Annotated in this window: 42 protein-coding genes, 1 tRNA gene and 2 pseudogenes; 17 read left to right on the forward strand and 28 right to left on the reverse strand. The window is 63.4% G+C overall.

What is annotated here, in order from left to right:
- The 8 genes from hutW to Q4G14_RS12495 all read right to left on the reverse strand — a co-directional run.
- A partial coding sequence (hutW, locus tag Q4G14_RS12460) for a heme anaerobic degradation radical SAM methyltransferase ChuW/HutW (protein ID WP_303362081.1) occupies nucleotides 1–1,372 on the reverse strand: 1,372 nt, incomplete at its 3' end.
- Nucleotides 1,372–1,737, reverse strand: a complete 366-nt coding sequence (locus Q4G14_RS12465; RefSeq protein WP_303362082.1) for a hypothetical protein — start codon at nucleotides 1,735–1,737, stop codon at nucleotides 1,372–1,374. The genes Q4G14_RS12465 and hutW, both read right to left, overlap by 1 nt.
- A 10-nt stretch (nucleotides 1,738–1,747) precedes the next feature.
- Nucleotides 1,748–3,751, reverse strand: a complete 2,004-nt coding sequence (locus Q4G14_RS12470) for a TonB-dependent receptor (RefSeq protein ID WP_303362083.1) — start codon at nucleotides 3,749–3,751, stop codon at nucleotides 1,748–1,750.
- A gap of 462 nt (nucleotides 3,752–4,213) precedes the next feature.
- Entirely contained in the window at nucleotides 4,214–4,714 is a 501-nt protein-coding gene (locus Q4G14_RS12475) for an acetone carboxylase subunit gamma (RefSeq protein ID WP_303362084.1), read from the reverse strand.
- 44 nt (nucleotides 4,715–4,758) lie between these two features.
- The gene (locus Q4G14_RS12480; protein WP_303362085.1) at nucleotides 4,759–7,065 is read right to left on the reverse strand and encodes a hydantoinase B/oxoprolinase family protein; all 2,307 of its coding nucleotides are present in this window, start codon (nucleotides 7,063–7,065) and stop codon (nucleotides 4,759–4,761) included.
- Between the two features lie 21 nt (nucleotides 7,066–7,086).
- Nucleotides 7,087–9,210 carry a hydantoinase/oxoprolinase family protein gene (locus Q4G14_RS12485; RefSeq protein ID WP_303362086.1) on the reverse strand — a complete coding sequence of 708 codons (2,124 nt, stop codon included), beginning with the start codon at nucleotides 9,208–9,210 and terminating at the stop codon, nucleotides 7,087–7,089.
- A gap of 153 nt (nucleotides 9,211–9,363) precedes the next feature.
- The gene (locus tag Q4G14_RS12490) at nucleotides 9,364–11,166 is read right to left on the reverse strand and encodes a sigma-54-dependent Fis family transcriptional regulator (protein WP_303362087.1); all 1,803 of its coding nucleotides are present in this window, start codon (nucleotides 11,164–11,166) and stop codon (nucleotides 9,364–9,366) included.
- 305 nt (nucleotides 11,167–11,471) lie between these two features.
- Nucleotides 11,472–11,556, reverse strand: a tRNA-Leu gene (locus Q4G14_RS12495).
- A 161-nt stretch (nucleotides 11,557–11,717) separates the two neighbouring features.
- Here Q4G14_RS12495 and Q4G14_RS12500 point away from each other — a divergent pair.
- The 11 genes from Q4G14_RS12500 (at nucleotide 11,718) to Q4G14_RS12550 (ending at nucleotide 25,846) form a co-directional block, all read left to right on the forward strand.
- On the forward strand, nucleotides 11,718–12,707 hold the full coding sequence (locus tag Q4G14_RS12500) for a complex I NDUFA9 subunit family protein (RefSeq protein WP_303362088.1): 990 nt from the start codon (nucleotides 11,718–11,720) through the stop codon (nucleotides 12,705–12,707).
- Between the two features lies 1 nt (nucleotide 12,708).
- Nucleotides 12,709–13,515 carry an undecaprenyl-diphosphate phosphatase gene (locus tag Q4G14_RS12505; protein WP_303362123.1) on the forward strand — a complete coding sequence of 269 codons (807 nt, stop codon included), beginning with the start codon at nucleotides 12,709–12,711 and terminating at the stop codon, nucleotides 13,513–13,515.
- A 149-nt stretch (nucleotides 13,516–13,664) separates the two neighbouring features.
- Nucleotides 13,665–15,149: an NAD(P)-dependent oxidoreductase gene (locus tag Q4G14_RS12510; protein ID WP_303362089.1), complete on the forward strand. Its 1,485-nt coding sequence runs from the start codon at nucleotides 13,665–13,667 to the stop codon at nucleotides 15,147–15,149.
- A gap of 88 nt (nucleotides 15,150–15,237) precedes the next feature.
- A complete protein-coding gene (locus tag Q4G14_RS12515; RefSeq protein ID WP_303362090.1) occupies nucleotides 15,238–15,918 on the forward strand; it encodes a hypothetical protein in 681 nt (226 codons plus the stop codon).
- Nucleotides 15,915–20,450: a glutamate synthase large subunit gene (gltB, locus tag Q4G14_RS12520; protein ID WP_303362091.1), complete on the forward strand. Its 4,536-nt coding sequence runs from the start codon at nucleotides 15,915–15,917 to the stop codon at nucleotides 20,448–20,450. Before Q4G14_RS12515 ends, gltB begins: the two co-directional genes overlap by 4 nt.
- A gap of 439 nt (nucleotides 20,451–20,889) precedes the next feature.
- A complete protein-coding gene (locus Q4G14_RS12525) occupies nucleotides 20,890–21,456 on the forward strand; it encodes a DUF1269 domain-containing protein (RefSeq protein ID WP_303362092.1) in 567 nt (188 codons plus the stop codon).
- Nucleotides 21,457–21,497: 41 nt separating this feature from the next.
- Nucleotides 21,498–22,211, forward strand: a complete 714-nt coding sequence (gene mtgA / locus Q4G14_RS12530; protein WP_368661366.1) for a monofunctional biosynthetic peptidoglycan transglycosylase — start codon at nucleotides 21,498–21,500, stop codon at nucleotides 22,209–22,211.
- An 85-nt stretch (nucleotides 22,212–22,296) separates the two neighbouring features.
- Nucleotides 22,297–23,100, forward strand: coding sequence for a hypothetical protein (locus tag Q4G14_RS12535; protein WP_303362093.1), 804 nt, complete (start codon nucleotides 22,297–22,299; stop codon nucleotides 23,098–23,100).
- Between the two features lie 73 nt (nucleotides 23,101–23,173).
- Complete coding sequence (locus Q4G14_RS12540) at nucleotides 23,174–23,860, forward strand: glutathione S-transferase family protein (protein WP_303362094.1); 687 nt, start codon at nucleotides 23,174–23,176, stop codon at nucleotides 23,858–23,860.
- A gap of 55 nt (nucleotides 23,861–23,915) precedes the next feature.
- On the forward strand, nucleotides 23,916–24,929 hold the full coding sequence (queG, locus tag Q4G14_RS12545) for a tRNA epoxyqueuosine(34) reductase QueG (RefSeq protein WP_303362095.1): 1,014 nt from the start codon (nucleotides 23,916–23,918) through the stop codon (nucleotides 24,927–24,929).
- Nucleotides 24,926–25,846, forward strand: coding sequence for a DMT family transporter (locus tag Q4G14_RS12550; RefSeq protein WP_303362096.1), 921 nt, complete (start codon nucleotides 24,926–24,928; stop codon nucleotides 25,844–25,846). The genes queG and Q4G14_RS12550 overlap by 4 nt, the downstream gene beginning before the upstream one ends.
- Here the strand turns inward: Q4G14_RS12550 and Q4G14_RS12555 are convergent.
- Both Q4G14_RS12555 and cobA read right to left on the reverse strand, forming a co-directional pair.
- A complete protein-coding gene (locus Q4G14_RS12555; protein ID WP_303362097.1) occupies nucleotides 25,843–28,722 on the reverse strand; it encodes a calcium-binding protein in 2,880 nt (959 codons plus the stop codon). The two genes, Q4G14_RS12550 and Q4G14_RS12555, sit on opposite strands and share 4 nt — an antisense overlap.
- 117 nt (nucleotides 28,723–28,839) lie before the next feature.
- Complete coding sequence (gene cobA / locus Q4G14_RS12560; protein WP_303362098.1) at nucleotides 28,840–29,598, reverse strand: uroporphyrinogen-III C-methyltransferase; 759 nt, start codon at nucleotides 29,596–29,598, stop codon at nucleotides 28,840–28,842.
- A 124-nt stretch (nucleotides 29,599–29,722) separates the two neighbouring features.
- Between cobA and Q4G14_RS12565 the strand changes: the two genes are divergently transcribed.
- The gene (locus tag Q4G14_RS12565; protein WP_303362099.1) at nucleotides 29,723–30,565 is read left to right on the forward strand and encodes an ureidoglycolate lyase; all 843 of its coding nucleotides are present in this window, start codon (nucleotides 29,723–29,725) and stop codon (nucleotides 30,563–30,565) included.
- A 182-nt stretch (nucleotides 30,566–30,747) separates the two neighbouring features.
- Nucleotides 30,748–31,026 (forward strand): hypothetical protein, encoded by a 279-nt coding sequence (locus Q4G14_RS12570; protein WP_303362100.1) that lies wholly within the window; start codon nucleotides 30,748–30,750, stop codon nucleotides 31,024–31,026.
- Between the two features lie 88 nt (nucleotides 31,027–31,114).
- Here Q4G14_RS12570 and Q4G14_RS12575 read toward each other — a convergent pair whose 3' ends face one another.
- From Q4G14_RS12575 to Q4G14_RS12595, 5 genes are read right to left on the reverse strand one after another with little or no spacing between them, the layout of a single operon-like run.
- The gene (locus Q4G14_RS12575; RefSeq protein WP_303362101.1) at nucleotides 31,115–33,046 is read right to left on the reverse strand and encodes an aconitase family protein; all 1,932 of its coding nucleotides are present in this window, start codon (nucleotides 33,044–33,046) and stop codon (nucleotides 31,115–31,117) included.
- Entirely contained in the window at nucleotides 33,043–33,750 is a 708-nt protein-coding gene (locus tag Q4G14_RS12580; RefSeq protein ID WP_303362102.1) for an RraA family protein, read from the reverse strand. The genes Q4G14_RS12575 and Q4G14_RS12580 overlap by 4 nt, the downstream gene beginning before the upstream one ends.
- 5 nt (nucleotides 33,751–33,755) lie before the next feature.
- Nucleotides 33,756–35,060: a TRAP transporter large permease gene (locus tag Q4G14_RS12585; protein ID WP_303362103.1), complete on the reverse strand. Its 1,305-nt coding sequence runs from the start codon at nucleotides 35,058–35,060 to the stop codon at nucleotides 33,756–33,758.
- A 3-nt stretch (nucleotides 35,061–35,063) separates the two neighbouring features.
- Complete coding sequence (locus Q4G14_RS12590; protein WP_303362104.1) at nucleotides 35,064–35,543, reverse strand: TRAP transporter small permease; 480 nt, start codon at nucleotides 35,541–35,543, stop codon at nucleotides 35,064–35,066.
- 40 nt (nucleotides 35,544–35,583) lie between these two features.
- Entirely contained in the window at nucleotides 35,584–36,573 is a 990-nt protein-coding gene (locus Q4G14_RS12595) for a TRAP transporter substrate-binding protein (protein ID WP_303362105.1), read from the reverse strand.
- A gap of 115 nt (nucleotides 36,574–36,688) precedes the next feature.
- On the opposite strand from Q4G14_RS12595, the gene Q4G14_RS12600 reads away from it, so the two are divergent.
- A complete protein-coding gene (locus tag Q4G14_RS12600) occupies nucleotides 36,689–37,396 on the forward strand; it encodes an FCD domain-containing protein (protein ID WP_303362106.1) in 708 nt (235 codons plus the stop codon).
- Nucleotides 37,397–37,398: 2 nt separating this feature from the next.
- Here Q4G14_RS12600 and Q4G14_RS12605 read toward each other — a convergent pair.
- Nucleotides 37,399–37,632, reverse strand: a pseudogene (locus Q4G14_RS12605) (hypothetical protein); the annotation flags it as partial.
- A 355-nt stretch (nucleotides 37,633–37,987) separates the two neighbouring features.
- Between Q4G14_RS12605 and Q4G14_RS15075 the strand changes: the two are divergent.
- Nucleotides 37,988–38,393, forward strand: a pseudogene (locus Q4G14_RS15075) (LysR substrate-binding domain-containing protein).
- Between the two features lie 24 nt (nucleotides 38,394–38,417).
- Here the strand turns inward: Q4G14_RS15075 and Q4G14_RS12620 are convergent.
- The 7 genes from Q4G14_RS12620 to Q4G14_RS12650 all read right to left on the reverse strand — a co-directional run bounded on the left by Q4G14_RS12620 (nucleotide 38,418) and on the right by Q4G14_RS12650 (nucleotide 42,606).
- A complete protein-coding gene (locus tag Q4G14_RS12620) occupies nucleotides 38,418–38,807 on the reverse strand; it encodes a putative quinol monooxygenase (protein ID WP_303362109.1) in 390 nt (129 codons plus the stop codon).
- A gap of 47 nt (nucleotides 38,808–38,854) precedes the next feature.
- Nucleotides 38,855–39,898, reverse strand: a complete 1,044-nt coding sequence (locus tag Q4G14_RS12625; RefSeq protein WP_303362110.1) for an amidohydrolase family protein — start codon at nucleotides 39,896–39,898, stop codon at nucleotides 38,855–38,857.
- Nucleotides 39,899–39,964: 66 nt separating this feature from the next.
- The gene (locus tag Q4G14_RS12630; protein ID WP_303362111.1) at nucleotides 39,965–40,657 is read right to left on the reverse strand and encodes a type 1 glutamine amidotransferase domain-containing protein; all 693 of its coding nucleotides are present in this window, start codon (nucleotides 40,655–40,657) and stop codon (nucleotides 39,965–39,967) included.
- A 26-nt stretch (nucleotides 40,658–40,683) separates the two neighbouring features.
- Nucleotides 40,684–40,974, reverse strand: a complete 291-nt coding sequence (locus Q4G14_RS12635) for a YciI family protein (protein ID WP_303362112.1) — start codon at nucleotides 40,972–40,974, stop codon at nucleotides 40,684–40,686.
- 21 nt (nucleotides 40,975–40,995) lie between these two features.
- Nucleotides 40,996–41,733: an SDR family oxidoreductase gene (locus Q4G14_RS12640; protein WP_303362113.1), complete on the reverse strand. Its 738-nt coding sequence runs from the start codon at nucleotides 41,731–41,733 to the stop codon at nucleotides 40,996–40,998.
- Between the two features lie 21 nt (nucleotides 41,734–41,754).
- Nucleotides 41,755–42,051 carry a DUF1330 domain-containing protein gene (locus Q4G14_RS12645; protein WP_303362114.1) on the reverse strand — a complete coding sequence of 99 codons (297 nt, stop codon included), beginning with the start codon at nucleotides 42,049–42,051 and terminating at the stop codon, nucleotides 41,755–41,757.
- Nucleotides 42,052–42,060: 9 nt separating this feature from the next.
- Nucleotides 42,061–42,606: a flavodoxin family protein gene (locus tag Q4G14_RS12650; RefSeq protein WP_303362115.1), complete on the reverse strand. Its 546-nt coding sequence runs from the start codon at nucleotides 42,604–42,606 to the stop codon at nucleotides 42,061–42,063.
- Between the two features lie 102 nt (nucleotides 42,607–42,708).
- On the opposite strand from Q4G14_RS12650, the gene Q4G14_RS12655 reads away from it, so the two are divergent.
- Nucleotides 42,709–43,662: a LysR substrate-binding domain-containing protein gene (locus tag Q4G14_RS12655; RefSeq protein ID WP_303362116.1), complete on the forward strand. Its 954-nt coding sequence runs from the start codon at nucleotides 42,709–42,711 to the stop codon at nucleotides 43,660–43,662.
- Here Q4G14_RS12655 and Q4G14_RS12660 read toward each other — a convergent pair.
- The 5 genes from Q4G14_RS12660 to Q4G14_RS12680 all read right to left on the reverse strand — a co-directional run bounded on the left by Q4G14_RS12660 (nucleotide 43,659) and on the right by Q4G14_RS12680 (nucleotide 47,508).
- Nucleotides 43,659–44,006: a carboxymuconolactone decarboxylase family protein gene (locus Q4G14_RS12660; protein ID WP_303362117.1), complete on the reverse strand. Its 348-nt coding sequence runs from the start codon at nucleotides 44,004–44,006 to the stop codon at nucleotides 43,659–43,661. The genes Q4G14_RS12655 and Q4G14_RS12660 overlap by 4 nt on opposite strands.
- Nucleotides 44,007–44,131: 125 nt before the next feature.
- Nucleotides 44,132–44,533: a nuclear transport factor 2 family protein gene (locus Q4G14_RS12665; RefSeq protein WP_303362118.1), complete on the reverse strand. Its 402-nt coding sequence runs from the start codon at nucleotides 44,531–44,533 to the stop codon at nucleotides 44,132–44,134.
- Between the two features lie 49 nt (nucleotides 44,534–44,582).
- On the reverse strand, nucleotides 44,583–45,041 hold the full coding sequence (locus Q4G14_RS12670) for a nuclear transport factor 2 family protein (RefSeq protein ID WP_303362119.1): 459 nt from the start codon (nucleotides 45,039–45,041) through the stop codon (nucleotides 44,583–44,585).
- Nucleotides 45,042–45,158: 117 nt separating this feature from the next.
- Nucleotides 45,159–46,382 carry an MFS transporter gene (locus tag Q4G14_RS12675; protein ID WP_303362120.1) on the reverse strand — a complete coding sequence of 408 codons (1,224 nt, stop codon included), beginning with the start codon at nucleotides 46,380–46,382 and terminating at the stop codon, nucleotides 45,159–45,161.
- A 232-nt stretch (nucleotides 46,383–46,614) separates the two neighbouring features.
- The gene (locus Q4G14_RS12680) at nucleotides 46,615–47,508 is read right to left on the reverse strand and encodes a LysR family transcriptional regulator (protein WP_303362121.1); all 894 of its coding nucleotides are present in this window, start codon (nucleotides 47,506–47,508) and stop codon (nucleotides 46,615–46,617) included.
- Nucleotides 47,509–47,646: 138 nt separating this feature from the next.
- On the opposite strand from Q4G14_RS12680, the gene Q4G14_RS12685 reads away from it, so the two are divergent.
- The coding region (locus Q4G14_RS12685; RefSeq protein WP_303362122.1) for an alpha/beta hydrolase at nucleotides 47,647–48,380 on the forward strand (734 nt) is incomplete at its 3' end.

Here is a 48,380-nt window from a genome sequence, read left to right on the forward strand (position 1 = left end):
GATGCTGGCCCAGCCATGTCAGCAGCCGCCCGGTCATGGCGACCTGCCAGAACCGCCCGGCACGGGTCAGTTTGTGAAAACGGTAATGCGGCACCAGCAGCCCGGCGTCGGTCCATTGCGTCAGCAGCGGGGCCAGATGATCCGCCACGCTCATGCGCGCCTGCGGGGAAACCACGTTCAGCGCCGCCTCGGCCCGGCCCATGTCCAGCAGGCCGCGCTCCATCCCCGATTTGATCGCATTGCTGACCGGGGCCATGGCGGGCTGGCGCATCATCCCCCGCGTCAGGCAATGGCCCGCATCACCGCCGCGCGCCGCGAAATCATCCAGATCGCTGGTGATGCGATAGTTGAACCCGTTCAGAAACCCGCCTGCCCCGGCCCCGAAGGGCAGGCAATCCGCCCCGGTCTTGACCGCAAGGTTATAGACATTGCGTTCGCGCAGGCTGCCCTGCCAATGCGTGGTCGAGATCGGCACCCAGCCCGATTCCTCGGCTGCCGCCTCGCCCGCCGCGAAATAGGTGCCCAGCGTGGGGGCCGGGGCGGGGATCATCTTGCCCTTTTCGATCGCGGCCAGCAAAGGCGTGCCGCCGATCAGGTTCAGCGAATACAGATCCAGCCCGTCCAGCCCCAGTTCCGCGCACAGCCGCACATCGGCGGCGACATGTTCGGGCGTCTGGCCCGGCAGGCCATAGATCAGGTCGATCACGACCGCGCCGCGATCCAGCGCCACAAGCTGATCCAGCAGGGAAATCACCTCGCCGCGCGACGCCTTGCGGCCCAGAGGCTTGCGGATACTGTCGGTAAAGCTTTGCACGCCCAGCGAAATCCGCGTGGCCCCGGCGTCATAAGCCGCCAGAGCCTTGTCGCGGCCAAAGGAATGGATGCGCCCCTCCAGCGTGATTTCGCAATCCGGGGTCAGCGGCAGATAGCGGCGGATCGCGGCAATCAGCCGCGCCAGATCGCGCCCCGCCAGCGCGGTCGGTGTGCCGCCGCCAAGATAAACGGCCTGTAGCGGCGGCCCCTCGGCCGCGGGCGTGGCGGCAAAGCCGCGCAACTGGGCGATGACGGCATCGACATAAGGGCCGCCATCCCGCGCGCGCCATGCGTTCTGGTAAAAGCCGCAGAACAGGCAGTGGTTTTCGCAAAACGGCACATGGACATAGCCGACCGCCCGTTCCTTGCGCCGCTGGCCATGCAGCCCGGCCCAGTTGGCGGCGACCTGCGCTTCGGGAACCGGCACCATGCCGATGAACGGGTGAACCGCGCGCTTGCCCGGAAAGGCCGATGCCAGCGGGTCGCCGCCGGTTTCGGCGAACAGGCCCTCGACCGTGGGTGGCCCGGCGGGGGCGGTGATCTGGGGACGCGCGCTCATCACGAAGGATCGTCGATGACCGCCTGCGACGAGCGCGCGCAATAGACCGCCGGATCGGCGTCGGGCGCAGGGTCGCAGCCCTCGTCCCCGGACAGCGGCCGGATCGTAAACCCGCCCGCGCGCGGCAGTTCGACGCGATAGCGGTGGTTTTCATCCTCGGCCAGGGCGGCATGGTCGAAAGGCGTCAGCCGCAGCGCGCTTGGCCCGCAGATCGCGTGCAGCGGCGCCATGCCCGCCCCGGTCAGAACCTGCGTGACGACATCTTGCCGCGCCTCGCAATCGTCAGGCCCCTCGGTTTCGGTCAGGTTGACGCGGATTTCGCCATCCGCTGTCAGGGTCAACAGCAGCAGAACGGTCTTTATCATGGCAAGCCCCTTAGAAACGCTTGGTCAGGAACAGGTTGGCCGAACGCCCGGCCCCCGGCATCTGGCCATAGGGTTCATAGGCGCGGTCGGTCAGGTTGTTGACCTCGGCCACCAGCGACAGGCCGTTGCCAAAGTTGACCCGTCCGCGCATGTTCAGCGTGGCATAGCCGCCCGATGATCCGATCAGCGCCGCGCTGTCATCGCGCATCCTGACGCCGCTTTCGCCGCGCAGGAACAGATCGAAGGTGCCGTCGATGCTGCCGTGCTGCCATGTGGTGCGCACCCCAAGACGGCCCGAAACCTCGGGGCTGCCGCTGTCGGCGGTGGTGAAACCATTGCTATAGGTCAGTTCGCGTTTCAGCACCGCGACCGAGGCATAAGGCGTCAGCCCGGAACCGGCGTGCTGATGTTCGGCATGCAGTTCCAGCCCCCAGCTTTTGGCGCGGTTGACGTTTTGATAAGTGCCGGTCCGCCCGTCCGAGATCGTGGCGATGTAATCCTTGGCGTTGGTATGAAACAGCGTCGCGTCGATCATCGTCGCGCCATCGTCATAGCGCGCGCCCAGTTCGAACGTGGTCGAAGTTTCGGGCAGCAGATCGGGGTTTCCGGTCAGCGTCAGCCCGCCGCCGGTGGTGGTCAGGAACAACTGACCCAGCGTCGGATAGATATAGCCCTGCGACAGATTCGCCCGCAGCGCCACGCGCTCGGACGGGGTATAGACGACACCCGCAGATGCCAGCGCCAGCGAATCGCCATTGCGCGAGGTTGGGTTCGTCACCCCGTTGGTGGTCGAGGCCAGATGCTGCGCATCCACATCATACCAGCGCGCGCCGAATGTCGCCGCGACCTGATCGGTCAGGTCGATTTCGTGCTGGCCGAACACCGACAGGGTGCGGATCTGCGCCTCGTCCCAGCGGATGGTTGTCGTGGTCATGCCCGGCGGCGTGATGGTAAAGCGGCTCAGCTTGTCGGATGCCAGCTGGTCGTCTTCGTATTCCAGCCCGACCACGCTGCGGCTGTTGGGGGTCAGGCGCATTTCGGCGCGCAGGTTCAGGCCCCATGTCTCTTGCCGGTCATCCGAGGTCGAAACCACATTCACCCGCGACGGCCCGGCCGCGGTGGTCACATCGTTTTCGAACAGCCGGTCAACACGCTGGCCGTAAACATCGGCGCTGAGCCGGGTCAGCCATGGGGCCAGGTCGGTGCCTTCGTAAAAGGCCGAAACCTTGCGCAGATCCCGGTCCGGGATGCCGATCAGAAACTCCGGGTCGCCGGTATAGACATTGGCGGCCAGATCATAGGACTGCGCCTTCAGCCCCATGTAATGCGCCCCCTGACGATAGCCCAGATGCGCCGACAGGTTGCGGTCGGACATATCCGACTGCGCCAGTTCCCCCAGCGGAGTCTGGCGGTTGCCCTGCTCCATCCGGCCCCAGCTTAACCGATAGTCGATCTCGCCCGCCCCCGCCGCGCGCCGGCCCGAGACCGTGGCCGACAGCCGGTGCCCATCGGTCGCCGACAGATAGCCGCCCGACAGATCGACCTGAAGCGGCACATCCGCCCCGCGTTTGGTGATGATGTTGATGACCCCGCCGATCGCCCGGCTGCCCGACACGACCGATGACGACCCGCGCACCACCTCGATCCGTTCGATGGTGGTCGGGTCGATCAGGATCGGCTGACCGTAATTGGTATGATCGGTCAGCTTTTGCCCGTCGATCAGAATGGCAACCCGCCGCGCGGTTTCACCGCGAATGGCGATACGCTCGGCCCCTTCTTCGGAAACCTGAACCCCCGGCACATCGCGCAGCAACTCGGCCACCGAAACCGGAACCTGCTCGCGCAGGGTATCCTGGGAAAGGACGGTGATCGAGGCCGGGTTGTTCCACACCTCGGTCGGCAAGCCGGTGCCGATCAGGGTGATTTCCTCAAGGATGGTCTGGGCGGAAACAGGCGTTGATACGGAAACCGTGGCGCCCAGCAGAAACAGGCAGGATGTTTGGAATCGCGGCATGACAGGCCCTCGTGTCGGGATGATCTGTCCTGGCGGAAAGGCTGGGATGTCGCCGATCACAATCGCATGGCCTGGCAAGCCACACCTTGATCTTTGTCAAATTGTTGGGCGTTTTTGTAGGGAATCAGAGGCGCAACACCCAGACGGACGGGCAGGTTCCGCAACCATTACGGGCATCCCCTGCTGCTGCGCATGAACGGCGCGGGCATTGCCAAGGCGCGCACATGTCTTGCCGGGCCGTTTTCCCCGGCCAATAACAACATGTTCGGCACACCCCAAGCTGCCAGCACCGTTTCGCAGCGGCTGCCACCGCAGGGTGATTGATACTCTTGAACTGACGGAAATGTTGCGCTTGGCAAGGGCGGAAATGTCAGATCAAGTCGTCTGCTTTGCACTTGAATAACATCTCACCCCACCAAAAAACGGGGCGCCACTTGGCGCCCCGTCTGCATTCCGCCCTGCTCAGGCGCGTTCGGGAATCGGCAGTCCGACCCAATCCTTGTAGAAGGCGTCGATGTCGGGTTCGAAGTCGTGGATGACCGGATACCACGGGGTCGGGGCCTCGACATCCAGCAGGTCGCCGGATTTGGGGCAGTAATATTCCCGGATCACCTGCCAGTCGGTCGAAGGCGCCATCAGGCGGGGATACAACTCTTCCATATCCGCGGCGGTTTCGCGGACATAAACCACCGCATGCAGTTTCCAGTTTTCGCGCCAGTCGCAAAATTCGTGCCCGGCATGGGATTTGATGACCCATTTATTGTCCGCCTTGCGCTGAACGATGAACAGTTTCGGCCCAAGCGGCAGGATGATCCTGTCATCCCAGGGCACCTGTTCCTGCAAAATATCCAGATACATCTCGAACCGCTCTTTGTCCTTGGGTGTGGACAGCATGGTCTGCAAGGTATCGCGGTCGATCGTGCCATCAACGAGGTCTTTGATCTTTGCCTTGGTGTAAGCCATTATTTCCTCCTGTTGCGGGGGGAAGCGCCCGAGGGCGCCGCCCGTTATTCATCCACGAATTTGACGGTTTTCACGTCGGGCAACTCGCTGACATCCATCGAATATTCGCGGCCATAGGACGGGATCGGCAGATCCTCTTCCAGCAGTTTCCAGTCATCGGGCAGATCCCAGAATGTGCGGAAGTCCTGCTCGAAACGCGGGCCAAGCTTAAAACTGGCGGCGAACATTTGTTGCACCTGCAAACCCGCATCCTTGGCCAGAATACGGTCGCGTTCCTTGGCCATCCAGTCGCGGGTCGGCACGGCGCGGGCCAGTCGGGCCTTGCGGATGTCGGCACGCCTGGTCTGAGTCGCCGCCTCATCGACGGCGAAATGATCGCCTGCCTTTGTCAGAACCACGCCGTAAACCGATGCGGCAAAACGCTCGACCAGATAGCCACCGTTCACATCATCGGCCACCGCCTGCGGATCACGTTCCAGCGGGTCGCCAAAGCCCGGACCGCCCCGCATATAGTTCAGATACAGATCGTAATCCTTGAACATCGCCTCGGTGGTGATGGCCTGCTTGTCGCGCTTGATTTTCGCGGTGGGCAACATCGCATCCCAGACCGGGTTCTGCGGATCATGATCGCCGCCCGAGGGAACTTTCCCGCCCGAGGCAATGGCCTCCTTCAACCCCGTATCATGCGCCTGAAAGCGATAGCCGGATGCCGCCGGATAACCACCCATCAGCCCCCAGTCGGTGCTGATATTGCCGTTGCCCATAAAGAACATCGTCCAGTCCTTGGCGTTCCAGACCATGCGCAGGGACTGATAACCGCAGCCGCCGCGATATTTGCCGGCACCGCCGGACGACGCCTTGATCTCGCGGCCCAGATACAGCAGCGGTTCGGCCAGTTCCCAGATCTCCATGTCGCCCATGTCGCCTTCGGGGTTCCAGATTGCGGCGGCATGGCTGATGCCATCACCCACGGCACTGGCACCGACCCCGTTGGCGGCACATTCAAAGCTGTTGACGGCATGGATTTCGTCATACTGGTTGAACCCGCCGCCTTGCAGCCAGTTGCCGGTATAGGCGTTGCCCGCGTTCACCTCTTCCAGATAGCCGCGGCCGAAATAGCTGCGTGACAACCCGCGCCACAGCGATGTCCAGGACGACACGAGGAAGTGCCACGCATAGCTGAAGGCCACCCGCCGGTCGTCAGGGTTCATCCATGTGCCTTTCGGCAGGCGGAATTCGGTTCCATAGGCGGCACCGTCGTTAATCATCTCGGTCGGGATCAGGGTCTGGGTCATCATCACCCAGATGCCGGATGTAAAGCTGACCGCATGGGCATTATAGGTATGCCAGCCCCAACGGGATGAGCCTTCGAAATCCAGCCGCCATGTGCCATCGGGCCGGATCGTCATTTCCGATGGCGTGTGCATGATCGTGTTGACCTTGGCGAAATCCGAGGGCACGCGCACATCTTCGTGGTCATAGGCCACATCGACGAAACCAACCTGCCGGTATTTCCCCGGAATGGTCATCGCCTTGATGCGGTTTTGCAGGCCGATGCGGCCGTGTTCCACCGCCTCATAGGCGAATTTCCAATAGGCGTCGATGCCTTCCTCGGCGATGACCTCTTCGACCAGCTTGCGGATCATGTGGCAACCGGCGACACGGGTGCGTTCGTCCAGCATCCAATAGCGGGTCGTGCGCACCATCCGCTGCGATTCATGCAGCCAGTCGCGCTTCAGCTCGTCATTCTCGCCGATCTTGCGGCAGGTGATGGAATAGCCATCCCCGAACCGCTGCACCTGCCCGGTGGACATGGACCCCGGCCCGACCGAGCCGGTGTCGATGACGTGGGTCACGCCGCCGACCCAGCCGATCAGCTCGCCTTCGTGGAAAATCGGCACGATGGTGTGAATATCGCAGGGGTGGACGTTGCCGATCAGCGCGTCGTTATTGCAGAAGATGTCCTTGTCATTGATGCCGGGGTTCGATTCCCAGTCGTTTTCGATCATGTATTTGATCGCCGCACCCATGGTGCCGACATGGATGATGATCCCGGTCGAGGTCAGGATGCTGTCGCCCGCCGCGTTATACAGGGTAAAGCACAGCTCGCCTTCCTGTTCCACGATGGGGCTGGCGGCGATTTTCTTGGCCGTTTCGCGGGCGTCCACGACACCGGCACGCAGCCGCGAAAACAGCTTGTTATACATGATGGGATCGCTGTCGCGCAGTTCCATCTTTTTCAGACCAGCATAGCTGCCCGTCTTTTTCGTGGCATCCATGATTTCGTCGCGGTGCTGTTTCAGCGTCTGACCGCCACGGACGATGCCTTTGACTTTGGTTTGCACATTCATGGTGATTTCCTCCCTTGCCCGTCACACTTCTTTCAGGTGGAACAGGCGGTGGCCGTCCAGCCAGGTTTCAAAGCCGCCGGGGACAACGAAGGTCGTCGCGTCGGATTCGATAATGGCAGGGCCGGTGATACGGTTGCCGGGTTGCAGCTTTTCCATCTGGTAAAGCTGCGCATCGACCCATTTCTTTTTGCGATAGAACTTGCGGGTGCCAAGTTTCGCTTCCTCGGGCGGTTCGGCACCGACTTCGGGTTCTTTCGGGATTTTGGGTTTCGGGATCGGCACGGTGCCGCGCATGATCGCGCCCGTCACCGAATAGCCCAGTTCCGGCGAACGCGCCGAAGCGGCATAGACGCGGCCATAGGTATCGTTGAACGCATCGACCAGCTTGTCCCAATCGGCGGCATTGGTCGCGTGTTCGATGGGGCTTTCGATTTCGATGTCGTTCAGCTGGCCACGGTATTGCATCCGGAAACCGGGCGTCAGCGTGACCTGTTCGCGGGTATAGCCGTTCAGTTCGAATTCTTCCAGAACGCGCTCGGTCAGTTCCTCCCATGCCTCGTTCAGGACCTTGGCCTCGGATGCTTTCAATTCGTCCTTGGCATCCTCGGCGATGTTCAGATCCAGCGATTTGTCATAGCGGTATTCGAAATCCGCCGCCGCACAGCCGAAGGCGCTGAAGCCCGCCGCCCATGCCGGAACGATGACATCTTCAAAGCCCAGACCTTCGGTATAACCATAGGTGTGAACCGGACCGGCCCCGCCATAGCTGAAGCAGGTGAACGACGCCGGGCTGTAACCCTTGCCCGAAATCATGCTGCGCAGATAGTCGCGCAGGTCGCTGTCCAGCAGTTCGATGACACCGGCGGCGGCATCTTCGACCGACAGGCCCAGCGGGTCGGCGATCTGTTCCTTCATCGCCTTGACGGCGCGTTCGCGATCCAGCTTCACCTGACCGCCCAGGAAGTTGTCGGGGTTCAGATAGCCAAGGATGACGTGGCAATCCGAAATCGTCACCGTCTCGATCCCCGATTCCGCCCAGCATACGCCGACGCGGTAGCCTGCCGAATCCGGCCCCAGCTTGATCGCCTTGGTATAGGGATCCAGCCGGATAAAGCTGCCCGCGCCGGCGCCGACCGAGTCCATGGCCACGAGGGGGAGGCTAAGAACAAGCCGGGCCATGTCTGGGTCATTCTTGATCGTCAATTCGCCCTGCGTAATCAGCGCGACGTCAAAAGACGTGCCGCCAATATCGGAACAGGCGATATTCTTGTAACCCAGCACTTCGCCCAGGTATTTCGCGCCGATCACGCCGCCGATAGGCCCGGACACGATCGTGCGCGCCAGTTCCTTGGCCTTCCAGGAAATCGTGCCGCCATGCGTGGCCATCACCCGGAAATCGAATTTCGAGCCGTTGTCCTTGAACGCCGAGCTGATCTTTTTCAGCGTCTGGCGCGAGGGTTCGGCCGCATAAGCCTCCAAAATGGTGGTGTTGGTGCGATGGGTTTCCTTGCGCACCGGGTAATAGTCGGTCGAGGCGAAAACCGGGATGTCCTTACCCGCCTTTTCAATCTCGGCTTTCACGATGTCGCGGACACGGCGTTCGTGGGTCGGGTTCTTATAGCTGTGCAGGAACGAAATCACGATCCCTTCCACATCCTGCGCAATCAGCTCGCGCGCGGCGGTCACGGCGTCATCCTCGCGCAGGGGGATCACCACGCTGCCGAACATGTCTACCCGCTCCATCACGCCACGGGTCAGTTGACGCGGCACCAGCGGTTCGTCGAAATAATGGGTGTTCAGGTGAATCCGGTCTTCGTAGGCAAAGCCCAGATAGGCCTGAATCGCGCGGCCCATGCGGTGGAAATCCTCCATCCCCGCATTGACGATCAGGCCGCATTTCAGCCCCTTGCGCTGCACTACGCGGTTCAGCATCGCGGTGCCGGAATAAACCCCGGTCTGGATCGAGCCAAGCGCGTCTTCCAGCGACAGGCCCCAGTGCTCCAGCCCCTCGCGGCTGGATTCGATCAGGCCAAGCGCCTCGTTCTGCGGGGTCGATTGTGCCTTGCCGACGACGAAATCACCGTCGCTGTCCACAAAGAACGTGTCGGTCATGGTTCCGCCCGCGTCGATGCCAAGCACCTGCACGGTCCGGTCATTTTTCTTATCGAGTGGCAATGTGACGTCCTCCCTTCACATCACGCGATGCGGGCTGCATCGCGCAATCTCAGGTTGGTTTTTTCGTCACATCGTGGTTGTCCGATTGTCGAACGCTCTGACGGTCACGCTGCGGACGCGAAATCAATCGCGCTGGTTTCGCGGGATGCCAAAGCTGTCCAGTTTCAGATACAGCGTCGAACGCGCGATGCCCAACCGCTTGGCAACACGAGACAAATTACCGCCCTCGGCCTCGATCGCCTCAAGGATGCGCAGCCGTTCGCCATCGCGCAGCGTGTCGTCCGATCGCTGCCGGACAGGTGTCCGAATTTCGGGCGGCAGGGTCTGCACGTCGATCAGCCCGGTCGAGGACAGCGCGTCCAGCATGGCGACCAGATTCGCCATCTCGCGCAGGTTGCCGGGCCAGCGATAGGATTGCAGCGCCGCCATCGCCCCCGAGGTGAAATTCAGGTTCCGCCCGCCCGTGGTATCAGCATGATGGCGGGTCATCATTTTCAGCGTCGCGGCGATTTCTTCGGGGCGTTCGTGCAGGGGCAGGATATTCAGCCGGGCAGCGGCGATACGGTGATACAGATCGCTGCGAAACTCGCCCGCCTGCATCGCCGGATACAGCGGGCGGCTGGACAGCGCGATGATCCGGCTGCCGCCCTGAATGGCCATTTCCACCAGACTCAGCAGCAGTTTCTGCACCTCGTCACCGGCCGAACCGGGACCGTTCAGGCACAGCACCCCGCCCGCCCCGCCCTGCGTCAGCCGCGCCCCATGCGCCAGATCCTCGCGCAGGGTGGCCGCCGTCAGGATCGAACAGTCGATCATTTCGAACGGGCCTTGCGCCTGCGGGCTGGCGCGGTGGATGGCCTGCGCCAGAAAGGTCTTGCCGACGCCCGCCTCGCCCTCGATCAACAGCGGAATCGTGGTGCGCGCCAGCCGCTCGGCCTGCGCGCACAGCGCCGCCGACACCGGGCCTGCCTGACCGATTCGGGTCAGTTCCGCCCCCGGATCAGCCTTGGCCGCCCGCCGCCTGCGCAGCGAGATCATCACCCCGATGGCCTCATCCGGCGAGCCGATCACCTCAAGATCGGTGCCGGGCATACAATCGCTTAACGCCTCGGCGATGGTGTCAGGCGGCTGGTCGATCAGATCGGGGATACGCGCCCGCAAGGCGCTCAGCGCCGCGTCGTCGTCGCAAAACCGCTGGAATCCTTCGGTGGCGAACACGTCGTTGCCGCCGCGATCCATCATCAGCATCGGTTCATTCCCGCGCCGCAGGCGGCGCATGTGCAGCCGTTCGATCAGCGTTTCATGTTCCAGCGCCAGCATCCGGGTCAGGTCGGATTCGACCTGCGCGGCCAAGGCCGCCGACAGCGCAGCGGCATTGGGCTGCGCCAGACCATCGGGCCAGGAAATATCCACTACCCCCAGCAGCGCCCCGGTGCCGGGATCGGTGATCGGCGTCGCGGCGCAATTCCACCGCTGGATCGCCTCGCAGAAATGTTCGACGGAGCGGATCGTCACCGGGCGGCGCAGATGCAGCGCCGTGCCGATGGCATTGGTGCCGATGGCCTGTTCGGTCCAGTCTCCGCCCAGATGCAGGTGGTTTTCGCGCCCCATCGCCAGAGTGCCGGAATCGCCCCCCGCATCCAGCACCACCCCGAAACGGTCGCACAGCAGCACGATATTGCCCGTATGCGCCAACAGGTAATTCGCCCGCGCCAGGGCGTTATCCGCCCCCTTGCGCAAGCGCCGCGCGACCGCCCGCGCGGTCAGCAGTTCGCTGTCGCTGCGCAAAGGCGCGCTGGCGGAATTCGCCACCCCCGCATGATTGGACCGCCGCCAACTGGCCAGCACGTCTTCGCGAATGCGCGACGGCACCTTGCCCAGTTCGACAAATTCCTCCCAGTCGCGCTTGCTGATGTTCAGCCCCATCCGTCCCTCCCCGAACGATGACGCAGCGCCCGCGCAGGGCGCAGACACCCGACAAGGCTTTACCCAGATCAGCCCTCTGTCAAGTCAGAGCTTGGTCGGCTGGCCCATTGTCGCTGATTTCCGGGCAGAAGGGGGGGGCTGCCCAAGGCGCGAATGCGGGCCTAAACATCCGCGGCGGGCGGCGCGGTTTCCCGACCTGATCGCCGCATTCTGCCGCAAGGCCGGTGCGGGGCCTGCGCCAAACCGGCGCCCGGAAACGAAGAAACCCCAAGAATCTTGCGATCCTTGGGGTTGCTGATTGGCAATGGTGCCCAGGAGAGGACTCGAACCTCCACACCTTGCGGCACACGGACCTGAACCGTGCGCGTCTACCAATTCCGCCACCTGGGCCGGTTGCGTGAGGCGGGGATGTATCGGGATGTTCGGGGGGTGTCAACGGCCTCTTGCAAAAAATCTTCATCATTTTGGCGCTGCGTGAAAACCTTCGGGAAATCTTGCCGTGGCAGGCTGGCGGGGTTATCAGAAGGCAGGCAGATGAAAGGGCACAGCCGATGTCAAAGCTGGTCACGATCTATGGCGGTTCAGGCTTCGTAGGGCGGCAGATCGCCCGCATCCTTGCAAAACAAGGCTGGCGCATCCGTATCGCCGTGCGCCGCCCGGACGAGGCGCTGTTCGTGCGCGGCTATGGCGCCGTGGGGCAGGTGGTGCCGGTTCTGTGCAATATCCGCGATGACGAATCGGTGCGCGCGGCCATGGCGGATGCCGATGCGGTGGTGAACTGCGTGGGCATTCTGGTGCGCGAGGGCAAGAACGACTTTGAGCCGGTTCAGCATGACGGCGCGGCGCGCGTGGCCCGTATCTCGGCGGAAATGGGCGTGCCGGTGATGGTGCATCTGTCGGCCATCGGTGCCGACCCGGATGCCGCCAGCCATTACGCCGCCAGCAAGGGCAAGGGCGAGGCGGCCGTGCGCCAGCACCGCCCTGATGCGATCATCCTGCGCCCCTCGGCCATCTTTGGCGAGGGGGACGGGCTTTACACCAAATTCGCCCGCAAAACCAAGATTTTCCCGCTGATTCTGCCGATTGCCGGGGCCGCGACCCGGATGCAGCCGGTCTATGTCGGCGATGTGGCCAAGGCCGCGGCCAAGGCCGTGAACGGTCAGGCCCAGCCGGGCATCTACGAACTGGGCGGCCCGGATATTTTGACCGTCGATGACATCGTGCGTCAGGCGCTGCACAGCGCGCGCCGGCGGCGTGGCCTGTTCAAAATGCCGTTCTGGTTTGCCGGCATCGCCGGCGGGGCGCTGGATCTGGTGCAGACCCTGACCGGCGGGCTGGTCACGAACCGGGTGATGACCCGCGATTTCGTGCGGCTGATGCGGCATGATAACGTCGTGTCCGAAGGCGCGCGCACGCTGGCCGATCTGGGCATCGAACCCGTCGCTGCCGAGGCCGTGATCGACAGCTATCTGTGGCCGTTCCGCCCCTCGGGGCAATATGACGAGATCAAGGAATCGGCGCAAAACCTGCGCCACGGCTAATATCATGGAATATAATACGATTGTTGCAGCGATCCTCGGCGTGCTAGAGGGTCTGACCGAGTTCATTCCGGTTTCCTCGACCGCGCATATCCTGCTGGCGGGGCACTTTCTGGGCTTTGATTCGCCGGGCCGCACCTTTGAGGTGCTGATCCAGCTTGGCGCGGTGATGGCGGTGCTGGGGGTCTATGCCCGCCGCATCGCGCATCTGCTGGCCACCGCATCCGACAACCCGGAATCGCGGCGGTTCATCGCCGCCGTGCTGATCGCCTTTGCGCCTGCCGTGGTGATCGGGGTCATGGCGCATGATTTCATCAAGACGGTGCTGTTCGAAACCCCGGCGCTGATGGCGGTGATGCTGATTCTGGGCGGCTTTATCCTGCTGTGGGTGGACAAGCGGTCCACCACCCCCATCTATCACCGCCCCGAGGAATTTCCCCTGCCGATGGCGCTGAAAATCGGGTTTATTCAGTGCCTTGCGATGATCCCCGGCGTATCGCGTTCTGGCGCGACCATCGTCGGCGCGCTGCTGATGGGCGCGGACAAACGGTCGGCGGCGGAATTTTCGTTCTTTCTGGCCATGCCCACGATGCTGGGCGCCTTTGCCTATGATCTTTACAAGAACCGCGACATTCTGGACGGCGCGGCCATGGGCAATGTCGCCATCGGCTTTATCTGCGCAACGATCAGCGCCGTGATCGTGGTGCGCTGGCTGCTGAACTTTCTGGAACGGCACGGCTATGCGCTGTTTGGCTGGTGGCGGATCATCGTGGGGACCGTTGTCCTGCTGGCGCTGGCCGCAGGTTGGTAAGCAAGACTGACCTATTATTGGCGGGCTGATGCGGATTTTTTCGCCCAGCCCACAAAAATCCCGCAGATAGGTCAGCACGACTGACTTTTCATCTGCCGAACCATGGCATAAGCAACGCGCAACACCCGTTAACATTTGGGGGCGCAGCCATGGCCACGCAGAAGATGCTGAAATTCGTCTCGACCCAGCGCGAGATGCCCGAAAAGCGCAGCGCAGCCGAGCGCAGCGACGATTTCCACGAAATCTATCGCGAATTCGCCGATGCCAAGGCGAAAGAACAGGCCAGCCGGTGCAGTCAATGCGGGGTTCCCTATTGCCAGTCGCATTGCCCCCTTCATAACAACATTCCCGACTGGTTGCGTCTGACCGCCGAGGGGCGCACGCAGGAAGCCTATGCCATGTCGCAGGCAACCAATACCTTCCCGGAAATCTGCGGCCGCATCTGCCCGCAGGATCGCCTGTGCGAAGGCAATTGCGTCATCGAACAGTCGGGCCATGGCACCGTCACCATCGGCGCCATCGAAAAATACATCACCGACACCGCCTGGGAACAGGGCTGGGTGCAGCCGATCGCCCCGCGTCAGGAACGCGCCGAATCGGTGGGCATCATCGGGGCCGGGCCGGGCGGTCTGGCCGCTGCCGACCGGCTGCGGCGCATGGGCTTTCAGGTGACGGTCTATGACCGCTACGACCGCGCGGGCGGGCTGCTGACCTATGGCATCCCCGGCTTCAAGCTGGAAAAGGATGTGGTGATGCGCCGCAACGCCCTGCTGGCCGATGGCGGGGTGGACTTCGTGCTGAACTGCAACGTGGGCGAGGATATTTCCTTTGACGCGATCCGGGGCAAGCATGATGCGGTGCTGATCGCCACCGGCGTTTACAAGACCCGCGATCTGGACATCGACAATGCCGATGCCGGCGGCGTGGTGCGGGCGATTGATTACCTGACCGCCAGCAACAAGGTGGAATTCGGCGATGACCTGCCCGATTTCGACGATGGCGAGCTGAACGCCAAGGGCAAGCGCGTCATCGTCATCGGCGGCGGCGACACGGCGATGGATTGCGTCCGCACCGCCATCCGTCAGGGCGCGCAATCGGTGAAATGCCTGTATCGCCGCGACCGCGCGAACATGCCCGGATCGCAGCGCGAGGTGCAGAACGCCGAGGAAGAAGGCGTCGAATTCGTCTGGCTGACCGCTCCGGGCAGCTTTGTCGGCGCGGCCGAGGGGCAAAGCGGCCCCGACAGCGCCATCAACCGCGAACGCCCCGCCATCAGCGCGGTGCGGGTGCAGCAGATGCGGCTGGGCGCGCCGGATGTGTCGGGCCGTCAAAGCCCCGAATTGATCGAGGGCGCCGATTACGACGAACCCGCCGAACTGGTCATCAAGGCGCTGGGCTTTGAACCCGAGGATCTGCCCAAGCTGTGGGGCGTGGACGGGCTGGAGGTGACGCGCTGGGGCACGATCAAGGCCAGCTTTGGCACGCATGCCACCAGCCTGCCCGGCGTTTATGCGGTGGGCGACATCGTGCGCGGCGCATCTTTGGTTGTCTGGGCGATCCGCGACGGGCGCGAGGCCGCCGACAGCATCGCCGCCTTTCTGGGCACCGGCGCTGACCGGGTTGCGGCGGAATAGGGCGGCACAGATGATGCACAGATCATGCACAGGCTGTACACAGGCTGTACACAGCCGGCGCGCGCTGGCCGTTGCGGCAATGTCAGCGATGCTGACCTTTCTGCCCGCCCTGCCCGGCCATGCCGCCGGACAGTTCACGCCCCCCGCCGGCTGCCGGCTAGAGGTGACAGTGCAGAACCGCGGCTGCACCGTCAGCCAGCATTTCCGTTGTGACGCCGACCCCGAAGGCTATCAGCGCAGCGCGATCTTTTCGCAGGACGGGCTGACCTATCTGTCGGTGATCGACGCCGAAACCCGCTGGATCGAATCCGCCTCGCCCACGGTCGGGATGACCGACACGCTGGAGGACGAGGCCGAGGCCCATGCCAGCCTGTCGCGGCTGATCGAAACCGGGCGCGACGATTTCGATTTCTGGACCGTTTCCAACAGCGGCGAGCGGCTGCACCATCAGGGCTGGGACGAGCTGACCGGCGAAACCGTCATCATCGACGGGGTCGAACTGGAACAGACCCGGTTCCAGCTGACCACCCGCTTTGAAAACGGCGAAACCATGCTGACCCGCAGCGGCCAGCAGTTCATCAGCCGTGTGATGGGCCGGTTCTATGGCGGGGTGGAAACCTCGACCGACTGGACCGGCGCGACCGTGAACAGCAATGACAGCCCCGTGACCTTTGCCTTTCCCGGCAAACCCGGTTTCGGCAGCATCACCCCTCAATACGACTGCGACATGCTGATGACGCAGCTTTCCCAAGGAAAGGCCCGGCTATGAGCAACTGGCAAGAACAAGAACAGGCCCGCCGCGACTGGATGGCCGAACACAGCCTGTATCGGGCCGAGGACGAACATTCATCCTGCGGCGTCGGCTTTGTCGTCGATCTGGATGGCAAACCCAGCCGCAAGGTAGTGCAGAACGGCATCGACGCGCTGAAGGCGATCTGGCATCGCGGCGCGGTGGATGCGGACGGCAAGACCGGCGACGGCGCGGGCATCCATGTGCAGATCCCGGTGCCGTTCTTTTACGATCAGGTCCGCCGCACCGGCCACGAACCCGACAAGGACAAGCTGATCGCCGTCGGTCAGGTATTTCTGCCGCGCACCGATTTCGGCGCGCAGGAACGCTGCCGGACCATCGTGGAAACCGAAGTCATCCGCATGGGCCATTACATCTATGGCTGGCGGCATGTGCCGGTGGACACCAGCGTTCTGGGCGAAAAGGCCAATGCCACCCGCCCGGAAATCGAACAGATCCTGATCCGCTGCGACAAGGACATCGACCAGGATCAGTTCGAACGCGAGCTGTATATCATCCGCCGCCGCATCGAACGCGCGGCCGTGGCGGCGCAGGTGGCGGGGCTGTATTTCTGTTCGCTGTCCTGCCGCAGCATCATCTATAAAGGCATGATGCTGGCCGAGCAGGTGGCGGAATTCTACCCCGACCTCAAGGATGAACGCTTTGAATCGGCGTTCGCGATCTATCACCAGCGGTATTCGACCAACACCTTCCCGCAGTGGTGGCTGGCGCAGCCGTTCCGCATGTTGGCCCATAACGGCGAAATCAACACGCTGAAGGGCAATCTGAACTGGATGCGCAGCCATGAAATCCGCATGGCCAGCAGCGCGTTCGGCGATATGGCCGATGACATCAAGCCCATCGTCCCCGCCGGTTCGTCGGACAGCGCCGCGCTGGATGCCGTGTTCGAGGTGATGGTGCGGTCGGGCCGCAGCGCGCCGATGACGAAAACGATGCTGGTCCCCGAGGCCTGGTCCAAGGCGACCACCGACATGCCGCAGGCATGGGCCGACATGTATGCCTATTGCAACGCCGTGATGGAGCCGTGGGATGGCCCCGCCGCGCTGGCCATGACCGATGGCCGCTGGGTCTGCGGCGGGCTGGACCGCAACGGCTTGCGCCCGATGCGCTATGTGGTGACGGGCGACAACCTGCTGATCGCCGGGTCCGAGGTGGGCATGGTGCCGACCGACGAATCCACCGCCCGCGAAAAGGGCGCGCTGGGTCCGGGGCAGATGATCGCCGTCGATATGCACGAGGGCAAGCTGTATCACGACACCGACATCAAGGACCGTCTGGCCGCCAGCCAGCCCTTTGGCGAGTGGATCGAAAAGGTCGCGCAGCCCTCGGACGGGATGGCCAAGCTGCCTGAAACCGCGCTGTTCACCGGCGAAGACCTGCACCGCCGCCAGATCGCCGCCGGCTACACCATCGAGGAACTGGAACAGGTTCTGGCCCCCATGGCCGAGGACGGCAAAGAGGCGCTGGCATCCATGGGCGACGATACCCCCGCCGCCGTGCTGTCGCAGCAATACCGGCCGCTGTCGCATTTCTTCCGCCAGAATTTCAGCCAGGTGACGAACCCGCCCATCGACAGCCTGCGCGAAACGCGGGTGATGAGCCTCAAGACCCGGTTCGGCAACCTGAAAAACGTGCTGGATGAATCCAGCGCGCAGACGGAAATCACCCTGCTGGAAAGCCCGTTTCTGGCGAATGGCGAATTCGATGAATTGATGCGCATGTTCGCCGGCACTGTCACGCAGATCGACTGCACCTTCCCCGATGGCGCCGGGCCAGAGGCCATGGCCGGGGCGCTGGCCCGCATCCGGGCCGAGGCCGAGGATGCCGTTCGTTCCGGCGCCGGTCACATCGTGCTGAGCGATCAGGCGCAGGGACAGGACCGGATCGGGCTGCCGATGATTCTGGCCACCAGCGCCGTGCACAGCTGGCTGGTGCAAAAGGGGCTGCGGACCTTTTGTTCGATCAATGTGCGGTCGGCGGAATGTATCGACCCGCATTATTTCGCCGTGCTGATCGGCTGTGGCGCGACCACGGTCAACGCCTATCTGGCGCAGGACAGCCTGGCCGAACGGATCGAACGCGGGTTGCTGGACAGCAACCTGACCGATGCAATGAACCGCTATCGCGAGGCGATTGACGGCGGCTTGCTGAAAATCATGGCCAAGATGGGGATTTCGGTCATCTCGTCCTATCGCGGCGGGCTGAATTTCGAGGCCGTGGGCCTGTCGCGCGCCATGGTGGCGGAATATTTCCCCGGTATGCACAGCCGCATTTCCGGCATCGGTCTTCACGGGTTGCAAGCCAAGCTGGAGGAAATCCACCAGAAGGGGTTCCACAGCGACAGCGCCGATCTGCTGCCAGTGGGCGGTTTCTACAAAATGCGCCGCTCGGGCGAGAAACACGCGTGGGAGGCGAACACCATGCGCCTGCTGCAACTGGCCTGCGAGCGCGCGTCTTATGATGTGTGGAAACAATTCTCCGCCGCGATGCGGGCGAACCCGCCGATCCACATCCGCGACCTGCTGGACATCAAGCCGCTGGGCAAGCCGGTGCCGATCGAGGAAGTGGAAAGCATCACCTCGATCCGCAAGCGCTTCGTGACGCCGGGGATGAGCCTTGGCGCGCTGTCGCCCGAGGCGCATATGACGCTGAACATCGCCATGAACCGCATCGGCGCGAAATCCGACAGCGGCGAGGGTGGCGAAGACCCGGCGCACAGCCATCCGCTGCCCAATGGCGACAACCCCTGCGCCAAGATCAAGCAGGTGGCGTCGGGGCGGTTCGGGGTCACGGCGGAATATCTGAACGCCTGCGAGGAACTGGAAATCAAGGTCGCTCAGGGCGCGAAACCGGGCGAGGGCGGGCAGTTGCCCGGCATGAAGGTCACGTCGCTGATCGCGCGGCTGCGCCATTCCACGCCCGGCGTCACGCTGATTTCGCCGCCGCCGCACCATGATATTTACAGCATCGAGGATCTGGCGCAGCTGATCTATGACCTGAAACAGATCAACCCGCGCGCCAAGATCACGGTGAAACTGGTCGCCTCGTCCGGGGTCGGCACGATTGCGGCGGGCGTGGCCAAAGCCAAGGCCGATGTGATCCTGATTTCCGGCCATAACGGCGGCACCGGGGCCAGCCCCGCGACCAGCATCAAATTCGCCGGTCTGCCCTGGGAAATGGGCCTGACCGAGGCGCATCAGGTGCTGGCGATGAACCGCCTGCGCGAGCGGGTGACGCTGCGCACCGACGGGGGCCTGCGCACCGGGCGCGACATCGTGATGGCCGCGATGATGGGGGCCGAGGAATACGGCATCGGCACCGCCGCACTGATCGCCATGGGCTGCATCATGGTGCGCCAGTGCCAGTCGAACACCTGCCCGGTGGGCGTCTGCACGCAGGATGAAAAGCTGCGCGCGATGTTCAACGGCAGCGCCGACAAGGTGGTGAACCTGATTACCTTCTATGCGCAAGAGGTGCGCGAATTGCTGGCCGCCATCGGTGCGCGGTCGCTGGACGAGGTGATCGGGCGCGCCGATCTGCTGACTCAGGTCAGCCGCGGGGCCGCGCATCTGGACGATCTCGACCTGAACCCGCTGCTGATTACCGTCGATGGCTGGGACAAGATCGTTTACGACCGCTCGCGCCCGCGCAATGCGGTGCCCGACACGCTGGATGCGGAAATCATCCGCGATGCGGAACGGTTCTTTACCGATGGCGAAAAGATGCAGCTGTCCTATGCCGTGCGCAACACGCATCGCACCATCGGCACCCGCACCAGTTCGATGATCGTGCAGAAATACGGGATGCGCAACAGCCTGCAATCCGACCACCTGACCGTGCGCCTGACCGGATCGGCGGGACAATCGCTGGGCGCATTCGCCGCGCCGGGGCTGAAGATCGAGGTCTCGGGCGATGCCAACGACTATGTGGGCAAGGGCCTGTCGGGCGGCACCATCACCGTGCGCCCGCCGATGGCCAGCCCGCTGACCGCCGCCGATAACGTCATCATCGGCAACACGGTCCTGTATGGCGCGACCGATGGTTTCCTGTTCGCGGCGGGCCGGGCCGGGGAACGCTTTGCCGTCCGCAACAGCGGCGCCAAGGTGGTGATCGAGGGCTGCGGCACCAACGGCTGCGAATATATGACCGGCGGCGTGGCGGTGATCCTGGGCCGCATCGGCGCGAACTTTGGCGCGGGGATGACCGGGGGCATGGCCTATCTGTATGATCCGGGTGGCGTGGCACGCGATTACATCAACGCCGAAACACTGGTGCTGTGCCCGGTGACGCAGGCGCATTGGGAAACGCAGTTGCGCGGCCTGATCGAGCGCCACCACGCGGAAACCGGATCGCTGCGCGCGGCGGCGATTCTGGCGGATTGGGATCAGGAAAAGGCCAATTTCCTGCAAATCTGCCCGAAAGAGATGCTGCCGCATCTGTCGCATCCGATTGCGGATGTGAACGATCTGGCGGCCGTTCCCGCCGAGTGATAAGCATCAGGGGGGCCAAAAGCCCCCCTGACCCGTTACAGCCCGTCCCCACCCCAGAAAGGAACCAGCTGTCCCGGCTGAACCGGGCCGCAGCCAAGCCACTGGCTGCGGGCACCGGCGTGCCAGACCTTGGCCGGGATGCGGCACGATATGGCCGTGCGACCCGCATCATCCGCCCCAAAACAGGCATCATGCCCGGCGAACGCCCCAAAGCGCCAGTTTTGATCGCCCTTCGGTTGCGTTATGGCCTATAACATCACATCGGCATGATGACGCAAGGGCAGGCCGACGTTAATGAACCGACTTTCCAGAAAAAACAATGTCTTCCGGGATTTTTTCCTTTTGTTACCGTAAACTGAACCAGGAATGCAATTTCACGGCGGAACCCGCGCGCGGCGCGCTGTGTTGACCTTTTGGTTCAGACAAGAAAGGACGCATCATGGCCGATCTGCTGGCGATTGCCTTTGACGACGAAGCGACCGGGTTCGAGCTGCGCACCGAACTGGTCAAGATGCAGCAGGAATATCTGATCGAACTGGGCGATGCCGTGGTCGTCACCCGGCCCTCTGCCGATGATATTCAACTGCATCAGGCGGTGAACCTGACGGCGGCGGGGGCTGTCGGCGGCGGCTTTTGGGGGGCGCTGGTCGGGCTTTTGTTCCTGAACCCGCTGGTTGGCGCGGCGGTGGGCGCAGGCGCAGGCGCGCTGGCCGGGCGGTTCAGCGACGTGGGCATCAACGATGATTTCATGCGGCAGGCGGGCCATGCCTTGCAGCCGGGCGGCTCGGCGGTCTTTGTGCTGATCCGCAAGATGACCGCCGACAAGGTGCTGGAGCGGCTGGGGGGCTTTCACCGCCGGGGCCGGGTGCTGCAAACCTCGCTGTCGCACGAAGACGAGGCGCGGCTGCGTGATGCCTTGTCGGGCCATGCCGCGCCGCAGGCAGCGGCAGCAGCGGAACCCGCTGAAACCAGCGACGTGCCCAAGGTGCATCCGCGCGACGCCTGATCGCCTTGACGCAAGGGCGGGCCGCATGACAGATGCGGCCCATGTTCCGCAAGACCGCCGCCCGCAGTAACCCGCCCGTGCCCGCCACCCGGCGGCGGGCGTTGTTGCGCCTTGTGCTGGGCTGGCTGCGCTGGCTGACCCTGCGGGCGCTGGTGGTGATGCTGGTGCTGGTCGGGCTGTTCGCGCTGGTGAACCCGCCGACCACCCTCACCATCGCCCGCGAGGCGACCGCGCCACGGCAATGGACCCGGCTGCGCGATGTCTCGCCCGTGCTGGCCCGCAGCATCGTCGCGGCCGAGGATGCGAATTTCTGCCATCACTGGGGTTTTGATATGGTCGAGATCCGCCGGGTGATCGATTCCGGCGGCCGTCGCGGCGCATCGACCATCACCCAGCAGACCGCCAAGAACCTGTATCTGTGGCAAAGCCGCAGCTGGACCCGCAAGGCGCTGGAGACCCTGCTGACGCCGATGATCGAAGCCTTGTGGAGCAAGCGCCGCATTCTTGAGGTTTATCTGAATATCGCCGAATTCGGGGACGGCGTGTTCGGCATCCACGCGGCATCGGCGCATTATTTCGGCACCACCCCGGATCGGCTGACCGCCACGCAATCGGCGCGGCTGGCCGCCGTTCTGCCCGCCCCCAAGCTGCGCAGCCCGCGCCAGTCGCGCCGGTCTGCCGCCATCGCCGACGGCGCGGCCACGATCCTGCGCGACGGGCGGGCGGCGTGCTTTACCCTGCCCGCGCGGGACTGATTAACCAGATTTGGCGACAGCCGTTGCCGGTTCGGGCAAGGATGCGATAACGAAAGCGTGAGTGTTTTTAGCAGGGACCGCTTTCATGTTTCGCATCGCAATTCCCCTTGGCCTGATCCTGATCCTTGCTGCCTGCGGCGGCAGTGGTGGTGGTGGCGGCACTGTCGCCAGCCCGTTCGACAACCCGCGACAAACCCAGATGCAACTGGCGGCCATAGGCCAAAGAGCGGATGGCGGAACCTCGATCATCAGTTCGAACGCTGTGCAGGTAGATTCTGGCGAAGGCACGATTGATGCGGAGTTTTCGCTTGGATACAAAGGGAAATTCGCGCAGGATCGCTGGGTTTCGGATGACAAGGGCAACCGCATCCGCGTTTCGGGCGAAGGCAGGTTCGTGCGGCAGGTGCTGGTGGCCGGTGCCGATGGCGCGCTGATTGCCGGTGCCCTGGGCAGCGAGGCGACGCGGATGCCCACCTCGGGGACGGCGCGCTACAGCGGCAGTTCGACCGGGTTTTCGCAAACCTATGTCGAGGGTCAGGGCCTTGTGACGACCGAATTCACCGGCACCGCCACGATGACCGCAAATCTGACCGATGGCACCGGGTCTTATACCATCCGGGACGTATCAGCCGCCACCGGGGACGCACCGTTTCATCGCCTGTCCGGGTCGCTGACGATCGAGGACGGCGGCATCCGCGAGGAACGCTATGGCACGAGGTTTGTTCAGGTGTCGGCTGACGGGCCGCGCCATAACGGGGGCTTTCACAGTGCGAATGGCGCGTTTTACGGCCCCGGCGGGGCCGAGGCCGGGCTGGCCTATCAGTATAGGCCCTTGTCCGAGGGCGCGCCCTCTCTGATTCAGGGGGCCATGACCGCCAGCAAACAATAAGCCGTCCGGGCGTCGGGCAGTTGATCTGCCCGGCGGCGAGGGGTATCACCGCGCCATTCCAGACGAGCAGCCCATGACCACGCCCAGCCAGACCCCCCGCCTGTATCACACCGCCCTGTCGCCCTTTTGCCGCAAGGTGCGGCTGGTGCTGGCGGAAAAGCGGATCGAGGTCGAACTGGCCGAAGATCGTTATTGGGAAGGCAATTCCGAACTGCTGCGCCGTAATCCGGCGGGCAAGGTGCCGGTGCTGCGCATCGACGGGCGGATGCTGGCCGAAAGTCAGGCGATCTGCGAATATCTGGACGAAACCGTGCCGCAGCCGCCCTTGATGCCGCCCGATGCCGCCGGCCGGCACGAGGTGCGCCGCCTGTGCGCCTGGTTCGACGACAAGTTCTATCACGAGGTCACGCAGCCGATCCTGGAAGAACGGGTGTGGAAAAAGATCACCCGCGCCGGATACCCCGATTCCCGCGCCGTCAAGGCCGGGCTGAAGGCGGTCAAGGATCATCTGGATTATCTGGCCGGTCTGCTGGAACAGCGCCGCTGGCTGGCGGGCAGCACGCTGTCGCTGGCCGATTTCACTGCGGCGGCACATCTGTCCTGTCTGGACTATATTTCCGATGTTGACTGGGACCGGTCCGAGGCGGTCACGGGCTGGTATGCCACCATCAAGTCGCGCCCGGCCTTTCGCAGCGTTCTGGCCGATCAGGTTCCGGGTATTCATCCCGCGCCCCATTATGCCGAGCTGGACTTTGGCTGAGACGACGGGGGGCTGTCTGCCCCCCGAACCCCCCGAGGATATTTCAGGACCAAAGATGCGCATTGCGGCGCAGGCCCGGACCGAGGGCTTTGCCAAGATGCGCGTGACCGTGCCGGATGCCGTGCCGCAGATCGCCGCGCGGCTGGCGCAGTTTGTCGATGCCGGGCGGCACGGGCAGATGGGCTGGATGGCCGAGCGGATGCATTGGCGCGGCGATCCGGCGGCGCTGTGGCCCGAGGCGCGTTCGGTCATCATGCTGGCCGAGCTTTATACGCCGCGCCATGATCCGATGGCGGTGGTGGGCCAGCCGGATCGCGGGGCGATCAGCGTTTATGCGCAGGGGCGCGATTATCACGACATCGTAAAGGCGCGGCTCAAGCGGTTGGGGCGCTGGATCGTGGCGGAATACGGCTGCGAGATCAAGGTCTTCGTCGATACCGCGCCGGTGATGGAAAAGCCGCTGGCGCAGGCGGCGGGGCTGGGCTGGCAGGGCAAGCATACCAATCTGCTGGCGCGCGATCTGGGCAGTTGGTTCTTTCTGGGGGCGATCTTTACCACGCTGCCTCTGCCGTCCGATGCGCCCGAGGCGCAGCATTGCGGTGCCTGCCGCGCCTGTCTGGACGCCTGCCCCACCGGCGCCTTTCCCGCTCCGTTTCAGTTGGATGCGCGGCGCTGCATTTCCTATCTGACGATCGAGCATCGCGGCCCGGTTGATCTGGGCCTGCGGGCGCGGATGGGCAACCGCATCTATGGTTGCGACGATTGTCTGGCCGTCTGCCCGTGGAACAAGTTCGCGCGCGAGGCCGCCGAGATGCGCTATATCCGCGCCGAAGGGACCGAACCGCCGCTGCTGGCTGAACTGGCGCAATTGGATGATGCTGCGTTCCGGGCGCGGTTTTCGGGCAGTCCGGTCAAGCGGATCGGGCGTGATCGGTTCGTGCGTAACGTCTTGTATGCTATCGGCAATTCCGGCCTGCCCGCGCTGCGCGAGGTGGCGGCGGGGTTGCTGGATGATCCCGATCCGGCGGTGGCGGATGCCGCGCGTTGGGCGGTCGGGCGGCTGGCATGAACCCGGCGCGCGGCATCCTGATGAAGCTGGGCAGCGTTGTGCTGTTCGTTGCCATGGCCGCGCTGATAAAGGCGACGGCGGGGGCGGTGCCGCCGGGGCAGCAGGTGTTCTTTCGCTCGGCCTTTGCGGTGCCGGTGATCCTGATCTGGCTGGTCCGGCGCGGCGATCTGTCGGTCGGGCTGCGGGTGCGCGATCCGATGGGCCATGTCTGGCGCGGGCTGATCGGCACTGCGGCCATGGGCTTTGCCTTTGCCGCGCTTGGGCTGTTACCCCTGCCCGAGGTCACCGCCATCGGCTATGCCGCGCCGCTGCTGGTTGTCATCTTTGCCGCGATGTTTCTGGGCGAGGATGTGCGCCTGTTCCGCCTGTCTGCCGTGGCGCTGGGGCTGGTCGGGGTGCTGATCGTGCTGTCGCCGCGCCTGACGCTGATCGGCGACGGCCTGTCGGCAACGCAGACATTGGGCGCGGTCTTTGCGCTGACCGGGGCGATTCTGGCGGCACTGGCGCAGATCTTCATTCGCAAGCTGGTGCAAGGTGAAAGGACATCGGCCATCGTCTTTTGGTTTTCCGTGACCGGGGCGCTGTTGTCGCTGACGACGCTGCCCTTTGGCTGGGCTGTGCCGGATCTGCGGGTAGCCGGGCTGCTGATCGTGGCGGGCCTGCTGGGCGGGCTGGCGCAGATCATGCTGACCTCGGCCTATCGTTATGCCGATGCCTCGCTGGTGGCGCCGTTCGAATATGCCTCGATGCTGTTTGCGCTGGGGATCGGTTACGCCGTGTTCGACGAACTGCCCGCCCCGACGATGCTGGCCGGGGCGGCGATCATCATGGCGGCGGGCGTGCTGATAATCTGGCGCGAACGCCGCCTGGGAATCGAGCGCGCGCGCCAGCGCAAGGCCACGCCGCCCCAAAGCTAAAGCAGCAGATCATTGTGATCGACCGGCACCGCGCCCAGCAGAATCAGCACGAAATCCGGCACGCCGTCGCCATCCACATCGCCGCGCAGCACCGTGCGGTTCGCACCATATTCCGCCCTGAGCTGGCCCGGCGCGGAAAAGCGGCTGCTGCCGATAAAGTCAAAGCCGATGGCCGACAGGTCGATCTTGTCCTGACCGCGGGTGAAATCCTCGATCACGTCGATGCCGCGTTGCGACGAGGATTCGGCGGCGGCACCGTAAAAGAACACGTCCCGCCCGGCCCCGCCGTTCAGCGTATCGGCACCCAGCCCGCCGCGCAGCGTATCGTTGCCGACGCCGCCGAACAGCACATCGCGGCCGCCATCGCCCAGCAGAAAATCATGGCCGCGCCCCCCGAACAGGCTGTCGTTGCCCGAACCGCCTGCCAGCCTATCGTTGCCGTCATCGCCATGCAGCACGTCGTTGCCATCGCCCCCCGCCATGCTGTCATCGCCCGCGCCACCGCGTAGCAGATCATCGCCCGCACCGCCGCGCAGCGTGTCGTTGCCGTGACCGCCCAGCAGCGTGTCACGCCCGTTGCCCCCTTCCAGCAGGTCGTTGCCCGAGCCGCCGTCAAGCCGGTCATTCCCCGATCCGCCCAGCAGCGTATCATTGCCGCCGCCGCCAAACAGCCGGTCGTTGCCGGGGCCGCCATGGACGTAATCATTGCCATCGCCGCCGCGCAGGGTATCGTTGCCCGCTTCACCGAACAGCCGGTCGTTGCCGTTGTTCCCTTCGAGGCTGTCATCGCCGATGCCGCCATACAGCGTGTCATGGCCGTTGCCGCCGAACAGCCGGTCATTACCCTCGCCGCCCGACAGATAGTCATTGCCGGAACCGCCCAGCAGCGTGTCGCGACCGTTGCCGCCATACAGGCTGTCGTTGCCTGCCCCGCCCTCTAACCTGTCGTGGCCGTTGTTGCCGTGCAGGATGTCATTGCCATTGCCGCCCAGCAGGTGATCGTTGCCGGAACCGCCGCGCAGCGTGTCATGGCCGTTGTCGCCATACAGCGTATCGTCGCCCGCATCGCCCGACAGCGAATCATTGCCCGAACCGCCCCACAGAATGTCATTGCCGCTGCCGCCCAGGATCAGGTCATCGCCCGGACCGCCGCGAATGCGGTCATCGCCGTTGCCGCCATAGATGCTGTCATCGCCGCCTTCGCCCCGGATGGTGTCATTGCCGCTGTCGCCATAGAGGATGTCAGCCTCGTTACTGCCGAAGATCAGGTCGTGGCCACCGCGCCCGTAAATGGTCGAGCCGATGGCCGAGGCCCGCAGCACATCCGCCCCGTTCGAGCCGGTGATGCTGGTCGGCAGATTCGCCGGGTCGTAATTGGTGATCGGGAACATGTCATTGGTAAAGAAACTGACCGGCAGGCTGGTGCCGGTGGTCGTGAAAATGTCGATGACCCCTTCGTGAAAGCGGATCTTGGCCCCCCAGCTTTGCGGAAGGATGGTCAGTTGATAGACGCTGCGCACCATGCCGAGATTGGAAAAATCCAGCCGGTCCACCCCCACCTCGAAATCGCGGATGGCGATGCGGCCCTTGATGTTCGAGGGCACAAAGGTATCTGCCCCCGCCCCCCCCAGCAGCGCGATCGAGTTTTCACCGGCAACCAGCGTGTCATTGCCTGCCCCGCCGTGCATCCAGATCGCATCCGGCCCGGCGATCATGTAATCGTCGCGGTTGGTGCCGGTCGGGCGCACGCCCGACACGGTGCCGGTCATCCCCGCCGGGCCGGGTTCGACAACCAGTTGCGTGATCCCGGCCTTGGTCGCGCTGGATACGAACAGCACGATCTTGCCATCCATGACCTGCGCCTTGATCGCGGTGACACGCGCCAGCGTCAGCGTGTGATCGTCGGCCAGGGTTTCCAGATGCACCAGCCGCCCGTCGGGGCGCAGCATGAACATGGTAATGCCGTCATCGGCCCCGCCGACAAAGACATAGGCCCGCCCGTCCAGCACCACCGAATCCATCGCCGTGGTGCGCAAAAACCGCGTCGAGCCTTCGTCGATGACATGATCCACCGCCGTCATCGAGCCGTCGCGCCCCAGCCGGAACACCGTCAGCGAAGATGAATCGGACGCGCCGACCACCACATAGGTCTGCCCGGCGATGGTGGCCGCCGTCGCAATGCGCGGGGCGGCAAAGCCGGTCATATCCTCGCTGCCCATATATTCGGTGCGCCGGATGGTGCCATTGGCGGCAATCGTGTGGCTGGCGATGAAATTGCCCAGTGACGACAGGGTAATCAGCACCTGTTGCGTGCCGACCTTGACGGGCAGGACAAAATCCAGCCCCGCCTCGGGCCGGGTGGCGGATGGCGGGGCGGGCGATTGCGCCAGCGCCGTCATCGCGCCATCGCTGGCGACCCGGAACAGGGTGAAGGCGGTGGATTTTTCCTGCGTCGCATAGACGAAATCACCCTGCGCGGTGGAAAACTGCCCGACTGAAACGATCGCCGGGCCGACCTGCCGCAGCGCGGTGGCACCGCTGTCCGCCGCCCGCGACACCGCCCCCGATGCCGAAATCGGCATGGCCATCATCGTGCCGCTGCCGATATTCGACATGGCCACGATGGCGCTGTCGCCCATCTGCATGACGTTGACGCGCGGTTCGCGCGAATAGGACACGGCCCCGGCATAGGCGGTGGCCCCGATCAGACTGATCTGCGTATCTGCCCCGCCGATCTGCATGGCGGTGATGCCGCCGCCGACATGAGTGGCCGAATACAGCACATGCTGCCCGTCCACCGTTGCGATGGACAGATCCGTGATATTCGACAGAAATCCGGCCCCTGTAACAGTGGCCACATGGCGAAAGCCGACCATGACCCCAACCCCGATTCAAGCACCCCCGTGCCCGATCAGATTAGGATGACCTGCCTAACAATTACCTTACCCAGCGTAGTTAACACCGGGCTTTTAAATTATGATTTTATTAAATTTTTATTTACTGTTCGCCAACCTGCCACGCACCGGGGCCAGCGCGCCATACAGGATCAGGGCCGGGGCCTGAGGCGCGGTGCCTGCCAGCATGGCGGCCAGATCGGCCACGGTGCTGCGGATCAGGCTCTGGCCCGGTTTGCTGACCTCGGCGGCCAGCATCGCCGGGGTGTCGGCGGGCAGGCCGTGGGCGATCAGCCCCTCGGCCAGGGCGGCAAAGGTGCGCTGGCCCATGAACACCACGGTCAGCGCCTTGGCATCGGCCAGTGCGGGCCAGTTCAGATCGCCGGGCAGCTTGCCGGTCACATCGGCTCCGGTCACGAATTGCAGCCGCCGCGCGGTCAGCCGCCGGGTCAGCGGCATACTGGCCGCCGCCGCCGCCGCGCAGGCCGAGGGCACGCCGGGGATGATTTCCCAGTCGATGCCAGCGGCGGCAAGCGCGTCCAGCTCTTCCTCCAGCCGGCCAAAGATGCCTGCGTCACCCGATTTCAGCCGCACCACGCGGTGGCCGGCCCGCGCCTCGTGGATAAGCAGGGCGTTCACGTCATCCTGCCGGGCCGAGGGGCGGCCCGCGCGCTTGCCCACCGGAATGCGCCGCGCCGTGGCGGGCACCAGATCCAGCAGCGGGCCAGAGGCCAGATCGTCGAACAGCACCACATCCGCCTGCGCCAGCCGTTTCGCCGCACGCACCGTCAGCAATTCGGGATCACCCGGCCCGGCCGAGACCAGAGAAACGAAACCTGCGCTGGCTGGATCGGACATGGCTGGCCCCTTGTGGTTCAGACTGAACTTGCAGCTATACCATTGCGGGGCCAAGCGAAAGTCTGCCCATCGACAGCCCGCCCCGCCCTGCCCTAAGCTGGCCGGGGGAAGACGGAGGATACCGATGAAACTGCTGCGCTATGGTCCCAAGGGGCAGGAAAAGCCCGGTCTGCTGGACGATCAGGGCCGCATCCGCGACCTGTCGGCTCATGTCCCCGACATCGCGGGCGCGGTGCTGACGCCCGACGGGCTGGCCCGGCTGGCCGCGCTGAACCCCGACGATCTGCCGCTGGTCGCGGGCACGCCGCGCATCGGCCCCTGTGTCGGGCAGGTAGGCAAGTTCATCTGCATCGGCCTGAATTACGCCGACCACGCCGCCGAGGCAGGGATGGCGGTGCCATCCGAACCCATCGTCTTCAGCAAATGGACCAGCGCCATTTCCGGGCCGGATGACGATGTGGAAATCCCGCGCGGCTCGACCAAAACCGATTGGGAGGTGGAACTGGGCGTCATCATCGGCAAGCCCGGCAAATATATCGACCCGGCCAAGGCGCTGTCGCATGTCGCCGGTTATTGCGTGGTGAACGACATATCCGAACGCGACTGGCAGACGGCGCGCGGCGGCACATGGGACAAGGGCAAGGGCTTTGACAGTTTTGGCCCCATCGGCCCGTGGCTGGTCACCCCGGACGAGGCAGGCGACCCCGGCAATCTGCGCCTGTGGCTGGAGGTGGACGGCATCCGCCGTCAGGACGGATCGACCGCCACAATGGTCTTTGGCGTGGCGCAGATCATCGCCTATCTGTCGCAATTCCTGTCACTGCAACCCGGCGATGTCATCGCCACCGGCACCCCGCCCGGCGTGGGCATGGGGCAAAAACCGCCGGTGTTTTTGCAACCCGGACAGGTGATGCGGCTGGGGATCGAGGGCTTGGGCCAACAGACCGCCCGCACCGTGGCGGGCTGATCGGGGTGGGCGGTAATTGCACGGGTTCAGACGCTGAACCCATAACCTGCGCAATAATATGCTGACAGGTGACGATAGCATCATCAATATGACTGAAGAATCAGGTTCCCCTGCTTGTTTCCAGATGACAAATCATATTTCTTATATCTGGGCCGAAATATGGCGAATTTTTCAGGTTTGCCATGCTGCATCTGCTGGCTTGTCGTTGTTTTTTCTTTGCCAGAACTGGAAAACCCCGGAGGCATCGGGATGCACCAGTGGCTTACGATCATTCCTGCACGCTCGGCGCGGTGCTCTTGCCCATCACAATTTTTTCACGAAGCCGCAACAGAAGGCAATCAAACTATTCCAGAATTTTACGTGGAAACCGCTTGATTTCTTGCGATTTCCATCCCGACATTCGCCTGCATCAGGCGGCTTTGGACGGCAGAAACTGCGCGAAAACTGCAGCCAAGGGCTGAGGTGGCGTTGAGGTAAGCGATTGGGAAAACAATCTGGCCCGGTCGGAGATCGACATATCTTGATCAATCACCATTGCTGAATGGCAGGCTATCGCACCCCATTCCTCAACTGTTCGAACGAGCAGATTTTTCCGGCGATTGCACTGGCCATGACAGTTGGTGGGCTTGCGAGCCATGTCGAGCCGGGGCCGCCACGGCCCGGAAAATTTCGATTGATGGCCGAAATGGTCACTTGATCGGTCGTTTCTGACACGCCCGGTCCACATTGGCCGCAGGACCCGCAGGCTGGGCCCAGAATCTCGGCGCCGACCGCGTCGAAGGTCTCGAAATAGCCCTTTTTCCGGCAATAATCGCGCACCTGCACGGTGCCGCATTGCAGATACAGCTTAACGCCCGGCGCGACCTTCAGCCCGTGGTCCTGCGCCCATTTTGCGACCGCATAATAATTGTCAAAGTCGTCACGCTTACCAGCCGTGCAGGAGCCGCCATAAGCAATATCGACCCTGACCTCTTCACACAGATCGATCAGGGGCAGGCCGTTTCCCGGATCGCCAGGGCGAGCAAGCATTGGTCCGATGGCCGAGCAATCCAGCGTGATTTTGGCGGTATATTCCGCACCCTCATCGGAACGCATCCAGTCCTCAAGCTGGAAATCAATGCCGCGTCGCTCCTTCAGAAAGCGGACTGTCTCGGCATCCGGCGCGCAAAGTCCGGTCAAGCCGCCCAGTTCGGCTACCATATTGGTCATGGTGGTGCGCTCGTCCGTAGACATGGCATCGATAACCGGTCCGGCAAACTCAAAGATCTTGCCCACACCGCCACCATCACGGATGAAAGGCTGTGCGAGCAGGTGCAAAAGGATATCCTTGGCGGTCACGCCAACCCGTTGCTCTCCCTCCAGCCAAATGAGCAAGCTTTCGGCCATGGTCAGGCGTGCTGCTCCAGTCATGAATGCGTTGGCCATGTCGGTGGTACCGACGCCATAGGCGAAGGTGCCGATGGCGCCCGAATGCGGCGTGTGACTGTCGGTCCCGACGACGATCCGCCCCGGAAGGGCATAGCTTTCGGCCATCATCGCGTGGCTGATCCCCTCGCTGCCCTCCTCGCCGATCAGATAGCCATGGTCAGTCAGTCCGTATTCCTTGCCAAAGGCCCGGTGTGCCTCGCTGATGGCGCGGACATCGGGCAAAAGGCCCAGCTTCAGATGCGTGGGCGAGCGGTGGGCATAGGACAGGTGATCCTCGAACAGCAGGATGTTCTTCGGATCGAACAGCTTCAGCGGCCGACCGTAATATTCATGCAGCATATGCGCCGCCATGGCTGTGTAGTATTCGTGGATGAAACGGAAGTCGGCACGAACGAACCCGCCGGTGCCGGGTTCGGCATCCCAGTCCAGCCCGTCAACCTGCAACGCGAAGCGATCAACGATCTTCTGCGCGAAGGTGCGCGGTCCCTGCCCCTCGACCTGCCGCAACCGCGCATTGGTAAGGTATTTCTCGCCATAGGCCAGCAATCCGCCCGCCCGCAGGATCGCCTGCGCCAAAGGATCGCGGCCTGCGACCAACTCGTCGATGCTGATATCCTCACCCGAACGGATGCGGTTGATAAGCCCGAAATCGGTCGAGGTGAACAGCCCGATATTGTCGCAGTTCTGGCGATAGATGCGCTCGAACCCCTCGGCGATGACCAACCGGATGCCCGCCGAATATTCCGCCAGCGGCGAATGTTCGCGTGACGAGCCTTTGCCATAGCGCCGCCCGCCGACCAGCACAGAGAAGCCGCCCTCGGCAATGGCGTTTTCGCCCACGGGCTTTTCGTCGTTGATTGTCAGCCCGGTATGGGCATAGCGGCCCAGGCGGCCGTCATAATTCAGCATGACCTGCAGCGGCGTGATCTCGTCGGTCGAGATATCGCTGCGCAATTCACCGGCAGCGGCCAGCGGAATATCGCTACCCGCAATCTGGCGTTTGACGGCATCGGCCGCGGTGCCAAGGATCAGGATGCGTCCGTCGAATTTCATGAGAGGGCCTCTTCTTTGCTGCGCAGCCACTCGACATGGCTCATGCGGGTTGCGCGGGCTGTGGCGCGCTCGGCCGCCGTCATGCGGGCGGCGTCCTGGCGCAATTGTTCTTCTCGACGTGCCAGTTCCTTCCCCATGGCAAGGATCGCGGCCGCGGCATGTTGCGGGACAATGACGGTTCCATCCTGATCGCCAAGAACAAGATCGCCGGGATGGATGGTCACTGTGCCGCCTTCGGGCGCGGGCAGTGTTACGGGCGCGTTCTGTCCGGTCAGACAAAAGCGGCGGGCTCCATTCAACGGGATTGTGCCAGCAGCCCGGACGGGCAGTCCGATTGCGGACAGTTCATGCAGATCACGGACCAGACCATCCGTAATCAGTCCCGCGCAGCCAGCACTGGCCAATTCGGCAGCCAGCAACCCGCCGGTAACGGCGCCGCCGCGAAAGCCGTTGGTCGCAAGGACAAGCACCGAAGGCCCGCTGAGCAGAAGGGGAAGCCCGTAGAGCGGCATGGTGGCCGATTTGCAGGGCCTGTTTACCGTATTGACCTGTCGTTGACCCTGAACGCAAACCGCCGGACCGCAGAAACTGACGGCCTCACCGACTGCCGCAATGCTCGGGTCGAGTGTCTGACTGTGATACCCGGCCTCATCCAGAACGTCGCTGATCAGTGCACTGCCAAGCTGTTTGAACTCGTTGAACATGGACATCATACCTGCCTTGGTCCCATCAGCAGATCAGGCAGGAACGTGGACAATACCGGCACGAAGGTCAGGATCAGCAGGACCAGAAGCGCCACCAGCAGGAAGGGCATGGTCGCACGCGCGCCCTGGACGATCGAAATGCCGCCGATCTGGCTGGCGATGGCCAGCACGATGCCAATCGGCGGCGTGATCAGCCCGATACACAGGTTCACCGTTACGACTACGCCAAAGTGGATCGGATCAATGCCAAGCTGCTGACTGATCGGGAACAGGACCGGCAGCAGCATGACTTTGGCAGCATTCACCTCCATCACCATTCCGATGAACAAGAGCAGGATGTTCACGAGGATCAGAAAGGTGATCGGTGAGGTGACAAAGCTTTGCAGCCATGCACCAAAGCTTTCGGGCGCATGGACCCATGCCAGCATCCAGGCGAACAGCGACGCTCCGGCAAGGATGATCATCACCGCAGCTGTCAACCGCATTGCAGAAGTCAGCGAGGCGACAATCACTTTCCAGCTGAGTTCACGATAGACCAGCCCCGATACCAGCATCGCATAGATGCAGAGGACGACCGAGGCTTCCGTCACCGTGAACAGTGCCGACAGAATACCGCCCAGCAGCAGAACGGGCGTAATCAGCGCCGGAAAGGCGATCACGAACTTCTCCCAGATCAGGCTGATCGGGGCGGGCGGTTGCGTCGGATAGCGGTTGCGCCGCGCGATGCCCCATGCCGCGATCATCAAGGCGAGACCCCACAGAAGACCCGGGATCAGCCCGGCCAGAAACATCCGCATGACCGATTGATCGGTGATATAGGCATATACAATCCAGGCAATCGAGGGCGGGATCAGGGGCGAGATCGGCGAGGACGCCGCCGTGATGCCGACCGAATAGCCCGCCGGATAGCCTGCCTTTTTCATCTCGGGAATGAAGGTGCCGCCGATGGCAGCCGTATCGGCCACCGCCGAACCGGAAATACCACCGAACATAAGCGAGCTGAGCACGTTCGAGGTGGCCAGCCCGCCGGTAAAGCGACCCACCAGCACATTGCCGAAATCAATCAGCCGGGACGATATCCCGCCATTCGACATGATCGTACCTGCGAACAGGAAAGCCGGGATCGCCATCAGCGAAAAACTGTCCATCCCCGCGAACAGCCGTTGCGGTGCAATAACGGGATTGGCACCGCCATGTGCAAAGATCGCCGCAAAGGAGCCCGCGATGATCGCAATAGCCAGCGGAACGCCGATCAGGATACAGAAGGTGATGACGCCCGTCAGGATCAGTGCCAGTGTCGCCAATTCCATGGCTCAGCCCTCCTGCTCGTCGAGGCGATTCAAACGCGACAGCACAAGCACCAGCGCCATCAGCGCCGCTCCGATGGGGATTGCCAGATAGGGAAGCGACATCTTGATCGGCAACCCGGTCGAACTCTGCCGTGCCCCGATCCCGGCCAGCGTCCAACCATACCAGGCAATCAGGCCGCAAACCGTCAGTGAAATCGCATCGCGCAGCCATGAAATCGCAATCTTGGCCTTTTCGGGCAGCATCTCGACGAAGGTATCAATCAAAATATGCTCGTTCTTCTCCATCAGGATCGCCGAGCCCAGCATGGTGATCGCAACAAGAAGATAGCGGCCCAGTTCCTCGGCCCACATGGTAGGCGCGCCCAACACGAAGCGCGCAATCACCTGAAGGCCGATGACCAGGAGCATCGCAACAAGAAGCAGATTGGCCGTCAGCCCAAGGAAAGAAATCAGACCGCGGGTCGTCCTTTGCATGATATGCATCGCCGTATTCCTTTATTAGCTCGCCCTTGCAGGAAGCTTGCTATTGAACGGCCTGTATTTTCTCGACCCACGGCTTCAGGTCGGGAAACTGATCGACAACTGCGGCTGCCTTTTCACGGAAAGGTGCAAGATCGGGCTCGATGACCGTCACGCCGTAGGATTCCAACTGCTCCCGATCAGCCATATCTTGCACGCGCTCCTGCTCGGAGCCCCAGGCCAGAGCCGCGCGACCTTCTTCGAGGATGATCCGCTGCTCTTCCTCGCTGAGGCTGGAGAAGCGCGCATCGTCGAAGATCAGCGTATAGGCGCCATAGACATGATCCGTCATGATTACATAATCTGCCGCTTCATAATATTTCGAGCGCAGATGTGCCGAAAGCGGATTCTCCACCGCATCAATGATGCCTGACTGCAGCCCGCTATAGACTTCGTTCGAGGACATCGGCGTCGGGCTGGCGCCAAGCGTACTCCATGTAGCGGCAAAGATATCGATGTTCGGCACTCGGATCTTCAGACCGGCCAGATCTTCGACGCTGTTGATCTCTCGTTTGGATGCCATCTCGCGAGGGCCACGCATGCCGGCGCCGATCAGGCGAAAACCGGTGCGGTCGGTGATTTCGGCATAAAGCTCCTCACCAACCTGGCCGCCAAATACGGCATCGAAATGCGCCGGATCACGGAACAGATAGGGATAGCTTTCGATGGCCGCGATCTCGTCATAGGTATTGAGCGAGGCGATCACCGTCATCACAATGTCATTGGTGCCGATGGTCATGGCCTCCAGCGTCTCGCGCGGGCTCCCGGTCGAGCCTGACAGTGACAGTTGAACCTCGATCTCACCGCCTGATGCCTCGGCCACGCCATCGGCAAAACGCTGCGCTGCCTGCCCCCAGACGGTCTGCGGCGTTTCAACTGAAGCCAATTTCAGGGTCGTCTTGGCAAATGCCGGTCCTACGCTTGCGCCCATGACCAGAGCTATGGCTGTGGCTGTGGCTTTGGCTCTGGCTGTGGCAGTGCGTAAAAATTTCATCACATTCCTACCACGAAGCTGATTACCCCTATCAGCTGTCTACCTATTATACCAAATGAAAGGTGGAATCAATGACAGGGCACTGCTAACCTTCCGGACACAAAAGGAGGCCCTGATGCTGAACGCCGAACCGGTCCGTAAAAAGCGGCTCTACGAAGATGTCGTGGAGCAGATCCAGGCAGCGATTGTCGACGGCAGCCTCAAACCCGGCGACTTCCTTCCTGCTGAGCGGGATCTTTGCGAGCGGTTCGAGGTGAGCCGTACCGCCATTCGGGAGGCGCTGTTTGCGTTGCAGACCAGCGGGTTGATCGAGTTGGTAAACGGTCGCCGCGCGCGCGTGGTCGAGCCGACCGCCGAACGGTTGATCGAAGAACTGAGCGGACCAGCACGCTTTGTGCTGACACGACCAGAACGCTTGCGGCAATTGCAGGAAGCCAGAATGCTATTTGAGGGGTTTCTGGCACGGGTCGCTGCTCGCTCTGCAACGGCAGACCAGATCGCAGACATCGAAGCCGCGCTTGAGGCCAACAAGAAATCCATCACGGATCCAGAAGAGTTTGTCCGAACCAACATCGACTTCCACCTTGCTATCGCAAGGGTCAGCGGCAATGTCTTCGTCGACTCTCTGCACAACGCCGTGCAAGCATGGCTGGCAGAGCACCGCCGCGTTGCCATTCAGCAGCCGGGCGCAGCCGAACGGGCCTATCGCCGCCATGTCGAGATATTCGACGCAATCAAGGTCGGAAACACAGACCAAGCAGAGACCGCTATGTCCACGCACCTTCAAGAATCTATTGATGCTTATTGGGCAGTAGTTGAGTAGCACTGCCGCAACTGAACGAAACCGCTGGCTCTACCAATTTCCACGGTATGATCCGTGCCATGCGAGCGATCCTTATTCACTGGCATCGACGGGAACCGTATCCAGAAAATCCCATCCAGAACAAGACGATGATTCATGGGTTTGCGTCTGTTCGGTGCGCGGACGGCCAGGATGAAGCGTTCGTAAAACGTCCATTCTTCGTCCGGCATCAGGTCTCGTGCCAAGCTGGTCTCCATCGCAGATACCAGCTTGAATCACGTTCAGCACGAAGGCGGCTGCCGATCCGACGGTTTCGGTCGCGGATGTCGAGAAGCTGCATGCGCAGATCGTCCAGCTTGTGATCGTTGACCTGCCACTGAACATTCATCCAGCTGCGACCGGAGCCGGTAGCTGATTTACGCCTTTCGACGTGGGTTGAGCAATCGCCCGGCGCGCGGAACCCTCATCGCGTGCAGTGGGCCGGGCGATTGCGGTGGTCAGGTGCAGGCCGGGATCGCATCCATCGAAACCGGGCTGGAGGGGTTGAACTGTTACCGCGACCATCCGGCGGGGCAGTTGCGCCTGAACGTGCCAAGCGATGCGGCGCGATTGGTGCTGTCGCCAGTGCTGTCGGATTACATGCTGCGTTATCCCGATGTGCGGGTAGAAATCGCCGTCAACGACCACATCACCGACATCGTGCAAGAGGGCTTTGACGCCGGGATCCGCTATGGCGGCACGGTGCCCGGTGACATGATCGCCCTTCCGCTTGGGCCACCGCTGCGACTGGTCGGTGGTCGTTAATGACACCGCCCTGTCGCTTGAACTGGCCGAAACCGGTGGCGGCATCTGCTATACGTTGCAGGACAGGGTGCAGGCGCAACTGGCCGACGGCCGGCTGGTCCGGGTTCTGGCGGACTGGTGCTCGATGGGACCGGGCTTTCACCTGTATTACCCCAGCCGCCGCCAGTTGCCCGAGGCCATGCGCGCCCTGTTGCGGATGATTCGGGCAAGATAACGGTGCAACCCGGCGCGGCTGTGCCTATTCCAGCCCCCATTCAAACGCCTTTGCGCCCAGCATGGCGGGGGTGGTTTCGATCACGCGGCGGGACAGGAACTTGCCGTCCATGGCCTGAATGAAGGCTTGGAAATGCGGGGTTTCGCGGTGGGCCTCATAGGCGGCCTGATCGCGGTAAGCCTCGACCACATAAAGCCGGGTGGGATCGTCCTGGTCGGCGGCGACATACATCGACAGCACGCCCGGCTCGTCGCGGACAGAGTTGCGGATGTTATCCTCGCCCGCGGCCATGAAACCTGCCACATCCTCGGGGGCGACGGTGAATTCAAAGATGCGCAGGATCGGGATCATGGGTTCCTCGGCATGCAGGTTCAGGGACAGCAGCATCAGGGCGGCGGTCAGCAGGGCTTTCATCTTATGCTCCGGGCAGGTTGTGTTGTGGCGCGACGGATAGCGGCCGGTCAGGACAGGCGGTCATCACGCAGCCCCAGCAGGCGTTCGGCATTGCCATGCGCGATCAGGGCGCGGTCGTCATCGCTGACAGGCAGCCGGTTCAGAAAATCACGCACGCCGTTCATGCTTTGATACGGGTAATCGACCGAATACAGGATGCGGTCAGCGCCCATCACGTCAAGGATAAATCGGAAATGCGGTTCCGTCAGCATCCCCGAGGGGCTGACATAGACATGATCGCGATAGGTCTGAACGATGCCACGCGACAGGCCGGATGCTGTGGGCGGGATCGAATCTTCCAGCCGTTGCAGGAAAAACGGCACCATTTCGCCCCAATGGCCGCTGATGACGCGCAGATCGGGCCAGCGGTCAAAGGCGCCCGACAAAAGCAGGCGCAGGGTCAGGATGCCGGCCTCGTTATGCCAGCCCCAGGCGAACATCGACAGCCGCGCGGTCAGTTCGCGGTCAAAGCCGCCGTAATAGGGCTGCTGCACCGCCTGCAAGGGCAGGCCGGGGTGGATATACAGCGGCAGTTTCAGCCGGTTCAGGGTTTCCAGCACGGGGGCATAGCGGGGCGCATCCAGAAAATCCGCGCCGGGGCGGCCGTTAATCAATGTGCCTTTCAGGCCCATTGCGGCGGCACGTTCCATTTCCTGCGACGCCGCCTTTGGGGCTTGCCACGGCAGAGTGGCGAAACCCGCGAACCGTGTCGGATGGGCGGTTACGGCTGCGGCGAGCCGGTCGTTGGCGGCGCGGCACAGGTCAATGGCCTGCGCCTCGGGCAAAAGCTGCGGAAAGCCGCCATAGGACAGCACCTGCATATCGACGCCCGCTGCATCCATATCCGCCAGCCGCGCGGCCCCCAGATCCAGGCACATCCGCGCCGAATCCGCCGCTGCCATGACATGCGGGCGCGGCGTGTCGGCCTGTTGCCCGTCGGTGACGCGCAGCCCCCAGTCGGGCAGATAGGGGGCCTCGGCCAGCGCAAAGGGTGCGCCTGCCTTGCCGATGGCGGGGTCGGTGATGTGTTCTTCGACGCAGATCAGTTTCATTGGAACCTCTGGGTGAAAACGGGCGGGCAAAACGGGCGCGAGGTGAACCCCCGCGCCCGGATCAGATCAGGCCAGCAGCGCGTCGCGCAGCGCCTCGCCCAGATGGGCTGCGGATTGCGGGTTCTGGCCGGTTATCAGGCGACCCTGCACCTCGATATGATCCGACCAGTTCGGCGTGTCGATATGGCGCGCCCCGCGTGCATTCAACGCATCAGCCAGCAGGAAGGGAACGACGTCGGTGGACTGGACCTCGGCTTCCTCGGCATTGGTGAAGGCGGCGACATCCTTGCCCGCGACCAGATATTCGCCATCCGCGCCACGCGCATTCACCAGCGCGGCAGGCCCGTGGCAGACGGCCGAGACGATCCCACCCGCCGCGTCGATGTCGCGGATGGCGTTCTGGATCGCGGCATTGTCGGGAAAGTCCCACATCGTGCCATGCCCGCCGGCAAAGAAGATTGCCGAATAGCGCGACGGGTCCACCTGATCCATCGGGATGGTGTGGCTGATCGCGTGGCGGAAATCGGCATCGGCCCAGTAATGCGCGATGACCGGATCGTTCATATCCTCAAGCCCGTCCAGCGGCGCGTCGCCCCCTTTGGGCGAGGCGAATTCAACCTTGATCCCGGCCTGATGCAGCTTTTCCAGCGGATGCGTGACCTCGGCCAGATTATAGCCGGTGGGAATGCCGGTCGCGCCCTTGACGTTATTGCTGCTGACAACGAACAGCACGGGTTTCAGATCGGATGCGTTTGTCATGGTGTTGATCCTTTTGGTTCAGGTGCTTAGCTGGCGAACAGCATTTCCCAATTGGTAAAGGGGCCGACGGGGATCACGTCAAAGGTGATAAGCCCGGCCTTGGCCAGCGGAAAGCCCGCAACGGCAGATTTGGCGGCGTCAAGGCTGTCTGCCTCGACCATGATAACGACGCCCAGCACGTCCTGCCGGAAATAGATGTCGCGGAAGGCGCCGTCCTTATAGCCTTGCCAGGCATAACGAACCTCGGCGTCCAGAAGCGGGCCGAATTCGTCCATTCCGGCCCCGTTGACGGGATTGCTGATGGCAACAAAACGCATGATGCTTGTCCTTTGGATTGATTAAAATTCCTGCCGCGTGGGGCGGATGGTGATTTCGTTGATCGCCACATCGGCGGGTTGTTCGATGGCATAGGCGACGGCGCGGGCCACGCTGTCGGCCGAGATTTCATTCGCCTGATAGAACGCCTGCATCGCCGCGCCTGCCGTGGCGTCCGAACTGCCGTGTTTCAGTTCCGACTCGATAGCACCGGGGTAAAGCGTGGTCACGCGGATATTGTCGCCCGCGACTTCGGCCCGCAGCCCTTCGGACAGGGCCTTCACGGCGAATTTCGTGGCGCTGTAAACCGTGCCGACCCCGCCCGAGACCTTTAGCCCCGCGACCGAGGACAGGTTGATGATATGGCCCGATTTCCGCGCCTGCATCCCCGGCAGAACGGCGGCGATGCCGTAAAGCACACCTTTCACGTTCACGTCGATCATCCGGTCCCATTCATCGACCTTCAGTGCGGCCATCGGTGCCATCGGCATGATGCCCGCATTGTTGACCAGCACATCGACACGGCCAAAACGCTCGGTGGCCTTTGCGATCAGCGCCTCGACATCGGCGCGGTTGCCGACATCGGTGGCAACGGCCAGCGCATTGTCGCCCAGTTCGGCGACCAGAGCCTCCAGCCGGTCGGCGCGGCGTGCGGCCAGCACCAGTTTCGCGCCAAGCCCGGCCAGATGGCGGGCGGAGGCTTCGCCCAACCCGCTGGAGGCGCCGGTGATGACGACAACTTTATCGGTGATGTTGTTCATGGTGTTTTCCTTTCGGGGCGCTCAGCCCTCTAGCCCTTCGACGATATAGGCGCGGTTATGGGCGGCGTTCAGGCGGTGGCCCAGAATAGCACGATAAGCGGGCGAGCCATACCAGTCGCGCGCTTGCGCGAGGCTGTCGAAACGCAGCATGACGATCTGGCCGCGCGGGGCCTCGCCTTCGATGGCGTCCAGCGTGCCGCCGTGAACCAGCGGGGTGACGTCATAAGGTTCCAGCGTGGCCCCGGTGCCGGCCAGATAGGGCTGCATCGCCTCGGGGTCGTGGATGTCGATTTCCAGAATGAAATAAGCCGGTTTCATGGTGGCACCTCAGGCTTTCAGACGCAGCGCGGTGCGGGCCACCTGTTCGCCAAGGGCGGCGGCGGTGTCCAGATCGCATTGCGGCGGGGTCACGTCGGGGGCGGCGTCATTGGATTGCGCGGCGGCACCCAGCCAGACCGCGATGCGGTTCATCTCGTCCCCGCCACGACCGCCGGGCACATCCAGCCCCTGCCAGATCATGCCGTTCTGCATGGCGAACAGGGTCATGGTCATCAGGGTGTTCAGCTTGTCGCCGTGCATCGCGCCGGAATTAGTGAACCCGGCGGCCAGCTTACCTGCCCAGGCGCGGCTGACAAAGGCGGGGCGGGTCGAATCCTCCATGAACTGCTTGAACCGGGCCGAGACCGAGGCGTTATAGGTCGGCGAGCCAAAGATGATCGCGTCACTGGCGGCCAGATCGTCCCAGTTTGCCGGTCCGTCAGCCAGCGCCATCAGCCGGGGTAAGCCGCCCGCACGGGTCACGCCCTGCGCGACCTGTTCGGCCAGTTTCTTGGTATGGCCGAAGCCGCTGTCGTAAACGATGCTGATTTGCATGTTCTGTCCTTTCCTTGTCGGAGGAGAGATAGCACCGGGGATTGCATCGCATAAGACGATGCGGGGTTGCATCATCCGTAACCTTGGGTTGATAATGGCGGCATGGACCCTTCGACCCGCGTGCGCGGTATTCTTTCCTTCGTTCATGCCGCCGACGCGGGCAGCTTTGCCGCAGCGGGGCGGGCGCTTGGCATTTCGGCGGCGGCAGTCAGCAAGAACGTGGCGGGGCTAGAGGTCGCGCTTGGCCTGCGGCTGATGAACCGCACCACCCGCAGCCTGCAACTGACCCACGAAGGCACGGTGTTTCTGGCACAGTCGCGCACCGCGCTGCGGGCGCTGGATCTGGCGGTGGAAACCGCGCGGGCCGGGCAGATGGGGCCAGCGGGGCCGGTGCGGGTGTCGTCGGTGGCGTCGTTCGGGCGCGGGTTTCTGCTGCCCAAGCTGCCCGGTCTGATCGCCCGGCACCCGGCGCTGCAACTGACGGTCGATTTTGACGACCGCGTGACGGATCTGGTGCGCGACGGCTATGACATCGTGATCCGGGGCGGGCATATCCCTGAAACCGGGCTGATCGCGCGACCGATCTGCACCATGACCATGGCGGTGGTCGCCGCCCCCGCCTATCTGGCGGCGCATGATGCGCCGCGTCAGCCCGATGATCTGCTGGCGCATCGCCTGATTGCGCGCGGGTTTCTGGGCGGCGGCATTTCGCCCTGGCAATTCCGCGTGGATGGTGGCGAGACCAGCTTTGACCCCGGCCCGAACGCCGCGATGATCCTGTCAGACCCGGCGGCGGTGCTGGATGCCGCGATTGCCGGGGCCGGGATCACGCGCCTTGGCGTGCATCTGATCTGGCCGCATCTGCAATCCGGCGCATTGCGGCTGGTGCTGCATGACCATCACCACCCCGGCGATTACCAGATGGTCATGCAATATCCGCACCGCGCGCTGATCGCGCCCCGCGTCCGGGCGACAGTGGATTATCTGCTGGACGCCTTCGCCGCCGATAAAACCCTGCATATCCCGCCCGAGGCGCTGGAGCCGTATCGGAATTAGCCCTTGTTTTCCGTGACCGTCGCCACCGCATCCATGACGCGGGCGGAATAGACCATCGCGGCCCCCGCATTCAGGGCAACGGCCACGCCAAGGGCCTCGGCGATTTCGTCAGGGGTTGCGCCTTGCTTGACGGCCTCGGCGGAATGGACGGCGATGCAGCCGTCGCAGCGGGTCGTCACCGCCACCGCCAGCGCGATCAGCTCGCGCGTTTTGGCATCCAGATGCCCGGTCTCGGCCCCGGCTGCGGAAAGGGTCTGATAGCCCTTGACGGTTCCGGGGCTGCGCTTGCCGATTTCACCGATGCGGGTCATCAACTGCTTGCGGTATTCGTTCCAGTTCAGCATGTCTACCTCGTGATCCTGTCAGGGGCCGGGTTGGAACCGCATAAAGCGGCAGGGGAGTATCCCCGCATATAGCAAAAACAGGCGCGGCGATAAACAGCGGGCTGGCTCTGATGGCTGCGGTGTGGTCAGCCTTGGCGGGTGCCCGTCTGCGCCCTGTCCCTTTCATTCCAGACCGAGGCCAGGCTGCGCCGCAAAATCCATGCGCCGTCCTGCCGGGCATAGTCATTGTCCAGTTGCAGCCGCCAGTTGTTGCGGCCGCCATAGATGCGGGCGTCGGTCATGGTGCGCGCCACCAGCCGGGCGCGGGGTGGGGTGGCGGTGACGGTCACATCCAGCGGGGTGATGCTGTGATAGACGAACTGCCCCTCGGCCATCTGCGCCAGCCATTCTTCGCGCGGCTGCACATAGCCGGTGATATGCGTCAGGGTGAAATCCGGCGCGGTCAGCGCCCGGATCGCTTGCGCATCGCCTGCCAGCATCGCATCGGTGAAGGCGGCAAAGGCGTGGGTCAGGGCGGCATCGGTCATTGCGGGCTCCGTGCTTGTGGCAGGCAGCGGGGTCGCCAGCAGCGCGACCTCAGGCCGCGACATAGGGGTGAACATCACGCCATGTGAAGCGCGCCTCGCGTCGGGTTATCAGCCATTCGTCCTTCACGCGGCGGTATTGGTCATGATAGATCACGCCGTTGGAATTGCGGGTCTTTTGGCCATCCGGGCCGCCGATCAGCTCGACCGTGCAGTAATGGGTGGCGGTGGCCGTGTCGCCATCCACCTGCGCGGTGAACTGGCCGTTCATGTGGTAAACCGTGTCGAAGCCGGCCAGAAAGGGCGTCCAGCTTGCCTCGATCTCGGCCCGGCCATTCAGGGGCGGCAGGGCGGTGTCGCCGAACCATGTCTGAACGGTGGCGTCCTCGGTGAACAGAAAGGTCTGCTCATGCACCTGTTTGTCGTCGGCAAGGTTGGAAAAGCGATCCACCAGCGCCTTGAGCGCGGCGTGATCTTCCAGATTGCGGATGCGGGTTTCAAGATCGGTCATTGTCGGCCCTTTATCGCGGGTTGCGTTGCGGACAAGATAGAGGCCGCGCGGCATGGCGATAAGCGGCTAAATCGCGAATGGTCTTATATTGGGCTGATATGAATTGCGCCTGCCCCCTTACCCCCGCGCGATGCGGGCGGTCAGCGCGGCCCCCGCTGCCGCCGCCACCAAGATCACCGCGCTGGCGGCAAAGGCGCTGCTATGGCCGCCCGCGTCAAACAGCAGCCCGCCCGCCGTCGCGCCAAGGGTGATGGCAAGCTGGATCACCGCCACCATCAGCCCGCCCCCGTCCTCGGCATCGCGCGGCAGGCTGTGCGCCAGCCATGACCACCAGCCGACGGGCGCGGCGGTGGCGACAAAGCCCCACAGCGTCAGCAGCCCGGCAGCGATCCAGACCACGCCGCCAAAGCCGATCAGCGCCATCGCGACCGCCGCCATCAGCAGCGGGATCAGGATCAGCACCCGATACAGCCCGGATTTCAGCACGGTGCCGATCAGGCTGGTGCCGATGAAACCGGCGATGCCGATGGCCAGCAGGATCAGCGACAGGGTGCCGATGTCAACGCGGGTGACGTTTTCCAGAAACGGGCGCACATAGGTGAACAGCGCGAATTGCCCCATGAAGAACAGCCCGACCGAGGCCATGCCAAGCGCCACCAGCGGCTGTCGCAGCAGCCCGGACAGGCTGGACGGCGCGCCACCTGCGGCGGCACCGGTATCGGCATTGGGCGCGGTGTCGGGCTTCAGCGCGGGCAGGCTGAACCATTGCCAGACCAGCACGATCAGCGCCACCGGCACCACGGTAAAGAACGCCCCGCGCCAGCCGATGACCGCCCCCAGAAAGCTGCCCAAGGGCGCCGCGATCACCGTGGCCAGTGCGTTGCCGGCGTTGAAAATGGCCAGTGCCTTTGTCACCTGATCCGCCGGCACCAGCCGGATGGCGACCGCCACCGACATCGACCAGAACCCGCCGATCACCACCCCGATCAGCGCCCGGCCCAGCATGAACAGCGGATAGCTCGGCGCAAAGGCCACCAGCACACCCGATAGCGCCATGATGACCGTCAGCCCCAGCAACAGCCGCTTGCGGTCCATCCCGCCCGCCAGCCGGGCGATGGTCAGGCTGGTGATGACGGCGAACAGCCCCGATATGGCGATGGCCTGCCCGGCTTGGCCCTCGGTTACGCCCAGATCGGTGGCGATGGGGGTCAGGATGCTCATCGGCATGAACTCGGACGCGATCAGCGTGAATACGCACAGCGTCATGGCATAGACCCCGCCCCAGTGGGCCGTTTCGGGGGCGGTTTGGGCGGCCGGGGTGTCGGCGGCATGGACGGACATGCTGGACCTTTGGGTTTCTGCTAGGTTTCTGCGCTCGGGCCGGGGTCATAGCGCAGGCGGCAGCCCCCGATTACCGCCCGAAACCTGCATGAACTTGTGAGCCGGGTTGCATAATCGCCGGGACCTGTTGCCGGGAGTCCGGCGGAACGCCGTGCTGTAACCCGTGCCGGCACGGCCCTTTGTCCGGGCAAGCGCGGCCATGGCGCAGCAGCGGCAAGATCATCCCGACGCCCTAACCCCGATGCCGCAGCGCCTCGACCAATGCGGTAAAGGCGGGCGAGGACTGGCGGCGGCTGGGATAATAGATGTGATACCCGTCCCATGCAGGGCAAAAGGCATCCAGCACGCGGGTCAGGCGGCCATCGGCCAAATGGTCGGCCACGATATCTTCGGGCACATAGGTCAGGCCAAAGCCTGCCACCGCGGCGTCGCGCATCTCGTAAACGCTGCTGAAGGTCAGTTGCCCATCGACCCGGACGCGGACCTCTTTGCCGTCCTGTTCGAAATCCCACGCCCACAGCCCGCCATGTGTGGGCAGGCGCAGGTTGATGCAGCGGTGATCGGCCAGATCGGCAAGGGTTTGCGGCGCGGGGTGATCGGCGAAATAGGACGGCGCGCCAACCACCGCAAAGCGCAGATCCGCGCTGATCCGGGCCGAGATCATGTCCTTGGCCAACGCCTCGCCCATGCGCACCCCGGCGTCGAACCGTTCGGCCACGATGTCCACAAAAGCGTTGCTGAATTCCAGATCGACGCGAATATCGGGGTTGGCGCGCAGAAAGGGGATCAGCTTTGGCCACAGAACCTGCCGGATCGGATAGTCGCTGGCGGTGATGCGGATCGTCCCGGCGGGGCTGTCGCGCAGATCGCCAAGCGCCTCGATCTGGGCCTCGATCCCCTCGAAATGCGGGCTGATGCCTTTGAACAGTCGCTCGCCCGCCTGGGTCAGCGAAACCGAGCGCGTGGTCCGCATCAGCAGGCGCAGGCCCAGCCGTTCCTCCAACTGCCGCATCGCATGGCTGAGCGCCGAGGGCGACACGCCAAGGATCGCCGCCGCGCGGGTAAAGCTGCTTTCGCGGGCCACGGCCAGAAAGGCGCGCAGGTCGTGGATCGTGTCGCGGGCCATCGGGGATCCTTTTGTGGCGCTGATTGCTGAGTATCATTCACAAGCGCATGAAACAATCCATGGCTAATCATCCGCAGGGGCAGGCCCTATCTGTTCAGCACAACCGCAATCCTGCGGGACCCGTTGAAAGGACCAGCCATGGACCGCACGACCCTGAACCGCCGCAGCCTGTTGCAGCTTGGCACGGCCAGCGCGGTGGCGCTGGCGGCAGTCAATGTCTTGCCCCCCACAACCGCAAAGGCACAGGCCATGACAACCGAATGGGACAAGGTTTTCCCGCGCAGCGAAAACGTCGATCACGAAAAGATCAGCTTCAAGAACCGCTATGGCATCACCCTGTCGGGCGATCTGTATCTGCCCAAGGACCGCAGCGCGTCGCTGCCCGCCATCGTGGTGGGTGGCCCGTTTGGCGCGGTCAAGGAACAGTCGTCGGGCCTTTATGCCCAGACCATGGCCGAACGCGGCTTTGTCACGCTGGCCTTTGACGGGTCGTTCACCGGCGAAAGCGGGGGCGAGCCGCGCAACGTCGCCTCTCCCGACATCAACACCGAAGATTTCAGCGCCGCTGTCGATGCCATCGGCCTGCGCCCCGAGGTGGACCGGACCCGCATCGGCATGATCGGCATCTGCGGCTGGGGCGGCTGGGCGCTGAACGCCGCCGCCGCTGACAAGCGGGTGCGTGCCGTGGCGACCAGCACCATGTATGATATTTCCCGCGTTTCGGCGGGCGGCTATAATGACAGCATGACCGCCGGGCAGCGCGCCGAGATGCTGGAACAACTGGGCCAGCAGCGTTGGGCCGATGCCGAGGCCGGCACCCCCGCCTATCTGCCCGCCTTCAACGAATTGCAGGGCGGCGAGCCGCAATTCAT

The sequence above is a fragment of the Paracoccus sp. (in: a-proteobacteria) genome, assembly GCF_030538755.1.
Taxonomy (GTDB): domain Bacteria; phylum Pseudomonadota; class Alphaproteobacteria; order Rhodobacterales; family Rhodobacteraceae; genus Paracoccus.

Bases quoted from the DNA above. Each gene is read 5' to 3' on its own strand.
- Q4G14_RS12465 (WP_303362082.1), bottom strand. From the start codon at position 1,737: ATGATAAAGACCGTTCTGCTGCTGTTGACCCTGACAGCGGATGGCGAA.
- Q4G14_RS12470 (WP_303362083.1), bottom strand. From the start codon at position 3,751: ATGCCGCGATTCCAAACATCCTGCCTGTTTCTGCTGGGCGCCACGGTT.
- Q4G14_RS12475 (WP_303362084.1), bottom strand. From the start codon at position 4,714: ATGGCTTACACCAAGGCAAAGATCAAAGACCTCGTTGATGGCACGATC.
- Q4G14_RS12480 (WP_303362085.1), bottom strand. From the start codon at position 7,065: ATGAATGTGCAAACCAAAGTCAAAGGCATCGTCCGTGGCGGTCAGACG.
- Q4G14_RS12490 (WP_303362087.1), bottom strand. From the start codon at position 11,166: ATGGGGCTGAACATCAGCAAGCGCGACTGGGAGGAATTTGTCGAACTG.
- Q4G14_RS12500 (WP_303362088.1), top strand. From the start codon at position 11,718: ATGTCAAAGCTGGTCACGATCTATGGCGGTTCAGGCTTCGTAGGGCGG.
- Q4G14_RS12510 (WP_303362089.1), top strand. From the start codon at position 13,665: ATGGCCACGCAGAAGATGCTGAAATTCGTCTCGACCCAGCGCGAGATG.
- Q4G14_RS12515 (WP_303362090.1), top strand. From the start codon at position 15,238: ATGCTGACCTTTCTGCCCGCCCTGCCCGGCCATGCCGCCGGACAGTTC.
- gltB (WP_303362091.1), top strand. From the start codon at position 15,915: ATGAGCAACTGGCAAGAACAAGAACAGGCCCGCCGCGACTGGATGGCC.
- Q4G14_RS12525 (WP_303362092.1), top strand. From the start codon at position 20,890: ATGGCCGATCTGCTGGCGATTGCCTTTGACGACGAAGCGACCGGGTTC.
- mtgA (WP_368661366.1), top strand. From the start codon at position 21,498: ATGTTCCGCAAGACCGCCGCCCGCAGTAACCCGCCCGTGCCCGCCACC.
- Q4G14_RS12535 (WP_303362093.1), top strand. From the start codon at position 22,297: ATGTTTCGCATCGCAATTCCCCTTGGCCTGATCCTGATCCTTGCTGCC.
- Q4G14_RS12540 (WP_303362094.1), top strand. From the start codon at position 23,174: ATGACCACGCCCAGCCAGACCCCCCGCCTGTATCACACCGCCCTGTCG.
- queG (WP_303362095.1), top strand. From the start codon at position 23,916: ATGCGCATTGCGGCGCAGGCCCGGACCGAGGGCTTTGCCAAGATGCGC.
- Q4G14_RS12550 (WP_303362096.1), top strand. From the start codon at position 24,926: ATGAACCCGGCGCGCGGCATCCTGATGAAGCTGGGCAGCGTTGTGCTG.
- Q4G14_RS12555 (WP_303362097.1), bottom strand. From the start codon at position 28,722: ATGGTCGGCTTTCGCCATGTGGCCACTGTTACAGGGGCCGGATTTCTG.
- cobA (WP_303362098.1), bottom strand. From the start codon at position 29,598: ATGTCCGATCCAGCCAGCGCAGGTTTCGTTTCTCTGGTCTCGGCCGGG.
- Q4G14_RS12565 (WP_303362099.1), top strand. From the start codon at position 29,723: ATGAAACTGCTGCGCTATGGTCCCAAGGGGCAGGAAAAGCCCGGTCTG.
- Q4G14_RS12570 (WP_303362100.1), top strand. From the start codon at position 30,748: ATGCTGCATCTGCTGGCTTGTCGTTGTTTTTTCTTTGCCAGAACTGGA.
- Q4G14_RS12575 (WP_303362101.1), bottom strand. From the start codon at position 33,046: ATGAAATTCGACGGACGCATCCTGATCCTTGGCACCGCGGCCGATGCC.
- Q4G14_RS12580 (WP_303362102.1), bottom strand. From the start codon at position 33,750: ATGTTCAACGAGTTCAAACAGCTTGGCAGTGCACTGATCAGCGACGTT.
- Q4G14_RS12585 (WP_303362103.1), bottom strand. From the start codon at position 35,060: ATGGAATTGGCGACACTGGCACTGATCCTGACGGGCGTCATCACCTTC.
- Q4G14_RS12590 (WP_303362104.1), bottom strand. From the start codon at position 35,543: ATGCATATCATGCAAAGGACGACCCGCGGTCTGATTTCTTTCCTTGGG.
- Q4G14_RS12595 (WP_303362105.1), bottom strand. From the start codon at position 36,573: ATGAAATTTTTACGCACTGCCACAGCCAGAGCCAAAGCCACAGCCACA.
- Q4G14_RS12600 (WP_303362106.1), top strand. From the start codon at position 36,689: ATGCTGAACGCCGAACCGGTCCGTAAAAAGCGGCTCTACGAAGATGTC.
- Q4G14_RS12620 (WP_303362109.1), bottom strand. From the start codon at position 38,807: ATGAAAGCCCTGCTGACCGCCGCCCTGATGCTGCTGTCCCTGAACCTG.
- Q4G14_RS12625 (WP_303362110.1), bottom strand. From the start codon at position 39,898: ATGAAACTGATCTGCGTCGAAGAACACATCACCGACCCCGCCATCGGC.
- Q4G14_RS12630 (WP_303362111.1), bottom strand. From the start codon at position 40,657: ATGACAAACGCATCCGATCTGAAACCCGTGCTGTTCGTTGTCAGCAGC.
- Q4G14_RS12635 (WP_303362112.1), bottom strand. From the start codon at position 40,974: ATGCGTTTTGTTGCCATCAGCAATCCCGTCAACGGGGCCGGAATGGAC.
- Q4G14_RS12640 (WP_303362113.1), bottom strand. From the start codon at position 41,733: ATGAACAACATCACCGATAAAGTTGTCGTCATCACCGGCGCCTCCAGC.
- Q4G14_RS12645 (WP_303362114.1), bottom strand. From the start codon at position 42,051: ATGAAACCGGCTTATTTCATTCTGGAAATCGACATCCACGACCCCGAG.
- Q4G14_RS12650 (WP_303362115.1), bottom strand. From the start codon at position 42,606: ATGCAAATCAGCATCGTTTACGACAGCGGCTTCGGCCATACCAAGAAA.
- Q4G14_RS12655 (WP_303362116.1), top strand. From the start codon at position 42,709: ATGGACCCTTCGACCCGCGTGCGCGGTATTCTTTCCTTCGTTCATGCC.
- Q4G14_RS12660 (WP_303362117.1), bottom strand. From the start codon at position 44,006: ATGCTGAACTGGAACGAATACCGCAAGCAGTTGATGACCCGCATCGGT.
- Q4G14_RS12665 (WP_303362118.1), bottom strand. From the start codon at position 44,533: ATGACCGATGCCGCCCTGACCCACGCCTTTGCCGCCTTCACCGATGCG.
- Q4G14_RS12670 (WP_303362119.1), bottom strand. From the start codon at position 45,041: ATGACCGATCTTGAAACCCGCATCCGCAATCTGGAAGATCACGCCGCG.
- Q4G14_RS12675 (WP_303362120.1), bottom strand. From the start codon at position 46,382: ATGTCCGTCCATGCCGCCGACACCCCGGCCGCCCAAACCGCCCCCGAA.
- Q4G14_RS12680 (WP_303362121.1), bottom strand. From the start codon at position 47,508: ATGGCCCGCGACACGATCCACGACCTGCGCGCCTTTCTGGCCGTGGCC.